General features: G+C 65.6%; 42 protein-coding genes (2 of these 42 cut by a window edge). 21 read left to right on the top strand and 21 right to left on the bottom strand.

Going from position 1 to position 57,671, the window contains the following annotated elements:
- The 3 genes in view from GS424_RS02970 to GS424_RS02960 are tightly spaced (at most 4 nt apart) and all read right to left on the bottom strand, a layout consistent with a single transcriptional unit that may run on beyond the window.
- Nucleotides 1-874, bottom strand: the 5' portion of a protein-coding gene (locus GS424_RS02970) for a dimethyl sulfoxide reductase anchor subunit family protein (protein WP_193666541.1). It extends 32 nt beyond the left edge of the window; 874 of the gene's 906 nt are visible here — the first part of the coding sequence; it begins with the start codon at nt 872-874; the stop codon falls past the left edge of the window.
- A complete protein-coding gene (locus tag GS424_RS02965) occupies nt 874-1,539 on the bottom strand; it encodes a 4Fe-4S dicluster domain-containing protein (RefSeq protein ID WP_009608205.1) in 666 nt (221 codons plus the stop codon). Before GS424_RS02965 ends, GS424_RS02970 begins: the two co-directional genes overlap by 1 nt.
- 4 nt (nt 1,540-1,543) lie before the next feature.
- Entirely contained in the window at nt 1,544-4,642 is a 3,099-nt protein-coding gene (locus GS424_RS02960) for a molybdopterin-containing oxidoreductase family protein (protein ID WP_160943667.1), read from the bottom strand.
- A gap of 285 nt (nt 4,643-4,927) precedes the next feature.
- Here GS424_RS02960 and GS424_RS02955 point away from each other — a divergent pair, with 285 nt between their 5' ends.
- Nucleotides 4,928-6,382, top strand: a complete 1,455-nt coding sequence (locus tag GS424_RS02955; RefSeq protein ID WP_244977716.1) for a LuxR C-terminal-related transcriptional regulator — start codon at nt 4,928-4,930, stop codon at nt 6,380-6,382.
- A gap of 84 nt (nt 6,383-6,466) precedes the next feature.
- Here the strand turns inward: GS424_RS02955 and GS424_RS02950 are convergent, their stop codons facing one another.
- From GS424_RS02950 to GS424_RS02935, 4 genes are all read right to left on the bottom strand, one after another.
- Nucleotides 6,467-6,856 (bottom strand): CdiA C-terminal domain-containing protein, encoded by a 390-nt coding sequence (locus tag GS424_RS02950; RefSeq protein ID WP_160943669.1) that lies wholly within the window; start codon nt 6,854-6,856, stop codon nt 6,467-6,469.
- Between the two features lie 244 nt (nt 6,857-7,100).
- A complete protein-coding gene (locus GS424_RS02945; RefSeq protein WP_160943670.1) occupies nt 7,101-8,006 on the bottom strand; it encodes a dimethyl sulfoxide reductase anchor subunit family protein in 906 nt (301 codons plus the stop codon).
- Complete coding sequence (locus GS424_RS02940) at nt 8,006-8,674, bottom strand: 4Fe-4S dicluster domain-containing protein (RefSeq protein WP_160943671.1); 669 nt, start codon at nt 8,672-8,674, stop codon at nt 8,006-8,008. The genes GS424_RS02945 and GS424_RS02940 overlap by 1 nt, the downstream gene beginning before the upstream one ends.
- Before the next feature lie 2 nt (nt 8,675-8,676).
- Nucleotides 8,677-11,526 (bottom strand): molybdopterin-containing oxidoreductase family protein, encoded by a 2,850-nt coding sequence (locus GS424_RS02935; RefSeq protein WP_160943672.1) that lies wholly within the window; start codon nt 11,524-11,526, stop codon nt 8,677-8,679.
- A 268-nt stretch (nt 11,527-11,794) separates the two neighbouring features.
- On the opposite strand from GS424_RS02935, the gene GS424_RS02930 reads away from it, so the two are divergent.
- Nucleotides 11,795-13,315 carry a helix-turn-helix transcriptional regulator gene (locus GS424_RS02930; protein ID WP_160943673.1) on the top strand — a complete coding sequence of 507 codons (1,521 nt, stop codon included), beginning with the start codon at nt 11,795-11,797 and terminating at the stop codon, nt 13,313-13,315.
- Between the two features lie 171 nt (nt 13,316-13,486).
- A complete protein-coding gene (locus tag GS424_RS17820; RefSeq protein WP_218958878.1) occupies nt 13,487-13,675 on the top strand; it encodes a helix-turn-helix domain-containing protein in 189 nt (62 codons plus the stop codon).
- Nucleotides 13,676-14,156: 481 nt separating this feature from the next.
- On the opposite strand, the gene GS424_RS02920 is transcribed toward GS424_RS17820, so the two are convergent.
- From GS424_RS02920 to GS424_RS02910, 3 genes are read right to left on the bottom strand one after another with little or no spacing between them, the layout of a single operon-like run.
- Nucleotides 14,157-15,056: a DmsC/YnfH family molybdoenzyme membrane anchor subunit gene (locus tag GS424_RS02920; protein ID WP_160943674.1), complete on the bottom strand. Its 900-nt coding sequence runs from the start codon at nt 15,054-15,056 to the stop codon at nt 14,157-14,159.
- 3 nt (nt 15,057-15,059) lie between these two features.
- Entirely contained in the window at nt 15,060-15,719 is a 660-nt protein-coding gene (locus tag GS424_RS02915; RefSeq protein ID WP_160943675.1) for a 4Fe-4S dicluster domain-containing protein, read from the bottom strand.
- A 3-nt stretch (nt 15,720-15,722) separates the two neighbouring features.
- Nucleotides 15,723-19,031: a molybdopterin dinucleotide binding domain-containing protein gene (locus tag GS424_RS02910; RefSeq protein WP_160943676.1), complete on the bottom strand. Its 3,309-nt coding sequence runs from the start codon at nt 19,029-19,031 to the stop codon at nt 15,723-15,725.
- A gap of 272 nt (nt 19,032-19,303) precedes the next feature.
- On the opposite strand from GS424_RS02910, the gene GS424_RS02905 reads away from it, so the two are divergent.
- The gene (locus tag GS424_RS02905) at nt 19,304-20,836 is read left to right on the top strand and encodes a response regulator transcription factor (protein ID WP_160943677.1); all 1,533 of its coding nucleotides are present in this window, start codon (nt 19,304-19,306) and stop codon (nt 20,834-20,836) included.
- Between the two features lie 475 nt (nt 20,837-21,311).
- Here the strand turns inward: GS424_RS02905 and GS424_RS02900 are convergent, their stop codons facing one another.
- The 3 genes from GS424_RS02900 to GS424_RS02890 are packed head-to-tail and all read right to left on the bottom strand — an operon-like array spanning nt 21,312 to nt 25,752.
- Entirely contained in the window at nt 21,312-22,217 is a 906-nt protein-coding gene (locus tag GS424_RS02900) for a dimethyl sulfoxide reductase anchor subunit family protein (RefSeq protein ID WP_193666540.1), read from the bottom strand.
- Nucleotides 22,218-22,856 (bottom strand): 4Fe-4S dicluster domain-containing protein, encoded by a 639-nt coding sequence (locus GS424_RS02895; protein ID WP_160943561.1) that lies wholly within the window; start codon nt 22,854-22,856, stop codon nt 22,218-22,220.
- A 1-nt stretch (nt 22,857) separates the two neighbouring features.
- Nucleotides 22,858-25,752: a molybdopterin-containing oxidoreductase family protein gene (locus tag GS424_RS02890; protein ID WP_160943562.1), complete on the bottom strand. Its 2,895-nt coding sequence runs from the start codon at nt 25,750-25,752 to the stop codon at nt 22,858-22,860.
- 138 nt (nt 25,753-25,890) lie between these two features.
- Between GS424_RS02890 and GS424_RS02885 the strand changes: the two genes are divergently transcribed.
- Complete coding sequence (locus GS424_RS02885; RefSeq protein ID WP_160943563.1) at nt 25,891-26,817, top strand: LysR family transcriptional regulator; 927 nt, start codon at nt 25,891-25,893, stop codon at nt 26,815-26,817.
- Here the strand turns inward: GS424_RS02885 and GS424_RS02880 are convergent.
- Entirely contained in the window at nt 26,814-27,998 is a 1,185-nt protein-coding gene (locus GS424_RS02880) for a 4Fe-4S binding protein (protein ID WP_160943564.1), read from the bottom strand. The two genes, GS424_RS02885 and GS424_RS02880, sit on opposite strands and share 4 nt — an antisense overlap.
- Before the next feature lie 99 nt (nt 27,999-28,097).
- On the bottom strand, nt 28,098-28,334 hold the full coding sequence (locus GS424_RS02875; RefSeq protein WP_160943565.1) for a helix-turn-helix domain-containing protein: 237 nt from the start codon (nt 28,332-28,334) through the stop codon (nt 28,098-28,100).
- 232 nt (nt 28,335-28,566) lie between these two features.
- Here GS424_RS02875 and GS424_RS02870 point away from each other — a divergent pair, with 232 nt between their 5' ends.
- From GS424_RS02870 to GS424_RS02850, 5 genes are all read left to right on the top strand, one after another.
- Complete coding sequence (locus GS424_RS02870; RefSeq protein WP_160943566.1) at nt 28,567-29,427, top strand: hypothetical protein; 861 nt, start codon at nt 28,567-28,569, stop codon at nt 29,425-29,427.
- A 2-nt stretch (nt 29,428-29,429) separates the two neighbouring features.
- Nucleotides 29,430-30,140, top strand: a complete 711-nt coding sequence (locus GS424_RS02865; RefSeq protein ID WP_160943567.1) for a TorD/DmsD family molecular chaperone — start codon at nt 29,430-29,432, stop codon at nt 30,138-30,140.
- 25 nt (nt 30,141-30,165) lie between these two features.
- Nucleotides 30,166-30,807 (top strand): 4Fe-4S dicluster domain-containing protein, encoded by a 642-nt coding sequence (locus tag GS424_RS02860; RefSeq protein ID WP_160943568.1) that lies wholly within the window; start codon nt 30,166-30,168, stop codon nt 30,805-30,807.
- Between the two features lie 8 nt (nt 30,808-30,815).
- A complete protein-coding gene (locus GS424_RS02855) occupies nt 30,816-31,853 on the top strand; it encodes a 4Fe-4S binding protein (RefSeq protein WP_244977647.1) in 1,038 nt (345 codons plus the stop codon).
- A 216-nt stretch (nt 31,854-32,069) separates the two neighbouring features.
- The gene (locus GS424_RS02850; protein ID WP_160943569.1) at nt 32,070-33,896 is read left to right on the top strand and encodes a UvrD-helicase domain-containing protein; all 1,827 of its coding nucleotides are present in this window, start codon (nt 32,070-32,072) and stop codon (nt 33,894-33,896) included.
- 11 nt (nt 33,897-33,907) lie between these two features.
- On the opposite strand, the gene GS424_RS02845 is transcribed toward GS424_RS02850, so the two are convergent.
- The 3 genes from GS424_RS02845 to GS424_RS02835 all read right to left on the bottom strand — a co-directional run bounded on the left by GS424_RS02845 (nt 33,908) and on the right by GS424_RS02835 (nt 38,435).
- Nucleotides 33,908-35,296: a helix-turn-helix domain-containing protein gene (locus GS424_RS02845; protein WP_244977646.1), complete on the bottom strand. Its 1,389-nt coding sequence runs from the start codon at nt 35,294-35,296 to the stop codon at nt 33,908-33,910.
- Between the two features lie 159 nt (nt 35,297-35,455).
- Nucleotides 35,456-37,276 (bottom strand): flavocytochrome c, encoded by a 1,821-nt coding sequence (locus GS424_RS02840; RefSeq protein ID WP_160943570.1) that lies wholly within the window; start codon nt 37,274-37,276, stop codon nt 35,456-35,458.
- 259 nt (nt 37,277-37,535) lie between these two features.
- Nucleotides 37,536-38,435, bottom strand: a complete 900-nt coding sequence (locus GS424_RS02835) for an acyl-CoA thioester hydrolase/BAAT C-terminal domain-containing protein (RefSeq protein WP_160943571.1) — start codon at nt 38,433-38,435, stop codon at nt 37,536-37,538.
- 341 nt (nt 38,436-38,776) lie between these two features.
- Here GS424_RS02835 and GS424_RS02830 point away from each other — a divergent pair, with 341 nt between their 5' ends.
- The 7 genes from GS424_RS02830 (at nt 38,777) to GS424_RS02800 (ending at nt 46,225) form a co-directional block, all read left to right on the top strand.
- Nucleotides 38,777-39,385, top strand: coding sequence for a hypothetical protein (locus tag GS424_RS02830; RefSeq protein WP_160943572.1), 609 nt, complete (start codon nt 38,777-38,779; stop codon nt 39,383-39,385).
- A gap of 133 nt (nt 39,386-39,518) precedes the next feature.
- A complete protein-coding gene (locus GS424_RS02825) occupies nt 39,519-42,305 on the top strand; it encodes a molybdopterin-containing oxidoreductase family protein (RefSeq protein WP_160943573.1) in 2,787 nt (928 codons plus the stop codon).
- Nucleotides 42,295-42,927, top strand: coding sequence for a 4Fe-4S dicluster domain-containing protein (locus GS424_RS02820; protein WP_035584107.1), 633 nt, complete (start codon nt 42,295-42,297; stop codon nt 42,925-42,927). Before GS424_RS02825 ends, GS424_RS02820 begins: the two co-directional genes overlap by 11 nt.
- A complete protein-coding gene (locus GS424_RS02815; RefSeq protein WP_160943574.1) occupies nt 42,927-43,748 on the top strand; it encodes a dimethyl sulfoxide reductase anchor subunit family protein in 822 nt (273 codons plus the stop codon). The genes GS424_RS02820 and GS424_RS02815 overlap by 1 nt, the downstream gene beginning before the upstream one ends.
- Before the next feature lie 199 nt (nt 43,749-43,947).
- Nucleotides 43,948-44,643, top strand: a complete 696-nt coding sequence (locus GS424_RS02810) for a TorD/DmsD family molecular chaperone (RefSeq protein WP_160943575.1) — start codon at nt 43,948-43,950, stop codon at nt 44,641-44,643.
- Nucleotides 44,644-44,657: 14 nt separating this feature from the next.
- Nucleotides 44,658-45,281 (top strand): 4Fe-4S dicluster domain-containing protein, encoded by a 624-nt coding sequence (locus tag GS424_RS02805; protein WP_035584113.1) that lies wholly within the window; start codon nt 44,658-44,660, stop codon nt 45,279-45,281.
- Nucleotides 45,278-46,225, top strand: coding sequence for a 4Fe-4S binding protein (locus GS424_RS02800; RefSeq protein ID WP_160943576.1), 948 nt, complete (start codon nt 45,278-45,280; stop codon nt 46,223-46,225). Before GS424_RS02805 ends, GS424_RS02800 begins: the two co-directional genes overlap by 4 nt.
- A gap of 307 nt (nt 46,226-46,532) precedes the next feature.
- Here the strand turns inward: GS424_RS02800 and GS424_RS02795 are convergent, their stop codons facing one another.
- Complete coding sequence (locus GS424_RS02795; RefSeq protein WP_160943577.1) at nt 46,533-48,035, bottom strand: response regulator transcription factor; 1,503 nt, start codon at nt 48,033-48,035, stop codon at nt 46,533-46,535.
- A gap of 163 nt (nt 48,036-48,198) precedes the next feature.
- Nucleotides 48,199-49,833: an FAD-dependent oxidoreductase gene (locus tag GS424_RS02790; protein ID WP_160943578.1), complete on the bottom strand. Its 1,635-nt coding sequence runs from the start codon at nt 49,831-49,833 to the stop codon at nt 48,199-48,201.
- 188 nt (nt 49,834-50,021) lie between these two features.
- On the opposite strand from GS424_RS02790, the gene GS424_RS02785 reads away from it, so the two are divergent.
- Nucleotides 50,022-51,518: a response regulator transcription factor gene (locus GS424_RS02785; protein WP_160943579.1), complete on the top strand. Its 1,497-nt coding sequence runs from the start codon at nt 50,022-50,024 to the stop codon at nt 51,516-51,518.
- A gap of 6 nt (nt 51,519-51,524) precedes the next feature.
- Here the strand turns inward: GS424_RS02785 and GS424_RS02780 are convergent, their stop codons facing one another.
- Entirely contained in the window at nt 51,525-52,823 is a 1,299-nt protein-coding gene (locus GS424_RS02780; RefSeq protein ID WP_160943580.1) for an L-cysteine desulfidase family protein, read from the bottom strand.
- Between the two features lie 252 nt (nt 52,824-53,075).
- Between GS424_RS02780 and GS424_RS02775 the strand changes: the two genes are divergently transcribed.
- The 3 genes from GS424_RS02775 to GS424_RS02765 all read left to right on the top strand — a co-directional run.
- Nucleotides 53,076-54,728: an FAD-dependent oxidoreductase gene (locus GS424_RS02775; protein ID WP_160943581.1), complete on the top strand. Its 1,653-nt coding sequence runs from the start codon at nt 53,076-53,078 to the stop codon at nt 54,726-54,728.
- Nucleotides 54,729-54,888: 160 nt separating this feature from the next.
- Nucleotides 54,889-56,337, top strand: coding sequence for a helix-turn-helix transcriptional regulator (locus GS424_RS02770; RefSeq protein ID WP_160943582.1), 1,449 nt, complete (start codon nt 54,889-54,891; stop codon nt 56,335-56,337).
- Between the two features lie 169 nt (nt 56,338-56,506).
- On the top strand, nt 56,507-57,671 hold the 5' portion of the coding sequence (locus GS424_RS02765) for an FAD-dependent oxidoreductase (protein ID WP_160943583.1). The gene runs 551 nt beyond the window's last position; only the first 1,165 of its 1,716 coding nucleotides appear in the window; the start codon lies at nt 56,507-56,509; the stop codon falls past the right edge of the window.

Below are 57,671 nucleotides of genomic sequence, written 5' to 3'. Positions count from 1 at the left end.
TGTAGAAGACGACGCGCATGCAGACGGCTCCGACGAGGGCGGCGGCTATCGCGACCGGGGCCCAGAGCCTCCAGTTCCCCGTGCGCCTGCCCATGAAGGCGGCCGCGAGCGGGACGATCGCGCCGACGGCGAGCGCGCCGAGCCACAGGAGCGGGGCCTGGGAGCCCACCGTCGCGGCTGCGTCGGCCATGGCCTTCGTCGGGTGCGTCGGGTCGAAGTAGAGGCCGACGTCGGCGAAGGAGCCGGCGGAGAGCTGGAGGAAGGCGGCGAAGGCGAGGGTTGCGAGGGCGTTGAGGGCGGCGCCGGCGAGGGCGGCGAGACCAGCGGGGGCCCCGGCGCCGGCTGCGCGCTCGGCGGGCTGGCCTGCGGGTCCCCCTGCAGCCAAGGCGGAGAGGAGGGCGAACGTCGCCGGCCCCAACACGCAGGCGTTGCCGAGGACGTAGAGGATCCAGAGGGCCGAGTCCCACGCAGGACGGGCGGCCATGGTGTACGAGTGCGCCATGACGGCGACCAGCACGACCGACAGCGCGACGGAGACCCACGCCAGCCACTTCGGCACGCTCGCGCCGTCGTCGGACTTGCGCATGAGCACGAGGTAGGCCACGGCCGCCACGGCAAGCACGACGATCGCGATCAGCTCCTGCGTGATCCCGGAGGTCAGATGCCCGAACCCGTTGAAGATGCGCTCCCAGTGCTCCAGGTGGAAGAACACCGCGATCCCGCCGGCCGCCAGCAGCACGGCCGAGCAGACCCAAGCCGGCACCTGCGCCTTCTTCCCCACCCCGAACACGGCCATCAGCGCCTGCGTCCCGAACAGCCCCGCGCTCCACGCCACCAGCGTGGTGAACAAAATCAAAGGCCACTGGAGTTCCATTATTCATCACCCTTCCAGTCGCGGTTGCGCAGGATGAACGCGAAGTTCGGATCGTTGCCGACGTTCGGCAGATGATGCAGATCGGTGCTCGCATCGAAGTCCTGCGCCAACTCGCCCAGCGTCACGCGGTTGCCTGCATACAGGCCGTCGTAGGTGCGATCGGTGTCGTAGCCGACGGCGGGGGCTTCGAACGACTCGATCCCCTGGTCCAGATCGCCGAAGAACCGGGCGCGCCCGCCGCACTGGATGACGCATTGCGGCAACCCGCCCTGCCCCACGATCTGCGCGCACAGCGTGCACTTCTCCACGACGCCCTCTTCCTCGTTCAGGTACCGCACGTTGTAGGGGCACGACATCGCGCAGAATTGGCAGCCGATGCACTTCGCCTTGTCGATCTGCACCGTGCCGTCCTCCAGCTTGTGCGAGGCGCCCGTCGGGCACACCTTCACGCACTCGGGGTCGGCGCAGTGCTGACACTGCACGGGCAGGTAGTACATCTCCACGTCGTGCGACGACGTGGCCCCCTCTTTCAGCGAGGGGCCGATGCGCAGCACCTTGTTCCAATAGTTGCCCACCGGCACGTTGTTGACCGCCTTGCAGGCAACCATGCAGGCCAGGCAGCCGACGCACCGGTTCAAATCGGTGACGATCGCGTACTGGGTCATGGCTTTACGCCTCCTCTCGGATGGTGTAGTTCGGCAGCCATTCCTTCAGGCGCGGGTCGGAGGCATCGTAGATGATCTCGGTGCCGTCCTCGGGCGCGCAGGGGATGACCTTGCCGTCGGGGCAGTTCTCGGGCGTGGCCTTGTAGATCTTCACGGGCACGCCGCGCATGTGGGACGACCCGATGAACGGATCCTGGCCGTAGGGGTTCCAGATGCACTCGATGTTCGACAGCTCGAACCCGTGCGTCGGCGCGGGCAGCTCGGGGAACCACCAGGCGTGCTCCGCGTTCGCCCACCCCTTCGCGATGCCGTAGTACAAATCGACGCACTGGCGCACCTTGCCCCACTCCGTCTCGATCCAGGCCCAATCGCCCTGCTCGAGCCCCAGCTCGGCAGCGTCTTCGGGGTTCACCTCCAAACGCGGTGCCGGCCACAGCTCGCGACACCACGGCAGCTGCCGGTGCTCGGAATGGAAGTACACGGGTATGCGGCGGCCGGTGGTGAGGATGATGGGATACTCGTTCATGTCCACGTCGCCCTTGGGACCCGATTTCGGCTCGTCGTAGTGCGGCATCATCTCGTGCACCAGGTCGAACTTGCCGGGGTTGAACTCGTTCGCCTTGTCCACGCAGTACGTCTCGAACACGAGCGGCCAAAATTCCACGAGGCCCGTCGGCGTGGGGCAGCCGAAGTTGTTCACCGGATTGCCGGCGTCGTCGAACGCCGCGCTGAACGTGGAACCGGTGCACGCGTCCTTGCCGATGCGCATCCAGCCGGTCTCGAAGCGACGGTACGTGCCCCAGCGGTCGGGCTCGATCTCCTTGGCGTTGATCCAGCCGTTCTCCTGGAAGTCCTCCACGAAGTCGTCCCAATGCTGCCATTTCACCTTGGGATTGGTCTTCGAGTTGTTCTGGAACCAGTCCTCCAAGCGCTCGTCCACGTGGTAGCCGCCGGGCGCGTCGCCCGCGATGTTGGTCCAGGTTCCGTTCGGGCCGCCCACGGCGTCGAACAGCAGGCGGTTGATGTCGTAGTCGAACTTCGTGTCGCTGGGCGGCTCGACCGCGCGGATGGTGGCGCCGATACCGCCGGACGCGCCCTGCGACACGCGGATGTTGTTGATCTCCAGCCAATGCTGGCACGGCAGCAGGATGTCGGCCATCTCGGTGCCGGGATGGTGGAACATGTTGATGTCCACCCAGAAGTCGAGCGACTGCAACGCCTCCCAGGCCAGGTTCGCGTTCGACATGTTCATGAACGAGCCGGACTCGTTGATGCCGCCGCGCACGGGGTACGGCTCGCCGGTGAGGCAGGCGTCCCAGATGCGCGTCGCGTCGGCCCACTCGTTGTAGTACGCCGTGATGGGGAACTCGTCGGCGCCCACCATGTTCGACAGCGTGTCGTAGCGGTCGGGCACGTTGAGGGGATCGGGCGTGACGCCTTCCACGGGGATCTCGCCCAAGGCGATCAGCTGGGCCTTCACTTCCTGCGGCATGTTCGAGCCGGGCGCGGCCGTGGCCTGCTCGTCGATGGGCGAGCGCGTCAGGCCGCGGTTGCCGGCGGGCGTGTCGAAGTTGCCGGTCATGTAGATGAGGTGCAGCACCGCGCGCACCGTCTGCGTGCAGTTGCCGATCTGGTCGGGCGCGAGGTTCAGGTGGATACCGCCGTTGCCGTAATCCTGCCCCTCGGGACGCGTGGCCCACACGAGGCACGCCTCTTCGATGAGCGCAGGATCGAGGCCCGTGATCTCGGAGCACCACGCGGGCGTGCAGTCCGCCACCGATTCCTCGAGGTACGCCCACACCGGCTTCGCCGTGTGCTTCGAACCGTCGAGCAGCTCCACCTCATGCGAATCGTGCAGGTCGAGGTCGATGCCGGCTTCCTCCAGCTCGTGATAGGACAACGGCGGCAAATAGCCCTCCTGCGACGTGCCCTTGTACACGACCTCCATCTGGTCGCGCGTGGGGGCCACGTGGTTGCAGCCCTCCCATTGCGTGGTGTCGACGTCCCACATCACCAAGCCGCCGGCGCCGTCGTTGGCCAGTTTGTTCCACGCGTAGAACTTGCGCGGGCTGCCGCCCTCCACCACGTCGCTTTCCTTCAGCAGGCGCGTCTTGAGCTTCGTGCCCACGACGTCGGCGGGGATGCCGGCGTTGTTGAGCGGCGTGGACAGGTCGATGTAGCGGCCGCCCGTGGGCTCCCGGTCCTCCACCACGAGGAACGACGAGTTCGTCCAGCGCTTCACGAACTCCCAGTCCACCAGGTCGTTCTTGATGACGAGGTGCTGCCAGCACAGCGCCAGCGCGCCGTCGGAGCCGGGACGCAGGTTCAGCCAGTAGTCGGCCTCCTTGCCCGAGCCGGACAGGCGCGGGTCGATGCAGATGTGCACGTCGGCCTCGGTCATCTTGTCCACGAGGTTGCGGCAGCTGTCATCGTAGTTCGAGTTCTCGGGCGCGGTCCCCCACTGCACGTACACGCGCGGCCCGTCGCGCAGCGCCATCCACGGCGCGCCGTCGACCGAGCTGATCCACCCCATCAAACGGCGCGGCCCCTTGCAGATTTCCGACGCCACGTGCGCGTTCGGCGTGTCGAACAGCCACTTGTAGAACGCGTAGGGCCCGTACACCCACTGGCGCGACGTGCCCGCCATGTTGAAGATGCACTGTCCGCCGTAGCGGTCCATCAGCTCGTTGAACTTGGTGCCGACGATCTCCATCGCCTCGTCCCACGTGATGCGCTGCCAGCCGGGATCCTCGCCCTTGGGATTCGTGCGCTTCATGGGATGGTAGATGCGGTCGGGGTGGTACGCCGCCTGGATGGACGACTGCGACTTGCCGCAGCAGTTGCCGCTCGACTGGAATGACGACTGGTCGCCCTCCACCTTGATGGCGCGGCCGTTTTGCACGGTCACCCACACGCCGCACTCCATCTTCCCGCAGCCGCGGCAGCACGTGCGCACGCGTTTCACGTCGTCGCCGCGCGCGGCCGCTCCGGCATCTTCGGCCAGCGCCGCGTTCGGGGCGACCGCTGCCGCGCAAGCCAACGCCGCACCCGTCACGGCCGTGAGCTTCGTGAACGCACGGCGCGTCAGATTGAGCTTTCCCATTCCTCCTCCTTCTCCGTCTCGTCCTTGCGACGGCTCGTCGAGAACGCCCGCCGCTTTGTTCGAGCATGCGCGGCAGGGGACGCCCGCGCATCATGCGTTTCTGCAAAAAATCGGGCGAATCGGAGGCTTTCCCATCATGCATTTCCCATGATTTTGGAGAAACACCTGATGAGCAAAGCATGACGTCACGCATCAACCTATCGGGCCACGTGAGCCGGACGGATCGCGCACGCTATAATGAGGCTCAGGGGATCGAGATCTTGAGGGGGAATTCTCGTGACGCACATGCCGAAACCGCTGACCACCGCCCGGGATCGCCTGCGCGAGACGGCGCCGCGCAGCCTGTTGAACCTGCGCATGCTCGGCTTCGCCCTGGCGCGCGCGTGGGTGTACCTCATGTTCCTAGGCGCCGCCACCAGCTCCATCACGTGGAACGGCGAGCCGCTGCCCGGCGCGGCTTACTTGGGATCGACGCTCGTGCTGTGCGCGACCCTGTTCGCAAGCGCGATCTTCCACCGGCGCTTCACGGCGCTCATCGGCCATCGCGCGTTCCGCTTCCTCGGCCCGGCCCTCACCACCGTCGGCACGCTGGCCCTCGCCTGCGCCACCCTGCCGAGCGCACCGGCGCTGGCGCTGTGCGCGTTCGGCTCGGTATCGACTGGCGCCGGCTCGGGGCTCATCGACCTGGGGTACGGCGAGCTGTACCGCAACGTCGATCCCCGCCGCACGTCGTTCGAAGCGCCGCTCGCCTTCCTGATCGCCGCGGCCCTCTTCCCCGCCGTTCTGACCTTGCCACCCGTCGGAGCGTGCGTGGTCTGCGCGCTGCTGCCCGCCGCGTCAGGTTGGATTCTGTTCGTGAAGCTGAGGACGTGGTCGTCGAAAGCCGAGCCGGTCGTGCAGCCGTTCGAGATCCACCTGGGGAAGTTCTCGTGGAAGATCGGCGTGTGCGCCTGCCTCATCGGCATGGCCGACGGCGTGGTGCGCGCGGTGTTCATCACCGCGAACGAGGCCAGCGTCGAGAACTTCTACCGCTTCCCGCTCCTTTGGTCGAGCCTGCTCACCATCGCCATCGTCTACGGCTGCGTGCTGCTCTCCAGCAAAACGGGCCTGCGTCCCGTGTACCGCTCGGTGATGCTGGTCATGGCCGTGTTCTTCATGCTGCTGCCCGTGTTCACCGGCTTTTCCGAGATCGAGAGCACCATCGCGCTGGCCGGCTACGGCACGTTCAACGTGCTCATCTGGATACTGCTCGCCGACATCTCGTTCACGTACCGGCTGTCGGGCGTCATGGTGTTCGGCATCGGCTGGGGCATGGTGACGCTCGGCGTGCTGCTCGGTTCCTCGCTGGGGCAACTTGTGTGCACGTTCGCGCCGTTCTCGCCGCAGAGCCTCAGCCTGATCGCGCTGCTGGCCACGCTGGCCATCCTCATCTCGTACATGTTCGTGTTCAACGAGAACGACCTCATCGCGCTGGCGAAGGGCGATGAGGACAAGGGCGGCGCCGAGCCGAGGCGCCAGCGTTTCCAAGACCGCTGCAAGGACGTGGCCGGGGAATACGGTCTGTCGCCGAAGGAAACCGAGATCATGATCCTGTTCGCGAAGGGCCGCTCGAGCACCCGCATCCAGGAAGACCTCTACCTGTCGCGCGGCACGGTGACCACCCACCTGCGCCACATCTACCAAAAGATGGACGTCCACAGCAAGCAGGAGTTCCTGGACGTGATCGAGGGGCGGGAGTAGCATAACGCCCTCAAATGAAAAACGCCCGAGGGAGGTAACTACGTACCGTTCGGGCGCTTAGCACTTTGTACTATATGCGCAGCCCTACTTTATGTCAACGACGGCTCCATGACGGTTCACGAAAAGCACGTGCGATATCCCGTTGATCTCCGACGACCATTTGCGAAGTTCTCGCTCTATTGCCGCATCAGGCAAACCCTTCATGCGTCGAGAATCGAAAATGATGTTGCCCGATTGCCATCGAGCCCGTTTTAGATTGCGCTCGACGGCCTTGATGCTTGATGCCGTAGGGGACTTCATTTCCCACAGCCGTCCGGCGATCAATACGTCGGCAGTGGTCGCATACGCTTCGTCACTCTTCTTGACGAATTCAACGTCGTACCCTGCACGTGCGAGCGCCTGCGCCGTTTTGCTCTCGTGCGGCCAGACGTTCACATCACCAGGAATGATTATGTTGCCGATTCTTTTACCCATAGGCGCATTATACCGCGCAATACTCGCAAGCAATAAGCGCTTGCGCTTGGCATCGTCGAGCCCAAGCCCTTCTCGAGAGCGATCCGTCGTTTGCAAGGGGGTTTGGGGAGACGAATCGCGCTCGGGGAGGGCCGGGGAGGGTCGCGCACACGGGCGAGGAGGGGCGGGGGCTACCCCTCCTTGTGCGTCTGCGGAGGGGCGCGCCTGGTCGGCGGCGCCTCCGCAGGCGCTATCGGGGGATGCGCTAGTAGAACATGAACACGCTGAGCCCCAGGTTGTAGAAGGCGACGCGCATGCAGACGGCTCCGACGAGGGCGGCGGCTATCGCGACCGGGGCCCAGAGCCTCCAGTTGCCCGTGCGCCTGCCCATGAAGGCGGCGGCCAGGGGGACGATCGCGCCGACGGCCACGGCGCCGAGCCACAGGAGCGGGGCCTGGGAGGCGACCGTCGCGGCGGCGTCGGCCATAGCTTTCGTCGGGTGCGTCGGGTCGAAGTAGAGGCCGACGTCGGCGAAGGAGCCGGCGGAGAGCTGGAGGAAGATCGCGAAAGCGAGGGTTGCGAGGGCGTTGAGGGCGGCGCCTATCAGGGCCGTCCTACCCGCGGGGGCCCCGGCTTCGGCTGCGCGCTCGGCGGGTTGGTCCCCGGGTCCCCCTGCAGCCAAGGCGGAGAGGAGGGCGAACGTCGCGGGTCCTAGCACGCAGGCGTTGCCGAGGACGTAGAGGATCCAGAGGACCGAGTCCCACGCAGGGCGGGCGGCCATGGTGTACGAGTGCGCCATGACGGCCACGAGCACGACCGACAGCGCGACGGCGACCCACGCCAGCCACTTCGGCACGCTGGCGCCGTCGTCGGACTTGCGCATGAGCACGAGGTAGGCCACGGCGACCACCGCCAAGACCACGATCGCGATCAATTCCTGGGTGATCCCGGAGGTCAGGTGCCCGAACCCGTTGAAGATCCGCTCCCAGTGCTCGAGATGGAAGAACACCGCGATCCCGCCCGCGGCCAGCAGCACGGCCGAGCAAACCCAAGCCGGCACCTGCGCCTTCTTCCCGACGCCGAACACCGCCATCAAAGCCTGCGTCCCGAACAGCCCCGCCGACCAGGCGACCAGCGTGGTGAAGATGATCAAAGGCCACTGGAGTTCCATTATTCACCGCCTCCTTGCCAGGTCATATCGCGCAGAATGTACTTGAATGAAGGCGCATTGCCGACATCGGGAAGCGCGTACACGTCGGATTCGTCGAAGGGGTCGACATCGTCCAACAGCAACACGCGGGCTTCCTCCGCCAGCGCGTCATAGCTCGGGTCCGCCCCATACCGCACAGCAGGCCCCTCCATAGCACCATAACCAGCGCTGATATCACCGAAGAACCGAGCGCGCCCCCCGCACTGGGCCACGCACTGCGGCAGCTCTCCTTGGGCGATCTTCTGCTCGCACAAGGTGCACTTCTCCACGACGCGCTCCTCCTCGTTCAGGTAGCGCACGCCATAGGGGCACGACATCGCGCAGAACTGGCAGCCGATGCACTTGGACTTGTCGATCTGCACGGTCCCGTCCTCTGCTTTATGCGAGGCCCCCGTCGGGCACACCTTCACGCACTCGGGGTTCTCGCAATGCTGGCACTGCACCGTAAGAAAATACATTTCGATGTCGGGATACTGACCAGAGCCTCCGTTCTTCGGATTTGGCCCTATGCGTAATGTCTTGTTCCAAAAACTGCCGATGGGGACCTGGTTCGCGGTCTTGCACGCCACCGAGCACGCAAGGCACCCGACGCAACGGTCAAGGTCGGTTATAATCGCCAAGTGAGTCATGACTACTTCCTCCCTTCGTAGGTCGGCAACCATTCCTTTAAGCGCGGATCGTCTGAGGTGTGGATGATCTCGGTTCCGTCTTTGCCGCACGGAACCGGATTACCGAACGGGCTGTTCTCGGGCGTCGCTTTGTAGATAGTGCATAGATAGGCGCGCAGATTCGTGGAACCGCTATGAGGGTCTTGGACGCGGCGGTCGGTTATACAGTTGATGCAGGATAGCTCAAAACCATGTCCGGCCTGGTTGATTTCCGGATACCACCATTGGTGCTCGCAATTCACCACGCCTTCGGCAACCCCGTAATACAAATCGGCAGTTTGGCGGACTTTGCCTTCGGGCGTCTCGATCCACACCCAGTCTCCTTGCTCGATTCCCAACCTTTGCGCATCAACCGGATTGATCTCCACACGAGGAACCGGCCACAACTCGCGGCACCAAGGAAGTTGGCGGTGCTCGTTATGGAAATAGACGGGGATTCGCCGGCCCGTCGTGATGACGAACGGGTACTCCTTGCATCGCTCGGGATCCGAGACGGGAGAATGCTGAGGCTCCGTAAACGTCGGGAAATTCCACGTGCCCTCCGGATGGTGAGACTCCATGATGGTCGACCACAACTCGTGCTTTCTCGTCGGGGTTTTCCAACCGGGTTTGCCATCCTTCAAAAGGCCCATCTCGTAGCGCCGATACGTTCCCCAAACTTCCGGATACTCGGCTTTAGCATCAAGCCATCCGTTTTTTTGGAAATTGTCTCGATACTCCTCCCATGTCAAACCTGAGTCTTTGACGGAATCGTCCAATATCCAATCTTTGTCCGGCCAGGTGTTCGCCTCGTCGTCGGGCAGGAAGGGCACGCCCATGCCTTTGCAGATTCCGACGAGCACGTCAGGATCCCAGCGGCATTCGGCAGGCGGTTCGATGCATTGGCACGTCGCTCCGTATGCGCCGGAAGCACCTTGCGACATGCGCGGCGCGCTCAATTCGAGCCAATGGCAAACGGGGAGGAGTATATCCGCCGCGTCTGACGTGGGAGCATGCCACAGATCGGCATCCACAAGGAAGTCGAGCGAATTCAGCACATCCCAAGAATACAGGGCGTTTCCCTGGTTCATGAAATCGCCCGACTGGCAAATACCCGCAACGACGGGATACGGCTCCCCCGTCTCGATCGCTTCCCATATGCTGCTCGAATCCGCGAACCCTCCGAACCATTTGCTCATCGGGAACTTGTCGTACCCAAGCGTTTTCTCATAATCGGGGAACGGCGCGCCAGGGACATCCGCAGCGAACAGGGTATCGCCGCCAGTCGGCGATATCGCGATAGGCGTTTGCGTCACACCGCGATGCCCGCCGGGCGTATCCATGTTGCCCGTCAACATAGTGAGCGCATCGATAGACCGAACATTTTGGATCGCATTGCCCGCATGCTCGATGGCAAGCATGTAGTGGATCCCGCCGTTGCCGTAGCCCGTCGACGGATCCACTCGCGTCGCATAGGCAATTGCCGCCCGTTCGATTTCCTTGGCGGGCACGCCGGTGATTTCTTCGGCTTTTTCGGGTGCATACTGCGCGCAAGCCTCGGCATACCGGTCGAGAACCGGGCGAACGACTGATTTCCGCCCATCTTTGAGCGTCACCTCGAATTCGCCGAACAGCGCGGGATCTATCAGCGGGTTGAACGGGGTCGGATCCGGAACCCAACCGGGCGCAACGCCTGGAACGAGGTTCTTCTGAGGGGCCGGCCGTCCGGCTTCGGGCCGCTTCCACGTTTCGCCTTCCCAAAGGCCAGACTCCACGTCGAAGTATGTAAGCGAATCGGATAGGGTATCCCACACCATCATATGCTTGGGATTCCCCCCTTCTACCAAGTCCGATTCCTTGAGCAATTTCGTTTTGAGCTCCCACGGAGATCCGGTCATGTCGTAGCGCTCCGTCCAACCCGAGGGCTCAATGTCCTCGCACACCAAAAACGGGCAGTCCGTCCACCGCTTGACGTACAAGTCGTCCCACAGTTTGTTTTCGATGATCACATGCGCCCAAGACATGGCTATTGCGGCATCCGTGCCAGGGCGCAAATTCATCCAAACGTCCGCCATGCGCCCAAGGTTCGTCTGGCGCGGATCCACCAAGATATGCGTTGCTGCCTTTTTGGCCACATCGACCGTCGTGCGGCAGCTGTCATCGTAGTTGGACAATTCCGACGCACCGCCCCACTGCACGTACACCGAAGGGCGATCAACGGTTGCCAAATAGCTGAATGCTCGGGCACAGGTCATCTGCGTGGCGAAATGGCGCGGCCCCTTGCACACCTGGTACGCATGCATGGTATTGGGCGTTCCCAACGCGCGCGGCCATCCGATGATGCCTGCCATGCACCAAATCCTGCTTGTCCCCGTCATGCAGAACAATGAAGGCCCGCCATAGCGCTCCTTCACTTCGTTGAATTTCTGACCGATCGTCTGGAACGCCTCGTCCCAGCTGATGCGAACCCAACCAGGATCGTCCTGCCCCTTCTCGTTCGTGCGCTTCATCGGGTAATGAAGGCGGTCGGGATGATAGGCAGCTTGAATGGACGATTGCGACTTCGAACAACAATTGCCGCTGCTGTGAAACGCGCTCGGGTCTCCTTCCACTTTGACCGCCCTGCCATCCTTCACCGTCACCCAAACACCGCACTCCATCTTCCCGCACGCCCGGCAGCATGAGCGGACGCGCTTGACCTCCGAAGCAGACGAGCCGGCGTCGCCGGTCTCGGCCAACGCCTGCCTAGTTGATGCGCTGATACCTCCAGCGGCAATGCTAGCGACCATCCCCATCTGCAAAAACGATCGTCTCGTTACTGCTGATAACCTCATTGCCTCTCCTCCTTTACTCGTCGCACTTGCTTCGCCTTTCCAGAATCCGGAATGGCACGTTCGAGTGTTCATCTTCCGAACTTTCTTCGCATCCCCTGGCGAAGGGGCAATAGCAGGGAAACCGCTCGCCCCTCGCGTGTGATATGGAGAGAAACATCCCCTTCGGAAGGTGACTTTGGACACGCAAGGGTGAAAATGGCCCCCGCAGGAGCGGGGAGACGCGCCCGTCGCTATAATGGAGCCGTACGCCGGGGGGATATGGGGACGCATGGGACTCGAAGCGCGCGATCAATTGGATAGCAACCTCAAGGGACGCAGTCCCGATTCTCACCGAGCAAAACCTTCCGACGAGCTTGCGAAAGGCTTTATCCCGGCGCTCGGACTCGCTTTTCTGCTCGCTTGGATCTACGCGCTTTTTTCCACCCCGACAGCCCCCGCCGATTTACCCGACAACATGCTTCTCGCTCAGAAGATGCCTTATATCGCATGCTCGATTGCGCTTACCGGGTCGTACCTTCTCGCGGCGCGATTTCATACGCAACTCGAACCCCTCCTCGCACATGCAAGGCTGAGGATGATCGACACGGCCGCGCTGTGCACGATCACCCTCGTCATCGCATGGCTTCCCGTAGAATCTCTTGGTTCGTACGCGATTCCCCTCCAAGCGCTTTGCAGCGGAATCGCAGGCATCCTTTCTGCAGCCATGTTTCTGATGTACGGAGAATGGTTCAGCAGGCTGGGTGGAAAAACCACATGCATTTCAGCAATCGTCAGCTTCGGACTGTCGAGCATGCTCGCGGTTTATTGCTCGTTAATACCTGGAGTTGCGTCCATGATGACCAGGACGATATTGCCTTTGCTGGCAGGTGTTTGCCTATCTCGGTCCGGGTCGATAAAGATATATCCGTATGCCCGACAACAAACTACGAACGCTCTAGGCAATCCTTGGGTTTTGGGAAGCCTTTATATCCTCATAATGATATGGGGATTCGTAAATCGATTCCTATCGAACGTTTACACTGCCTCGACAAGCGCGGGCATGAGCATTCCCGACATGACCGCTTTCAGGGATATCGGCATCGCGATACTCGTATCGTTCGCCGTTTTGCTCGCAGGGATCATAGTGCTGTTCCCACGCCTCACGAAGATGCCCTTTTTGCTGCGATGCGGGCTTGCTCTGGTATTGGCGGCGTGTCTGCTATGCCCCATGGCGCTCGCTTTCGAAAGTCCTGTCGGGGCAATCGGCCTCATGACAGGCCCGACCTCGCTCTTCGTCATGGCGGTCTGGATTATCGGCTCGTTGCTTGGAGCGCTCTTCAAAGGACGCGGGTCGTTCTTCTTTCCGTTGCTGCTTGCCGCATGGACGTTCGGCGGAGTCGTCGCAGAGATCGCATTCACTACGGCATCGGTGAACAAGCTAGCAGGCGCTTTCGACGCGTTCGCCATCGCTTCGATTGTCTTGCTTTTCCTTGTGTTCATGAGCTGTCTCTCCATATTCAACATCAGCAACCTGTTTCATATACTGCCGAACGGAAGCGACGAGGCATCAAACGGAAACGCTGCCCCCCGATCGCAGGAGCTCGCGCGCGCTTACGATCTTTCAAATCGCGAGCTGGAGATACTGGCCCTGCTAGCGAAGGGACTGGATGCCAGCTATATCGAGAAAACGCTGTTCATCTCGTACAACACGGTTGCTACGCACCGTAAACATATCTATCGGAAACTGGGCGTCCATTCGCAGCAAGAGCTTATCGAATTCATGATGGAAGAGGAGCGGAAACGGGCGTAGCAATCCCACCTGTCTGGCCGTTGCCGAGCAGAAGGCTCCTCTTGCGAATCACTTTTTCGGTGAAACAGGTCGCTGCGCCGCAGAGTCCTGGACACGATCGAAGGGCCGGAGTTGCTTACATAACAGAACCGGACAGCCGCTCCACCAAGCGCCCAAAAGGCGCTTTCCGCTATGGGTGAGAACATTCGCCTTGCCCGCCTACGCCGCAAGCTCAGCATGACGCTCGTCGCTGAACGCGCGGGAATCAGCGTGCCCACGCTGCGCGCCATAGAACAAGGCTCGCCCTCCGTCGCCATCGGGTCGTATGCGACGGTGCTTCTGGCAATCGGCATGGAACGAGTTCTCCCACGCCGCGGCTAACGACGAGCTGGGACGCTATCTGCAAGACCAGGACCTCGAGCCGAAGAAGCGCGCGCCGCGCAGACGGGTTACCGCAGAAACGACTTCCGAGTCACAAAATTCACCGCTGTGAAGTGCTTTGCCTTGCCCTCTGCGTCTCCGCCGTTTTCGACCTGGGATAACACGCGCGAGTGATGCGAGCGTGGCAGCTGCGTGCGATTCGGAACCCCGAAAACGCTTCACAGCGGTGAATTTTGTGACTCGAAAGGACTTTTCGTGGCCCTTCCAGAAGGGCTATGCCCCGATCTGCTCGGAATGCGCACTTGGCTTGTTTGCCATCGGACGTAACGCCAATGCGCCCAAAGCCCTCCGCGGAAGCGATTCGCCCGTTTGCAAGGGGGTTGGGGAGACGAATCGCGCCCGGGGAGGGCTTTGAGACAAGGGGCAGCGTGTGCCAGGGCGTGTGTCAGGGAGATGGAGGTTTTGACACACGCCCTGGATCCTAGTAGAACATGAACACGCTGAGCCCCAGGTTGTAGAAGGCGACGCGCATGCAGGCGGCTCCGACGAGTGCGGCGGCTATCGCGACCGGGGCCCAGAGCCTCCAGTTCCCCGTGCGCCTGCCCATGAAGGCGGCGGCCAGGGGGACGAGCGCGCCGACGGCCACGGCGCCGAGCCACAGGAGCGGGGCCTGGGAGGCGACCGTCGCGGCGGCGTCGGCCATGGCCTTGGTGGGGTGCGTCGGGTCGAAGTAGAGGCCGACGTCGGCGAAGGAGCCGGCGGAGAGCTGGAGGAAGGCGGCGAAGGCGAGGGTTGCGAGGGCGTTCGCGGCTGCGCCGGCGAGGGCCGTCCTACCCGCGGGGGCCCCGGCGTCGGCTGCGCGCTCGGCGGGCTGGTCCCGGGGCGGCACTGCAGCCAGGAGGAGGAGGAACGTCGCCGGCCCCAGCACGCAGGCGTTGCCGAGGACGTAGAGGATCCAGAGGGCCGAGTCCCACGCCGGCCTCGCGGCCATCGTGTACGAGTGCGCCATGACGGCCACGAGCACCACCGACAGCGCGACGGACAGCCACGCCAGCCACTTCGGCACGCTGGCGCCGTCGTCGGACTTGCGCATGAGCACGAGGTAGGCCACGGCCGCCACGGCCAAGACCACGATCGCGATCAATTCCTGGGTGATCCCGGAGGTCAGATGCCCGAACCCGTTGAAGATCCGCTCCCAGTGCTCCAGGTGGAAGAACACCGCGATCCCGCCGGCCGCGAGAAGCACCGCTGAGCAAACCCAAGCCGGCACCTGCGCCTTCTTCCCGACGCCGAACACCGCCATCAAAGCCTGCGTCCCGAACAGCCCCGCCGACCAGGCAACCAGGGTAGTAAAGATAATCAAAGGCCATTGCAGTTCCATGGTCTACCCCCTCCACTTTCGGTCGGAGCGCAGCAGGTACATGAGCTCCGGGCCATTTCCAACATCGGGCAGACGATGGATTTCGTCTTCCGTATACGGTTCGACGTACTCCTTCAGCGTCACGCGCGTCTGTTGCATCTCGGCGTAGTCGCACGACAGCGCTTGCGGATGCGCCGGCGCTTCGAAGCTGTCCACACCCTTGTCCAGGTCGCCGAAGAAGCGCGCACGCGAGCCGCACTGGGCCACGCACTGCGGCAGCTCGCCCTGGGCCACCTTCTGCTCGCACAGCGTGCACTTCTCCACCACGCGCTCCTCCTCGTTCAGGTAGCGAACGTTATAGGGGCAGCTCATGGCACAGAATTGGCAGCCGATGCACTTCGACTTGTCGATCTGCACGGTGCCGTCCTCGGCCTTGTGCGAGGCGCCCGTCGGGCACACCTTCACGCACTCGGGGTCGGCGCAGTGCTGGCACTGGATGGGCAGGAAGTACATCTCCACATCGGGCCAGTCGCCGCTGCCGCCCTCTTTCGGGTTCGGCCCCACGCGCAGCGTCTTGATCCAGAACGACCCTACGCCCACGCCGTTCGCTGCCTTGCAGGCAACCGTGCAGGCAAGGCAGCCGACGCACCGGTTCAGATCGGTGATGATTGCGTACTGCGTCATCGTTTACGCCCCCTCTCCGGTCCACGCTTCTTCGCCTTCGACGCGGGACCGCAGCCCCGTTCCCATCCATTCTTTCAACCGCGGGTCGCCCGCATCGCAGATGCACGGGTTGCCCTGCGGGTCGCACGGAACCGGGTTGCCGAACGGCGAGTTCTCCTCGGTCGCCTTGTACACCAGCACGGGAACCGAGCGCATCGTGGCCGCGCCGCACACCACGTCCTGGCCGTACGGGTCCATCACGCAGTTGATGTTCACCAGCTCGTAGCCGTGGCTGGCCGTGTCCATCTCGGGGAACCACCACGCGTGGTTCGCGTTCACCACGCCCTTGCTGATGCCGTAGTACAGATCCAGCACCTCGCGCACCTTGCCCCACGGGCTCTCGATCCACACCCAATCGCCCTGCTCGAGCCCCAGACGCGCGGCGTCGTTCGGGTTCATCTCCAGGCGCGGCGCGGGCCACAGCTCGCGGCACCACGGCAGCTGACGATGCTCGGAGTGGAAGTACACCGGCTGGCGCGCACCCGTGGTCATGAGGAACGTCGCGTCGGCGTGCTCTTGCAAGCTGGCGGGATAGTCGGCGTTGCGGATCTTCGACTCGTCGATATCGGCGGCCTTCGCGGCGTCGAAGTACTCGGGCGTGGTCACCGGCGAGTTCGTGGGCTCGCGGTACACGGGGAACTTGTCCTCGTCGCCCAGGTACGCCTCGCACACGAGCGACCAGATCTCGATGAGGCCCGACGGCGTCATGAAGCCCGGATGATCGTCCACGAGCGGGTACAGGTTGAAGCCGCCCTGCTGGCGACGCCAGCCCATCTCGTGGCGGCGGTACGTGCCCCACCGCTCGGGATGCCACGTGCGGCAATCCATCCAGCCATTCTTCTGGAAGTGCTCTTTCGCCTGCTCCCAGGTGGGTCCGTCGGGGAACTCGGCCGTCTTCCACGCGTCCACGTTGTCCTTGAGCACGCGGCTGCGGTTCGGCCAACGGTAGTCGGTCTTCTCGCCGAAGTTGAGGATCTCGGACGGCTCGGCCGACTCGTCCTTCGTGTTCCACGGCACGCCCATGGCCTTGTACATGCCCACGTTCCAGTCGGGGTCGTAGATGCACTCGCCCGGCGCCTCGACGGCGGCGCACCCGCAGCCGAAGAACCCGCCGGCGCCCTGGCTGACGCGCGTCGTGTCCACTTCCAGCCAGTGATAGCACGGGAAGATGACGTCGGCGTTGCCGTTGTTCGGGCAGAACCACAGGTTGATGTCGGTGAAGAAGTCGAGCTTCGTCATGGCTTCCCACGCCACGTCGATGTTGCCCATGTTCATGAAGTCGCCCGACTGGCACACGCCCGCATGCAGCTGGTACGGCACGTCGTTGTCGAGGCAGCCGTCCCAGATGGAGTTCGCATCCGCCCAGCGCGCCCAGTAGCGGTTGAGCGGGAAGCGCTCGGCGTCAACCTCGTTGGCCTGGCGCTCGAACACGGTCTTGGGGTTCGGCCACGCCTGCGACGTGCGGAACGCGCCGCCCATGCGCTGGGCGATGACGAGGGCTTCCTCATGGCTGGGCACCTTGTTGCCGTAGCGCTCGGCCAAAGGCGAGTCGTTGTCGATGAGGTACTGCACGAAATCCTGCATCTTCGCGGCGAGCCCCTCGAGGTCGACGTCGCGGCCGTCCCACGTCTTGGCCTCGTCGCCGTACGGCGCGCCGGCCTGCATGTTGGAGCGTCCGGGGTTGCCGTCGAACTGCGCCTTCGACGAGCCGCGGTTGCCGGCCGGCTCGTCGGAGTTGCCGGTGATGCACGACAGGATCTGCAGCGCGCGCACGTTCTGGATGGAGTTGCCGTTCTGGTCGGTGGCCAGCTGGAAGTGGATGCCGCCGTTGCCGTGCAGCGGGTTGATGCGGGTGGCCCAGGCGCGCACGGCTTCCTCGTTCTTCGCGGCCGGAACGCCGGTGACCTCCTCGGTCTTCTCCAGCGTGTACTCGCCTGTCATCTGGCGGAACGCGTCCCATACGGTGCGCGCCTGATGCACGGAGCCGTCCTTGAGCGTCACCTCCACCTCGCCGGGAAGCAGCGCCGGACGCTTCGGCAAGCCCTTGGGGTTGCAGGCGTCCGAGCCGTCGGGGAAGCGGTCGGGCTCGGTGGCCGGATCGGCGAACGTCGACTGGTCGGGCAGCCACGCGTCGGCCACGAGCGGCTTGTACGGATGCTCGATCCACGTGCCGGTGGTGGGGATGCGATGCTCCTCGCCCTCCCACATGCCCAGCTCGGCGTCCCAGTACGTCAGGCGCTCGTTCGCCTCGTCCCACACGATGAAACGCTGGTACTTGCCGTCCTCCTTGAGGTCGGCCTCGGTCAGCAGCTTCGTCTTCATGTTGATGCCGCCGTTGCCCTCGACCAGCCAGCCTTCGGTGAGCTCGGCCTTGTCGTCCACGTAGAGGAACGACGCGTTCGACCAGCGGCGCACCATGGTGTCGTCGTAGGCCTCGTTCTCGATGACCCAGTTGAGCCACGACAGCGCCAGCGCGCCGTCGGTGCCGGGGCGCAGCGGCAGCCAGATGTCGGCTTCCTTGCCCAGCGGCGTGACGCGCGGGTCCACCACGATGTGCTTCGACGCGCGGTGCGCGACGTCGGTGATGGTGCGGTTCGTGGAGTCGTAGTTGGAGTACTCGCATGCCGTGCCCCATTGCACGTACACGCTGGGCTCGGCCTCCACCTCCATCCACGGCGACCCCATCTCGTCGGTCATGATGCCGCCGAAGTGGCGCGGGCCCTTGCACACCTGGTAGGCCAAGTGCGCGTTCGGCGTGCCGAACAGCTGCTTCATGCCCTGGTAGGGCCCGAGCGACCACACGCGCGACGTGCCGCACATCACGAAGATGGACTCTCCGCCGTACTTCTCCTTCACTTCCTTGAGCTTCTCGCCGCATATCTCGAACGCCTCGTCCAGCGTGATGCGCACCCAACCGGGATCGTCCTCGCCCTTGGGGTTCGTGCGCTTCACCGGGAAGCGAAGGCGGTCGGGATGGTACAGCGCCTGCATCGACGACTGCGACTTCGAGCAGCAGTGCCCGCGGCTTTGCGGCGCGGACTCGTCGCCCTCCACCTTGACGACCTTGCCGTCGCGCACGGTTACCCAAACGCCGCACTCCACCTTGCCGCAGGCGCGGCAGCACGAGCGAACGCGTTTGACTTCCCCCGCATCGGCATCGACGCCCTCGGCGAGCGCCTGCATCGGCTCGGCGACCGCCGTGAGCGATGCAGCGGCACCGGTGACCGCCATCGCCTTCATGAAGCTGCGGCGCGTGAGCGTGAGCTGAGCCATTGATCCCCACCTTCCTTTCTCGTCTCTCGCTTCATACCTGAAACGATGGAGCCATCCTAGGCGGCGAAGGCGGGTACACCCTCCCAGCAGCGCTATGATTTTGCGTCGAGGCGGGGCGGCAGGGCATCATACCGTGGCTATGATTTTTCGCAAAACCCCAGGAAACAGCCATCAACAAAGGGGAAAGGTGGCAGGCGCGGAGCAGCAACCCGACGACGGTGCAGTATGATGGACGGCGAGGGTTCGCAGACGAGGGGGAAAGCGGGTACCTGATGGAAATCAAGCTTCCGCGGCTCAAACTGGAGGTGCGCGAGGACGAGGGGTTCTCGTTGGGGAAGCTGTCGCCGACGCTCATCGTCGGCTTCGGCGCCCACTGGGCGTGGGTCTACCTCACGATGTTCAACGGCCAGCAGCTGTTCTTCTGGAACGCGGCCGATCCGGCGGTGCCGGCCGGGCTCTTCCACCCCGTGTCGCTCGTGTTCTTCGTCATGACGCTGCTGAGCTACGGCGTGCTGTCGCGCGCGTACCGCCGCCTGTTCGCCACGCAGCGGCGCCGCGCGCGCATCCGATTCGTCGGCGCGACGCTCGGCTTCGCCGGCACGCTGCTCATGTGCTTGGCGGACGTCGGGACGCCGCTGGGAATCGCCGCGCTCGCAGCGGGAGGTGCGACCACCGGCATCGGCTCGGCCATCCTCCTGATGAGCTACGGCGTGTCGTTCGGGCAATGCGACATCGCCACCATCGTCACCAGCACGGCGCTCTCGCTGGTGGCGGGCATCGCACTGTACACGGCCGTGTCGAACCTCGACCTGTTCCATCCGCTGGGAGCCCTGGCCGCGGCCCTCATCCCGTTCCTCGAATGCTGGTGCCTCTACCGGTGCAGCACCGTGCTCGTCGACAAGCTCGAGTTCGCCGCCATCACGCTCAAGGTGAGGAAAACCCCGTTCGCGCTGCGCCTGTGCGCGCCCAGCCTGCTGTTCGGGTTCGCGCTGGGCGCCGTACGCACGCAGGCCATCGCCGACATGCATCTGGTCGGAGGCTTGGGAACGCAGATCGTCTGCATCGGGGCGGCCGCGCTCACGGCGTGCGCGCTCATGATCGCCGTCATGCTGACGCAGCGCCAGCACATCAACTTCATGTTCCGTCCCCTGTTGCCCCTCATCGCGATCGCGCTGGTCGCGGTCTACTTCATCGCCGACGCGACGCCCTTCACCACGTTCGCGCTGCTGCTGTGCTACCTCCTGTTCGAGGGCACCATGTGGGTGAGCTACGCCGACATCACCCAGCGCTTCCGCCTGACGTCGTTCGTGGTGTTCGGATTCGGGCGCGGGGCGCTCGCGCTGGGCGCGCTCATCGGGATGACGGCCTCCCTCGCCATCCCCGCGCTCGACTCCGCAACCAATCCGGCGAACACGCTGATCGTCGTGTTCGCGTGCATCATCTTCGGCTTCGGCGCCCTGCCGCGCGGCAGCGAGCTGCGCGCCCTCATCGTGGGCGAATCGGACAACCCGGCAGGCGAGATGCTCCGCGGGCGCGAGCACGCCGAGTCGCCCGAGAAGGCGCGCGCCGGCCGGTTCAAGCGCAAGTGCGAGCTGGTGGCGAACCGCTACCTCCTGTCGAAGAAGGAGACGGAAGTCCTGTTCCTGCTGGCGAAAGGCCGCAACGCCGCCTACATCCAGGAGCAGCTCTACATCTCCGAGGGCACCGCCCGCACCCACATGCGCCACATCTACAAAAAGCTCGACATCCACACCCAGCAAGAGCTGATGGACCTGGTGGAAGGTGCGGAGGAAGAAGCCGCGTAAGCGAAGCGGCCGCGAGGCGGCCGCTCGAGGTCCAACGGCATTCGGCCGCCGCCGTCGCGGGCGGGAATCGCGGCGGTTTCTGCGACTTTTTCGACTTCGTGGCAAGCGGGGAGAAACCCGACCAGGGGTTTCTCCCGCACGTAGCCGCCGGCTTCCGCCGGCGCGCTTTCTCGCGCTTGCGAAACGCCTGATGGGGGAACCGGCTTCGGGAGCCCGCTTGCCACGAAGTCGAAAAACTCGCAGAAGAGGCGCCGGAGCCCACTCGGGAGCCCGGCCCCGGCCCTCCTCGAGGGCGATCCGTCGTTTGCAAGGGGGTATGGGGAGACGAATCGCGCTCGAGGAGGGCCGGGGAGGGTCGCGCGCACGGGGAGGGCCCCGACCCGTGCGTCTGCGGGTGTAGCGCCCCGCCCCCTGTGCGCCTGCGGAGGGGCTCGCTTCGTTGGAGGGATCTCCGCAGGCGCTATCGGGGGATGCGCTAGTAGAACATGAACACGCTGAGCCCCAGGTTGTAGAAGACGACGCGCATGCAGACGGCTCCGACGAGGGCGGCGGCTATCGCGACCGGGGCCCAGAGCCTCCAGTTCCCCGTGCGCCTGCCCATGAAGGCGGCCGCGAGCGGGACGATCGCGCCGACGGCGAGCGCGCCGAGCCACAGGAGCGGGGCCTGGGAGCCCACCGTCGCGGCTGCGTCGGCCATGGCCTTCGTCGGGTGCGTCGGGTCGAAGTAGAGGCCGACGTCGGCGAAGGAGCCGGCGGAGAGCTGGAGGAAGGCGGCGAAGGCGAGGGTTGCGAGGGCGTTGAGGGCGGCGCCGGCGAGGGCGGCGAGACCAGCGGGGGCCCCGGCGCCGGCTGCGCGCTCGGCGGGCTGGCCTGCGGGTCCCCCTGCAGCCAAGGCGGAGAGGAGGGCGAACGTCGCGGGGCCCAACACGCAGGCGTTGCCGAGGACGTAGAGGATCCAGAGGGCCGAGTCCCAGGCGGGGCGGGCGGCCATCGTGTAGCTGTGCGCCATGACGGCCACGAGCACCACCGACAGCGCGACGGACAGCCACGCCAGCCACTTCGGCACGCTCGCGCCGTCGTCGGACTTGCGCATGAGCGCGAGGTAGGCCACGGCCGCCACCGCCAAGACCACGATCGCGATGAGCTCCTGCGTGATCCCGGAGGTCAGGTGCCCGAACCCGTTGAAGATCCGCTCCCAGTGCTCGAGATGGAAGAACACCGCGATCCCGCCCGCGGCCAAGAGCACCGCCGACGCAACCCACGCCGGCACCTGCGCCCGCTTCCCGACGCCGAACACGGCCATCAGAGCCTGCGTCCCGAACAGCCCCGCGCTCCACGCCACCAGCGTGGTAAAGATAATCAAAGGCCACTGGAGTTCCATTTACATCTCCTCCTTTCCCTGCCACGTGCGGTTGCGCAGGATGTACACGTACGAGGGCTTGTTGCCCACGTCGGGCAGATGGTGCACGTCCGCGTCGGACCAGGGCTTGCTCGTCTCGGTGATCGGGAGGAACCGCCCGTCCTTGTCGGGAGGCCCGACGAACGTCTCGATTCCCTTCTCCATATCGCCGAAGAACCGGGCGCGCCCGCCGCACTGCCGCACGCATTCGGGCAGCTCTCCCTGGGCGATCTTCTGCTCGCACAAGGTGCACTTCTCCACCACGCGTTCAACCTCGTTCAAGTAGCGTACCCCGTACGGGCACGACATGGCGCAGAACTGGCAGCCGATGCACTTCGACTTGTCGATCTGCACGGTGCCGTCCTCCAGCTTGTGCGAGGCGCCGGTCGGGCACACCTTCACGCACTCGGGATCTTTGCAGTGCTGGCAGGTCACCGGCAGGTAGTACATCTCAACATCGGGGAACTGCCCCGAGCCGCCCGGCGTCGGGTTCGGCCCGATGCGCAGCACCTTGCTCCAGAACGCGCCCGGCGCGATGCCGTTGACCATCTTGCACGACACCGAGCAGTTCAGGCACGATACGCAGCGGTTCAAGTCCGTGACGATAGCGTACTGGGTCATATCACACCTCCTCGGGTTTCACGGGCATCCAGTCTTTCAGGCGCGGGTCGTCGGGCTCCACGATGATGGGCGTGCCGTCTTCCGGCGCACAGGGAACCACGATCCCGTTCGGGCAGTTCTCGGGCGTCGCCTTGTAGATCTTCACCAGGTAGCCGCGCAACGTCGTCGCGCCGCTGATGGGGTCTTGCGCCTGGTCGTCCACCAGCGCATTGATGTTCGACAGCTCCCATCCGTGCGTCGGCGCCGGAAGCTCGGGGAACCACCAGCCGTGATCCGCCTCCACCACGCCGGGCGCGATGCCGTAGAACAGATCGGCCACCTGGCGTATCTTGCCGCGACGCGACTCGATCCAGCACCAGTCGCCCTGCTCGATGCCCAGCTCGCCCGCGGTGACGGGGTTGATCTGGAACGTCGGGACCACCGCCTGCTCGCGGCAATACGGCTGCTGACGGCCCTCGCTGTGGAAGAACACGGGGATGCGCCGCCCCGACGTCAAAACGATGGGGTACTCTTCGTACACGTCGGGCGTGGAGTACGGGCTTTCCTGCGGCTCGCGCACCACCGGAAGCTGCTCGCCGGGATGGTACGACTCGAGGATCGTCGACCACAGCTCGAACTTCGTCGTGGGCGTCTCCCAACCTGGTAGGCCATCGGCGCGCATGAATCCCAGCAGGTGGCGACGGTAGTAGCCGATGGGGCTCACCTTGCGCAGGTCCCACTGGCCATGCTCCTGGTACTGCTGCTTGAAATCGTCCCAGTCCTTGAATTCCAGCTTGTCGCCGTCGGGGCCGGGAATCTGCATGCCGTGAGTGGAATGGAAGATGGCCAACTCGTTCACCTGCTGCTCGTCCGGCCAGGGCGTTTCGAGCCACTCCTTCGGCCACCACGGCGGCGCAGCCTCGGCGCTCGTCGGCCACCAGGGGATGCCCATCTTCTTCGTGATCTGGATGATCTGCGGGGTGTCCCAGCGCGCCTCGGCCAGCGGCGGCACCGCGGCCACCTGCGCGCCGAAACCGCTTTCGGCGCCCTGCGAGATACGCAGGTTGTCCACCTCGAGGAAGTGCGCGGCCGGCACGAGTATGTCGGCAAGCTCCACCGTCGGCGAGAACCACAGCTCGGCCGCCCAGTAGAAGTCGAGCGTCTTGAACGCCTCCCAGTTGCGCGTCGCGTTTCCCGAATGATGGTGCGTGCCCGTGGAGGAGATCATCGAACGGATGGGGTACGGGTTGCCCGTGAGGATCATGTCCGTCGCGGTGGTCTGATCGTGGTGGAACGCCGCGCCGCCGATGGTCTGGAAGTACGGCAGCAGCGGGAACTTCTCGCCGCCGGCGACGCGTGCGCGCAGCTCAGGGGCTTGCTGGGGCGCGCCGAACGGCGTGGCGTAGTTGATGAACACGTTGTACAGGTAGTGCACCGACTCGCCGCCGCGGTTGCCGCCGGGCGTGTCGAGGTTGCCCATGAGCGCCGAGAGGATCAGCGGGATGCGCGTCGACTGGACGGCGTTGCCCGCATGCTCCAACGGCAGCTGGTACTGGATGCCGCCCTGCATGAGCTTGCAGCCGTATTCCTCGGCGGCCTCGCGCAGCACGTCTTCGCTGATCCAGCAGTGCTCGGCGGTTTTCTCGGGCGTCCATTCGGCCAGCTTGTCGCGGAACATCTGGAACGTGGGGGTGGCGCGCACCGTGCGGCCGTCCTTCAGCTCCACCTCGTACGAGCCGTCGAGGGCCGGGTCGATGTCCACCTGGAACCCGTTGTCCTCCACGAGGTAGCCTTCGCCGTGCTTCGTCATCTCCGTGGGCTTGACGTATTCGCTTTCTCCCTTCCACAGCGCGGTTTCGGCATCGAAGTAGGTCAGGCGCCCGTTCTTCGCATCCCACACCATGAAACGCTTCGTGCTGCCGCCCTCGCGCACGTCCGACTCCTTGAGCAGGCGCGTCTCGATGTTCAGCGGATAGCTCTGGTTTTCCAGCGTCGCCGTCCACGTGTAGCCGCTCGGCGCCAGCTCCTCCACGTACAGGAAGGGGCCGTTCGTCCACTTCTTCGCAAACAGCTCGTCGAACGACTGCATCTCGTTCACGATGATGTTGAGCATGCCCATGCCGAACGCGTCATCGGTGCCGGGGCGCAGGTGCACCCTGATGTCGGCCTCCTTGCCGAGGTTCTGCAAGCGCGGCCCCACGCAGATGGATTTACGGGCGTTCACCTGGGCGTCCACGGTCACGCGGTTCGCGTTGTCGTAGTTCGACACCTCCTGGTTGGTTCCCCACTGGAAGAATACCTCGACGCCGTCGTTGAGCGAGATCCAGTGCGCCGGGAAGCAGGTCATCGCGCCCGACTCGCAGCGCGGCCCCTTGCAGATCTGGCCCGCCGTGCAGCCGCCGTTGGGGCTGCCCACGTAATAGCCGAACATCATGGAGCCGTAGCTGGTGATGCGGCTCGTGCCGTGCAGCGACTTGATGGCGGGGCCGCCGTACTTGTCCATGCACTCCTGGAAGCCCTTCGCGCCCGCCTCGATGGCCTCGTCCCAGCTGATGCGGACCCAACCGGGGTCTTCGCCCTTCGGGTTCGTGCGTTTCATCGGGTAGCGGACGCGGCCGGGATGGTACAGCGCCTGCGTGGCCGACTTTCCCTTGGCGCACAGGTTGCCGCGGCTCGTGATGGCGCTTTCGTCGCCTGTGATGTCGATGACGCGGCCATCCTGCACCCACACCCACGTGGCGCATTCCATCTTGCCGCATGCGCGGCAGTGGCTCCGAATCTTCTGAACCTCTCCCCCCGGCTGCGCCTCGCTTTGAGCGAGCGCCGAAAACGGCGTCGCCGAGGTCAACCCCAACGCGGCGCCCGTGACCGCGGCGCTTTTCACGAACGTCCGGCGCGTGCAATTCAACGGTTTCATTCACCCTCCTCTAGTTCACTCGATGCGTTGTTCGCTATACTTGCCCGAAGAGCGCTCTTCGCCATCTATCGTAAAAAGCGCTGATGGCATGCTCAAGCGATACGTTTGCGTTCAAGCATTCCAGGGGGGAATAGGGATATGCACATTTCGCATCTGAGGGAGTTCGTCGAGCTCGTGCGCTGCCTGAGCTTCAGCGAAGCCGCGCGGAACCTCAACACGGCGCAGTCCACGCTCAGCAAACACGTCTTGGCGTTGGAGAAGGAATGCGGCGCGGAGGTGCTGACGCGTTCGAGCGCGCAGGTGCGCCTGACGCAGGAGGGCCAGGCGCTGTTCGAGGGGGCCATCGACATCATCGAGACGCACGACCGCACGCTCGAGCGCATCGCGGCGCTCAAGCGCAACCCACCGATCGTCGTGGGCGGGCTGTACCGCAACGCGCACATCCTGCGTTTCGTCACGAGCATCGTCAACCGTCAGCGGAAAAGCGACGCGCCGCTGACCTTGAGCTACCGCAATCTCCACCATCGACCGTACGTCGAGATGCTGCAGAAGGGCGAGTTGGACGTCGCATTCACCATGCAGGAGCACGACGCGAACTTGCCGGCCGGCATCGGCCGCATCCACCTGTTCGACGACCCGCTCATCGCCATCATGGCGAAGGACCACCCGCTCGCCGGCAACGAGACGCTCGTCCTCGAGGACATCGACCACCAGAGCATGCTCTCGCCGGACGGCGGCTATGCCATCGCCGGCGCCGAGCTGGCGCGCAAGATATTCGCGAGCAAGGGCGTGCGGCCCCTGTACCGCCCGGTGTTCATCCAATCCGCCCAGGACTTCCCCACGCTCGACATCGCGGACAACATCCTGGTGGTGGAGGAGTCCATCCAGAAGCAGCAGCCGCAGTCGGAAGGAAACTGCGCGCTTCCCTTCGCGGACGCTGAGGCGTGCTTCCCCTTCTACGCGCTGTTCCGGGCCGACGAGCGCACCGGCGCCATCGGCTTCTTCCTCGACGCCCTCGAGGAAGAAGCCCGGCGCTTCGCCGCCGACACCGCGCACGAGGGTTAGCGCTCGTACACCTGGTCGCAGCCGAGGAGATCCTTCATGGAGTGCCAGATCTGGTGGGGGTTGCCCGGAGGGTTCTTGAGCGGCTTCATCGGATAGCGCTCCTGCGCGCCCGACAGCAGGTCGACGGCGAACACCTCGTCGGACAGCTCGAGCGCCCCCTGCGCGCAGATATCGGCGCAGCACCGGCACTTCACGCAATCGACCGGGCGGTGCGTCACGCCGATCGAGCCGTCCTCGCCCGCGTACTTCGCGATGGCCCCGGTGGGGCAGAACGTGGCGCACATCTGGCACGACGAGCACTTCTCGGGGTCGATGATCACGTGACCCCACAGGCGCGTGTCGATGAGCACGTCCTGCGGCTGCCCCAGCTCGCCGAGCGCCGCAAGCAGGCGACCGCGGCGGTCGGGGATGAAATGAGGCAGCGTGCCGTCCTTGCCCACCTTCACGAACTTCGGCTCCGGCGGCTCCTCCACGCCCAGCGCGTCCTTGACGGCGTAGTCGGCGGTGACCGCCGCGGCGCTCTTCGCCTCGTCCTTCACGCTGGAGAAGAAGCTCCGGCGGCTTGCGTCGTAGCCCTCGTCGCCCGACCGGCGCACGGCCGAGGGAAGCTTTTCCACCAGGTCGATGCGCATATCGTTGTTCCAGGTTTCCAGCAGCGCGAGCGCCGTGTCGCGCACGAGCCGGGCCGTCTCGAACCCCGAAGCGTGTTCGCACTCCGCGCACCGCGCCTGCACGAGAACCACGCGCCGCGCGCCGAGCGCCGCCAGCGTGACCAGCAAGCTCTCCTCCACGCGTCCCAAACAGGTGACGCCCACCACCTTCGCGGGGTCGTACAGCCCGTCCGCCGCGGCAAGCAGCTGCTCGCACGCGACGACCACCTCGCCGTCGGCCGCCTCGCAGGCCGCGCGGCACGATTGCAGCAGCTCGGCATCGTTCGGACGATGCGCCTCGAGCGCGCAGGTGGGGCACACGGTGGCGCAGGTGCCGCACCCGATGCACCGCTCGGGCTCGATGGTCAGCTCGTTGTCGTCGTAGGAGATGCAGCCGCTCGTGCACACCTCGGCGCACTTCATGCACGTCGCGTTGCGATTGCGCACAACAGCGCAACGGCCCTGATGAACCGTGATGTCGGCGCTCTGAAGTTGTTCGAGCAGACCGAGGAAATTAGTCACGTGAGCCATGACTTCACCCTTTCTCGTCTACCCCCTTGCACCGCCCAGTATAGCCACTTTCGCCCGTCTGCGCGAGAGGAAAAGAAAGCGCTCGGAAAACCGAGGCCGCTACCGCTCGCCTTCCGCACGAGGCTCGTCGGTCAATTCCCCCACCCGAACGCCCAGGCCATCGGCGATTCTGCACAGCAGCGAATACCGAACATCCACCCTGCCTTTTTCGATTTTTATCACATGGGAGTAACCGGTGCCGACGATGAGGGCGAGACGGCGCACCGAAAGACGCTCAGCTTGGCGAAGCTCGGCAATGCGTTTTCCCAGTTCGAGTTGTCGGTCGGATGCGTTCATGATGCCCCCTAGCGTAAGGGACGCGAGACGATCCGCGACGCGAGTCCGGGGAAGAGCGCGAGAAAATCGCGCTTGACACCTTCGACGGGCGTGCCTATCATGTGGCCTTGGGGAGTCCGCCGGCACGCAGGTTGCGTGCGAAGCGGGCATTGTTTGCAAAAGTGGGAACCTCAGGGGTGAGGTTCGCGGTGCTGTGCGCCGTAGATGCAAACAATGTCACGAGGGGCGGAACATGACTCACGATTCCACGAACCAACACCTTTCTCTTGAACCAGACTACGACGGGTTCGATCCACTTGAAGATTTCGACGATGACGAAACCGAAGGGCGCGCCGACGAGTTCGTCGCCACGGTGAGCGCCGCCGAGGATGCGCTCGCACGCGAGACCGCGGACGCCGATGCGGACGCGACCCCGTCCGGCGCGTCCGTCGCCTGCGAGCGCCCCGCCGAGGAACGCATCGACGACCTGCTGAAAGCCATGGCGCCGCGCCGCACGGTGCTGCTGGGCATCCTGGCCGCGTGCGCCCAGCCGCAGCCCGCCTCCGCCGTGAAGGCGCAGGTGGACGAGCTGCAAGCGAACAACTTCTCGGTGTACAGCGCGGCCAACCTGTGCTCCCTGCTGGAGAAGGCGGGCGCGCTCGAGCGCGTCACGGCCGACGGCGACCCCGCCGACGACGCCGAGATCGAGCCGGAAACCGTCGTCGTGGACGGCGTCGAGTACCTGGAAGCGCGCGAGCCCGTCGAAACCTACTGGCTTGCCACCGCGCCCGGCATCGCGGCGCTCGAAGCCGACAAACCGCTCGACCGCCTGCGCGCCCTCCTGGAGGAGGATGCCGCCTACGCACCCATCTACCAGCGCATTCTCAACCTGTGCGCAGCGGATGGCGGTGCCGCCACGCCCGCCATCAACGACGCGGTCGACCACGACCCGCTCGTGCAGAAGCCCCGCTTCTACGCGCCCCACTTCATCGACCGGCTGGAGAAATGCGATGCGCTCGTCTGGAAGAAGGCGTGGTGCATCACCGACATCGGCCGCACCGGCCTCGACCTGCTCGCCGACGCCCCCGCAACCGCCGCATCCAAGGAGGACTAACCATGACCGACGCAACCGCATCCGCACCCCAGCCCCTCGCCGACGAAGCCACGATGCAGGAGTTCATCACCCTCAACGAGCAGCGTGCCGCCACGTACGGCCTGCTGTCGCGCCTGTACCGCGTGGAGGTGGACCAGCCCCTCCTCGACGAGCTGCGCGGCATGCGCTTCCCCGCCAAGACGGGCAACAAGAACGTGGATGAGGGCTACCGCCTGCTGGCCACGTACCTGAGCAACACCTGGGACAACAGCATCACCGACCTCGCCATCGACTACGTGCGCGTGTTCATCGGGCACGGCGTGGACGCGTTCTCGGCCGCCTACCCGTTCGAATCGGTGTACACCTCCGAGAAGCGCCTGCTCATGCAGGAGGCTCGCGACGAGGTGCTGGCCATCTACCGCAGCGCCGGCCTCGACAAGCAGGACACGTGGAAGGAGGGCGAGGACCACGTGGCGCTCGAGCTGGAATTCGAGCAGATCATGGCCACGCGCACGGTGAACGCGCTGCGCGACGGCGACGAGGCCGAGGCGATCGCCCTGCTGACCACGCAGAAGAACTTCCTCGAAGACCACCTGGCGGCATGGGCCCCCATGATGACGTCCGACATGAAGCGCTTCGCGCAGACCGACCTCTACCGCGGCCTCGCGTACCTGACGGACGGCTTCCTCCAAACCGACGAGGCGTTCCTCGCCGACGTGCTGGCCGCGGACTAGCCGCGCGGGATCGAAAGAAGGAGCGATGGAGAACAAGCAGGAGAGAACCTACACCGGCATGACGCGCCGCACGCTGTGCTTGGGCGCGGGCGGCGCGGCGGTCATGCTGGGCTTGGGCGGATTGAAGTACGCGGGATCGCAGTCCCTCGTGCGCCCGCCGGGAGGCCAGGACGAGGAGCGGCTTATCTCGGCGTGCATCCGCTGCGAGAAATGCTACGAGATCTGCCCGCGCGACGTCATCGCGCCCGCCCACCTCGAGGACGGCGTGCTGAACATGCGCACCCCCACGTTCGACTTCTCCGCGAACTGGTGCGACTGGTGCGCCGACGAGCACGACGGCACCCCGCTGTGCGTGAGCGCCTGCCCCACCGAAGCGCTCAAGCTGCCCGCCGACGCCACGGCCGAGAACACCATCATCGGCAAGGCGGTCATCCGCGAGGATTGGTGCCTGGCCTACAAGCTCACCGGATGCCGGTTCTGCTACGACGCGTGCCCCTACGAGGCCATGGAGCTGGACAAGGACAACCGTCCCATCGTGCTGGAGGACAAGTGCAACGGATGCGGCGCGTGCGAGAGCGTGTGCGTCTCGCTGCAAAACGGCTCCATCGCCGAGGGGGCCACGGCGCGCGCCATCGTCGTCCACCCGCTCGACGAAGTTGAAGGATAGGTGCCCCCATGAAGAAGAATTCCAAAACGCTGCGCACCGCCTGCGCGCTGGCCATCATCGCCGTCGTCACCGTCGGCTTCGTGACGAACGTCGGGATCGGCACCATGTCGGCGCCGGGCATCTGGGACATCTCCATTCTGTGCCCGCTGGGCGCCCTGGGCACCATGCTCGCCTCCAAGATGATGGTGCCGCGCGCCGTGATCTCGCTGATCGCGATGGTGCTGCTCATCGTTCTGTTCGCCCGCGCGTTCTGCGGATGGATGTGCCCCGTGCCGCTCGTGCAGAAGCTGCGCGGCGTGTTCGCGAAGAAGCAGCCCGTCAAGCGCGACGATGCCGTCGGCGTCGACGCCGACGCCGAGCCCGAGCCCGCTGCCGCGCCGCTCACGAAGGCCGAGGCCGACGCGCTGAGCGTCTCGTGCTCGAAGGGAGCGAAGGACGCGGGCGGATGCGCCTCCTGCGCGGCCAAGCGCGGGGCCGCGCCCGACGCGCGCCACTTCGTGCTGGGCGGCGCGTTGGCGTCCACCTTCATCTTCGGCTTCCCGGTGTTCTGCCTCGTCTGCCCCATCGGGCTCACGTTCGCCACCATCCTGCTGGTCATCAACCTGTTCGCGCACGGCGACGTCACCTGGTCGCTCATCGTGGTGCCCGCGCTGCTCATCGCCGAGGTGCTGCTGTTCAAGAAGTGGTGCCACAAGCTGTGCCCGCTCTCGGCGTTCATGAGCCTCATCGCGAAGGCGAACAAGACGTTCGTGCCCACGATCGACGACGCGAAGTGCCTGGAGACGGCCAAGGGAGCCGCGTGCGGCGCCTGCGGCCGCGCCTGCGAAGAGGGCATCGACCCGCGCCACCCGCAGCTGTCGCGCGCCGCATGGAGCGAGTGCACGAAATGCCGCGCCTGCGTGGACGCATGCCCCGCGAACGCGATCACCATGCCGCTGCTGCCCAAGCGCTCGTCGGACGCACCCGTCGCCACGACCGTCGATGCGGCCGGCACGGCCGACGCGAGCGACGCTCGCGACGCCGGCGATGCGCGCACCGCACCGTAAACCCCCTCCCGCGCGGCCCGGCCAGCTGCAGCAGCCGGGCCGCGCTTCCGGAATCGGGCGCGCCCCGCTTCCGGGCAAAAGGCGGCTTGGCAAGGGCTCTGGGGGACAAGCCGCCTTTTGCCCGGAAGCGGCACCCCTCCCCCTCCCTCCCGATGAAAGAGGGGTGCCGCTTCCGCACCGAACCTGACGAACCGCGACCTGGAGGAATGAAAACCCATGACAGGTGAAACGACCTTCGAAACGACGGAATCCCTGCTCATCACCGGCGGCGTCGGCAGCGGCAAGACGCAGCGCCTCGTCGAGCGCGCCGCCGCGCTGCTGACGGAGGACGCCGCGGCGCACAGCGTGCTGGTGCTGTGCGCGACGCCCCAGGCGGCGCGCCTGTTCTCGGAGCGGCTGGCCGCCCGGGCAGGCGCCGAGCGCGCCGCGGGCGCGACCGTGACCACCGCGCGGGCCCTGGCGCTCGACGTGCTGGCCGACGATGGCGCGCGCCGCTGGTCGGGACGGGAGCCGCGGCTGCTGACCGCCTTCGAGGAGACGTTCCTCATGGAGGACATGAAGGTGAGCGGGCTCAGGCCGAAGCGGCTGCGCGAGATGCTCAAGTTCTTCTACCGGTCGTGGACCGAGCTGGCCGACGACGATCCCGCCTGGCTGCTGCCGGGAGAGGAGACCGACGTCCATGCGCTGCTGAAGGCGAACCTGTCCTTCATGCGCGCCATCGTGGAGCCCGAGGCGGCGAACCTCGCCGTGCGCTACCTGCGCGGCTGCGGCGAAGCGCGCGCCGCCCGCTCCTGGGCGCACGTGCTGGTCGACGACTTCGCGTGCGCGAGCCGCGCCTCCCAAACGCTGGCGAGCCTCGTCGCCGCACGCTCGATCGCCGTGGCGGGCGACGCGGAAACCTGCATCGAGGTATACGATTCCTACCCCTATGCCGACGGGATCGACGAGTTCCTCGCGACGCATCCCCACGCCGTTCACGAGCGGCTGGCCGCCGATGCGGCCGCCGCGCGCACCCCGCTGATCCTGCGCAGCGACACCCCCGAGGCCGAGTTCGAGCTGGTCGCGCGCACCGTCGCCGAGGCCGTCGCCGCCGGCTCGTCCGCGCGGCGGATCGTCGTGGCCGTGCCGAACGGCGTGTGGTCGCGCAACGTGGTCGCCGCGCTCGCGGCGCAGGGCGTGCGCGCCGAAGCGCTTCCCGACGCGCAGCCCCTGCGCGGCGACATCCGCGACAACGCCCGCTGCGTGCCCGCGCGCATCGCGACGGCGCTCAACCTGGCGGCGAACCCGGACGACGCCGCGGCGTGGCGCTGCTGGTGCGGCTTCGGCGACTACCTCGTGAACAGCGCGGCTTTCGCCAACCTGCGCTCGCTCGCCGAGGAACAGGGCGTCGGCCTCGTGCGGGCGCTCGCTGCCGTCGACGGCAGCGACGACCAGGTGGTGGGCGCGCAGCGCGTGGCCGAAGCGCACCGCGCCGGGCGCGCGCTCATCGAGCAGGCGCGCGGGCTGACGGGCGAGGCGCTGCTCGACGAGCTGGCGCGCATCGTCACTGGAGGGACGGAGCAGCACGCACCCGCCGTCCTGCGCGAGCAGTGCCTGGCCGACGACGGCTCGGGCAGCGGCGGCGCGGCCGACGATGCCGCCGCGATGGCGCGACGCCTGGCCGAGCGCCTGCTCGCACCCACCCTGGAGGCTGCCGACGCGGTGGCCGTCGTCCCCTACGATCTCGCATGCGGCTTCTCGCCCGACCTGCTGATCGTCGCCGGCTTCGTCAACGGCTTCATCCCCTCCCGCGACTACTTCGACGCCACGGTGACCCCGCCCGAGCGCCAGGAGAAGATGCGCGCCGTCGACGAGCGGCGCGTGCGCGCGCTGACGGGAAAGGCCGGCCGCACGCTGGCGCTGTCGTATTTCGCGTCCACCGACCTCGAAAGCGCGGGCAAGCTGAAGCTCAAGATCAGCCGCATCCGCCTGAAGGACGGCATCCGCACCTGCGCCATCGAGCCCAGCGTGTTCCTGGAGCAGCTTGCGCCGGCGGAAGCATAGGGATCGAGACGCTATTCGACGTCCAGGGCCTCCAGCAGCTCGAGCAGCTCTTCCCGGTTGGCGGTTTTCGTCTTCGCGTAGATGTGGTTGAGGTGGGTCTTCACCGTGTTCTTCGAGATGAACAGCTGCTTCTCGATGTAGGCGCCCGTGTGGCCGGTGGCCCAGATGGCGAGCACCTCCTGCTCGCGCGGCGACAGCCTGAAGCGCGCTGCCGCCAGGGCCACGCGGGCTTCGAGGTCGCTCGCCTCCCCCGCCGCGCTGCCGCCCGCCGCGGCCTTCGCCGCCACGGGCGCGCCGATGATCACGAGCAGCGCCACCACGAGCGACACGAGGACGGCGATGGTCACCGCCTCCTGCGTGGGCAGCGCGTCGGCGGCCAGCTGCCCCAGGCAGCTGCCGCCCCACTGGGCGAACCGCATGAGCGCCAGGCACAGCAGCGCCGACAGGCCGTCCTTGATGATGGAGTCGATCAGCAGGAACCACACGAGGTACTTCACCAGCTCGGCCCCCACGAGCGCGATGCAGAACGTGGTGGTGCCGCCGAGCGGATCCACCGACGCCGGCACGATAGCGGCGATTCCCATGAGCGGAAACGCCAGGTAGAACGCCAGAAGCGCGTTTTTTCGATAGAAGCAGAACGCCAGCGCGATGGCGATGAGGCAGCCGAGCGCGGGAATGCCCGCCACGGCCACGTGCCCGGCGCCCGACGCGGCCAGGCCGCCCATGACCCCGCCCATACGCGTGGCCCCGTAGCTGAAATACGCGAGCGCGATGGCAACGATGAGCTTCCACGGGATGCTGGCCAGCAGCTCGTGCAGGCTCGCCCTCGACGGCTCGGGCGCCGTCGGCACCTGCGCCGTCCCGCGCAGCAGCAGCGCGTACGCGCCGAACGGCAGCAGCGCCGACGCCACGAGCGCCACGACGGGCGGCAGCAGCGAGATGATCGCGAACAGCACGAACCCCAGCAGGTACGCCAGCCCCGCGCACAGCGCCGTGCGCGCCACGCCCCGCACGCTCAGCCGCTCTTCCCAGCCGAGGCGCAGCGTGCTGCCCAGCCCGCTCAACGCGAACCCGAGCCACATCCACTCCATGGGCGCTTCCCGGTAGCCCACGAACGCGGCCACCACCACGGCCAAGCTGGAAACGAGGGCGAACGCCCCCAGCAGCAGCCTGCGCGTGCGCAGCGGCGCCGCCTTGCGCACCGACAGCACCAGCAGCAGCGCCGTCAGCGCGGTGAAGGCCCCCTGCACCGCCAGCAGGTCGCCCATGGGAGCTGCGCCGGACACGCTGCCGAACAGCAGCGACCCGTTCCAGAACACGAAGCTCCAGGCGATATAGCACGCCAGCCCCACGCTGTCGAGCGCGGCGGCGCGATCGACCGCGCGGATTATCGACGCCAAGCCCGAACGAGGGTCCGGGACGAGGGGTTCTTCCGTTGTGGATGCATCGATTCGCATGAGCTGCATCATAGAGGAATGCGCCCCTCCTGCCAAGCGACGCGCATGCGGGCCCCGTCCGAGACGAACGGGGCCCGCGCTGCAGGGAGGGAGGAGGATCGGTTAGGCGAGCGCCGCCGCGTTCGCGCCGGCCACGCGGCCGAACACGAACACGTCGGTGATGGAGCAGGAGCCCAGGCGGTTCGTGCCCATCTTGTGGCCCGCCTGCTCGCCGGCCGCGAACAGGCCGGGGATGGGCGCGCCGTCGTTGTCGAGCACCTGCGCGTCGGTGTTGATGTGCAGGCCGCCCATGGTGTAGTGCACCGAGGGCTTGTAGGCCAGGATGTAGTAGGGGCCGCCCTCGATGGGGTTGAGCGCCGCACGGTAGTTGAAGTCGGGGTCGGCGCCGTCCTTGCAGTAGCCGTTCCACTTCTCGACCGTCTTCTCAAGCTCGGCCGCATCGATGCCGAAGGGCTCGCAGGCCTCGGCGATGGTGTCGGCCTTCACCAGCTGGTTGCGGCCGATGAGGCCGTCCATCTCGGCCGCGTTCACCGTGGCGATGTCGGTGTGGTCGAGGCCGTCCTGGTTGAAGATCATGTAGCCGATGCCGTCGGTCTGCTCCTTGATGGCGTTCGAGATGACGTCGCGGCGCTCCATCTCCTCGACGAAGCGGTCGCCTTCCTTGTTGATGCAGATGGCGCGGTTCTCCAGACGCATGTTGCCCACGTACAGCAGCGCGCCCGTCTGCGTGTCGCAGGTGGGGTAGGTTTGGATGTACTGCATGTCGATGAGGTTCGCGCCGATCTTCTCGGCCATGACGTGGCAGTCGCCCGTGGCGCCCACCGAGTCGGTGGAGAGGATCTTCTCGTCCATCTCGGGGTTGTACTGCATGCGCATCTCCACGTTGGAGCCGAATCCGCCGGCCGCGAGGATGACGGCCTTCGCCTTGAAGTCGTAGCTCTCGCCCGTCGCCGTGTTCGTGGCCTTGAGCCCCACGACCGCGCCCGACGCGTCCTGCACGAGCTCCTCGGCCTTCGTGTTGCGGCACACCTTGAGGGTTTTCAGGGCCTCGGCGCGCTTGTCCAGCTTGCAGATGATACCGCTGCCTTCGTTGCCCTCGGGGATGAGCGAGCGCGAAACCGAGTGCCCGCCGAAGAAGCGCTCGTAGGGCTGCCAGGCCACGCCGCCCTCGAAGATGAGCCACTCCATGGCGTTGTACGCGCCGTTGCAGATGACGTTCACGAGGTCGGGGTCGCCCACGTGGTCGCCGCCGACGATCATGTCCTCGGCCATGCGCTCCACGCTGTCGTCGATGCCCTCCTTGCGCTGGAACCAGTTGCCCGGCACGGCCATGGCGCCGCCCGACAGGATGGTGTCACCGCCCGTGATGCCCAGCTTCTCCAGCAGCACCACCTTCTTGCCGGCCTCGGCAACCGTCAGCGCGGCCGCGTAGCCCGCGCCGCCGGCGCCCACCACCACGACGTCCACGTCGGTCTCGAGGCCCTCGGGGGCTTGCGGCACGGCCTTGTCGCGCTTCTTCCACTCGCTCGCCTTCATGCCCGATGCGTCGATAGCGTCGGAGACGGCCGACAGGAACGCCATGCTCGACACGGTGGCGCCCGACACGGTGTCCACGTTGAGCGTCTGGTGCTCCACGATGAGGTCGCTCAGGATGTCGATGCCGGCGGTGCCCACGCCGTACGACTCGCGCGACTTCAGCAGGTTGATGCGGGCGATGGCGTCGCCCTCGGTGATGACCTCCACGGTGAGCTCGCCGCCCTTGCCGTTGGACGTGCCGGTCCACGCTTGCGCGCCTTCGCCCGTGACGCCCGACGCCGCCGAAGCCGCCTCGCCCTTCGGCGCGCAGCCCGCAAGCGCCAGCGTGCCGCCCAGCGCGGCGATGGCGCCGCCGGTGATGAAGTTCCTGCGTGAAAGATTGGACATGGTTCCCTCCTTGGTTGCGGTGATGCAGTGCTCGGCCGAAGTTCCCTCTTCGGCGAGCCGATGCTACGACGAAGGGGCGCCCGCCCGCATCACCGCAGAGGTTTGAACCGCCCCCAAACCCCCGCTTCCACCCCTCAAACCTCAGGGGTGATGCCGTTGACCTGGGGTGATGAAGACATGCATCCAACGGTCAACCGTCAGTCGCAGCGCCTGAGCCTTCCCTCGCCGGCTCGGCCGCACGCCGTCGCGGTTGACGCTCTCACCATGCGCGCAGGAAGTCCATCGTCTGCCGGAACGCATCGGCGCGGCTGGCTGCGCACTCGCGCGGATGAGTGCGCTCCACTTTGAACGCGCGAAGCAAGGGCGAGGCGAGCGGCACGATGAGGTGGCTTGCGTGCTCGTATTCCAACCGCTTCACCGCATGGGGGTGCGTGCGTGCGCGCAGCCGCTCCTCCACCGCACGGCACGCGGTGGCGCTCGGCCACATGCGATCGTCGGCCGCGCACACCAACAGCACCGGGCCGCCGATGTTCTCCACCGCTATCTCGGCACCGGCCGGGGCCTTTTGCAGCGCACGCTCGTACAGCCAGCACATATCCAGTTGCCGCTCGGTGACGAGGCGGCGCACGATGCCCGCCTTGCTCACTTTGAAACCGGGCACGAACGGCTCGACCGGCCTTCCCCTCCACGTCCAGCTCGAAACGTTCGCCGTCCCCTTCTTCGCCAAAGACCCGTTGCCCGTGATGCCGCACATCACATAGTTGAGCGGGGAAAGCGCCACGACGCAGGTGATGTCGGGGATGAGCGATGCCGCGAGCAAGGCGAGCTCGCCGCCCTTCGAAAGGCCGTACAGGGCCACGCGCTCGAAGCCGGAACGCTTCAAGAACGCGGCCGCGCGCTCGACGGATTCGAGCGGAACCTCCACCAGCTCGGCCGGCAGGCCCGGCACGTTCCAATAGCACAGGCCGAGCGTCGCGATGCCCGCTTGCGCGAACATGCGCCCCAGGTCAAGGGGAATGGCTTCGTCGCCTTCGCTGCCGCCCACCACGATGAGCGCCTTGCCGGGGAAGCGATCGCACTCGGGACGATGCAGAAAGCCGTGAAAGCCGTCGCGCTCCACCGTGAACCGCTCGGGTTCGCCAGCCTCGTTGGATCCCATACCGGCTCCTCCCGCTTCCTTGCTTCCCGCTTCCGCGCCGTTTTGTGCAACCTCGACGATTGTAACATCGCCGAGGAGGCATCTTCGCCCGAACCGCAAGCCCCGGCCGGCTGAGGCGTGCGGTTCGGGCGAAGATGCATGGGGGCCGCAAGTCGGAAGACGGTCGCTTTTATAATCCCCAATCAAGCATAATCCTCATCAGCGCGACCACTTGGACTAGTCCTTTTTTGATGCTTGAAAACCATCCTCGTCTCCCGCGATTACCTCCTTTTCTGAGCATGCGCGACCCCCGCGCCGCGGCCTATGCTCGGGTCGTTGCAAGCAAAGCCAAGGGGGACACCATGACAACCGACGTGATCGAGCACAACCCGATGCTCAAGAAGCCGCTGCTCGCCATCCTGGCGATCAGCGCACAGCTTCCCGACGAGAGCCGCGACGCCGTCGAGGCGCGCGCGCTCGAAACCTGGGACGACGCCTATCAGCAGAGCCCCGCCGTGTGCGTGGACGTCCTCGTCCGCACCGGCGCGCTGACCGAGCGGCTGCTCGTGGACGGCGAGCCTTACGACGGCACGCTCGACGACTTGCAGGCCGACGAAGCCGTCCCCGAAGATGCGCACGCGGAAACGCGCATCGCCCTCACCGACGCCGGCCGCGCGCTCCTCGACGCCTACGCGCCCGAGGCCACGCTGCGCGCGCTCATCCAAAGCAAGCCCGCGTACCACGACGTGTTCGCCGCCGTCCTCGACGCATGCAGCGCCGACGAAGGCGCGTCGCGCGCCCAGCTCGAGGACATCATCAACACGTTCCCGCAGCTCCAGCCCGATCCCGCCACCCAGCGCACCCGCGTGTACCCGCAGTACTTCATCGACGCGCTCGAAACCGCGGGCGGCATCGCGTGGAACGGGTCCTGGCACACCACCGACACGGGCAAGGCGCAGCGCGCCGCATAGCCCCTCCCCCTTCCGCGCCTCCACCCCCTCCGGAGGCGCGGAAACCTCATCGGGACCAGCCAAAGGGGACGCCCGCAGGCTCCGAATAGCACCACGATCAGCAACGAACACGGACGAGAAGGGAAGGAACGTTTTGGCTACTACAGACATCAGCCGGCGCAGCTTCGTGAAGCTTGGCGCCTTCGCTGCAGCCGCTGCCGCGATGAGCGGCTCGGTCGGGTCGAACCTCGTGCAGGTCGAGCCCGCCATCGCGGCCGAGTCGGGCGAAACGCAGAAGGTCAGGACCATCTGCCGCGCCTGCCTCAACAACTGCGGCATGATCGCGCACGTGCGCGACGGCAAGGTGGTGAAGCTCGAAGGCGATCCGGACGACCCCATGAACAAGGGCGCGGCCTGCGCAAAGGGCCTTGCCGGCATCCAGGCGCTGTACAACCCCAACCGCATCAAGTACCCCATGAAGCGCCGGGGCGAGCGCGGCTCGAACGACTGGGAGCGCATCTCCTGGGAGCAGGCCATCAACGAGATCGCCGACGTGATGTGGGAGTACTACCAGAAGGAAGGCCCGAAGAGCCTCGTGTGCTCCACGGGCGGCGGCGGCAACCCGCAGTTCTTCAGCCCGGCGCGCTTCCTCAGCGTATGGGGCGGCGGCAACTTCTTCGAGCCCGGCTGCGCCCAGTGCTACCTGCCGCGCAACCACATGGAGTTCTGCCTGAACGGCACGGCCGACACGTCGCTGGCCGACGGCCCGGTGACCGAGGTGTACCTGCCCGGCATCCTGCCCGACGACAAGTGCACGCCCACGAAGACCTACGTCATGTGGGGCGTCGGGCCCAGCTACCACGGCATCGGCTCCACGGGCCGCGTGGTCACCGACCTGCGCAACAACGGTATGAAGACCGTCGTCATCGACCCGCGCCTCACGCCCGACGCCGCGCGCGCCGACGTGTGGCTGGCCATCCGTCCCGGCACCGACGTGGCACTGATGCTGGCCTGGATGAACTACATCATCGAGCACGAGCTGTGGGACCAGGACTTCTGCCGCGAATGGACCAACCTGCCCTTCCTCGTGCACGAAGACACCGGCCTCACCTACCGCGCGAGCGAGCTCGACCTCGGCGGCGAAGACGAGTACGTGGTGTGGGACAAGAAAGCCAACGCGGCCGTCGCCATGCCCTACCCCTTCGATCCCTCCCTCGACCCCGAGATGTTCGGCACCTACACGCTGCCGAACGGCGAGCAGGCGCGCACCGCGTTCCAGGTCATGAAGGACCACGTGGCCGAATGGACGCTCGAGAAGGCAGCCGAGATCTGCTGGCTCGACGCCGGCGAGATCGAGGAGGCCATCAAGATCTACGTCGAGGGCTGCCCGAACGCCGGCATCTCGCTGGGCGTGGCGACCGACCAGGCTCGCAACTCCGCGCAGGCCGCGCAGGGCGACGCCATCCTCGACATCCTCATGGGCTGCATCCGCCAGCCGGGCTCCATCGTGCAGGATCGCCCCTGCTACGTCGAGCCGTGCAACTACGTCGTGCAGCCCTTCGGCCTGCACCATCCCGACCACCCGCTGCGCATGCCCGAGGAAGAGGCCAACGCGCGCCTCGGCTACACCGAGCACAAGGGCCTGGGTCACTGGCTGGCCAGCCACATCCCCACGGTGCTCAAGGCCATCGAGACGGGCGAGCCGTACCGTCCGCGCATCTGGATCGAGCGCAGCGGCAACAAGCTGGCCATGATCGGCAACGCCACGCGTTTCTACGAGGCCATGATGACCACCGAGCTGAACGTGCACATGTACATGCACTGGACCACCACCAGCGTGTGCCTGGCCGACTACGTGCTGCCCACCGCCGAGTGGCTCGAGACGGCGTACGCGCAGGACCGTCTGAACACCTACGCCATCCGCCGCCCCTGCACGCAGCTCTACGAATGCGTGGACGAGTGCATGCACTGGTCGTGGCTGGCCGCGGCGCTGGCCGAGCGCGGCCATCAGCGCGCCATCGACTCCTTCAACCCCGACATCGCCGGCAAGTTCTACGGCACGTACTGGCGCACCTACGAGGAGTACAAGGACTACGTGGGCTACTTCGTGGGCAGCTTCTACTACGATCACGACGACTGGGATTGGGAGACGTTCGACGCGCAGGCGCCCAGCGAGTACCAGACCATCGAGGAGTACGCCGAGAAGTCGTACAACAGCCACCTGTTCCCCGACGAGGAGAACCCGGAGCTGCCGGCCGGCTTCCACACCACGTCGAAGCGCTGCGAGCCCTACTTCGACGGCAACATCCTACTGGGCAACACGGGCGCCATCGACGGCACGGGCAGCATGGAGCCGGCCACCGACGTGTACCCCCAGTCCGACAACTACCATCCGCTGCCGTACTACCTGGAGCCGTTCGAGTCTCCGCTCACCGACACCGAGTACCCCTACGTGCTCACCCAGGGCCGCATCCCGTTCTTCCATCACGGCACGCTGCGCAACACGCCCTACACGCGCGAGATGTACCCCTATCCGGAAACGTGGATCAACCCGGAAACCGCGCGCGAGATCGGCATCGAGAACGGCGACTGGCTGTGGCTGGAATCGCGCCGCGGCAAGACGCAGGGCCGCGCCCGCATCACGAAGAGCGTGGCGCCGAAGGTCATCTACCAGGAGCGCTTCTGGAATCCGGAGCTGCTGGACTCGGACGATCCGAACCGCGCGTGGCAGGTCATGAACATCAACCTGCTGACCCAGAACAACGACGAATGCCCGTTCAACGACGTGTACGGAACCTACACCCTGCGCGGCATCACCATCAAGATAACCAAGGCCGACGGCGCGCCCGAGGGCGTGTGGACCGAGCCCGAGGACTTCACCCCGTGGCTGCCCGAACCGTCTGAGAACACCGGAGGAGGTAATGCCGTCTATGGCGCGTAATTGCTTGGTAATCAACCTCGATCGCTGCATCGGCTGCTATGCCTGTGAAGTGGCGTGCAAGATGGAGAACGACGTCGCCCTGGGCGAGCGTTGGAACAAGGTGGTGCAGGTGGAGCCGTTCGGCGAGTTCCCCCACGTGTCCACGTACTGGCTGCCGGTGATGTGCCAGCAGTGCGAGGAATCGCCCTGCACCCACGTGTGCCCCACCGGCGCGTCGTACCGCGACGAGAAGACCGGCATGGTGCTGGTGAACAAGGAGAAGTGCATCGGCTGCAAATACTGCATGATGGCCTGCCCCTACGGCGTGCGCAGCTGGAACAAGGCGCAGCGCGTCGTGGAGAAGTGCACGCTGTGCAACCACCTCACCGCCGCGGGCGAGAAGCCGGCGTGCGTGAAGAACTGCTGCGGCAAGGCGCGCTTCTACGGCGATTTGGACGACCCGAACTCCGACGTATCGAAGGAGCTGGCCGCAGCCGCGCCCGACGCCATCCACTACCTGCCCGATGCCGGCAACGGGCCGCTGTCCGCCTACATCCTGTCGCCGAAGTTCGGCGAGTGGCGCGCCGACGACCTGACCCAGACCACCAACTTGTACGTGACGACCGAGGGGAGCGTGGACTAATGGAAATCCAATGGGCATTGGTCCTGTTCACCGTCATCAGCGGGGCCGGCGCGTGGCTGTTCGCCTTCTCGATGCTGGGGTACCTGCTGAAGAAGGACGCCGCCCCCAGCAAGATGGAGACGATCGTGGCCTTCGTGCTGGTGGCCGTCGGCGGCTGCATGTCGGTGCTGCACCTCAGCCACGTCGACCGCATCCTCGAAGCGCTGAACCACCCCACCTCGGGCATCTTCGTCGAAGCGGCCATGATCGGCGTGCTGTGCGTGATCCTGGCGGTGTACTTCGTGCTGCTGGTACGCGGCTCGTCCGAGAAGGCGCGCACCGCGGTGGGCGTTTTGGGGCTGCTCGTGGGCATGGTGTTCACGTACGCCTGCGGCTCGTCCTACATGATGGAGGCCCGTCCCGCGTGGCAGACCGTGGCGTTGCCGCTGGCCTACTTCGGCACGGCCGCCTCGGCGGGTGCCGGGCTCAACCTGCTGCTGAAGGCGGTGCAGAAGCGCGACGAGGCGGCGGTGTCCTTCGCGGGCTTGCTGACCGTGGTCGGCGGCGCGTTGGGGCTGGTTCTGGCCGCCGCGTTCTGCATCTCGGCGGGGGCGTACGTCGCCGCGGCCGATAACGGCGCGATGGCGGGGACGGTGGCGCTGTTCGTGGCGCTGGCCGCGGTCGTCGCCTGCGGCGCGGTGGCGCTCAAGCAGCCGAAGAACGCGCTGGTGCTGGGCGCGATCGCGCTCGTGGCCGGCGTGGCGGCCGCCACCCTGCTCCGCGTGGTGATGTGGCTGATCGGAACCCCGTTCATGGACTTCTTCTTGATGGCTTTGGATTAGAAAAGACGTGCGGGCCGTCGCAAGCGCGATGGCCCGCACACCCCCTGCGCTGACGCGCGACCCGCCCTGCTTTCCCTGCGCCGGCGTATCACCTGCGAGAGCCCCAAATCGGCGCGGACGGCGAAAAGCCACCTCCCTCAGGTTGTCCCCGCGCCACAGGGCGAAACCACCACCGTATCCCTCGTCAAAGGAGACCCTCATGCTCACCCATACCCAACTCCTCGGCTTCTTCTCCGAGAGTGCTTCCACCTACCGGTTTCTCTCGCAGGTATTCTTCAAGGAGCTGAACGACCAGGCCATCGCCGAGCTGGCCGCTGCCGAGTACCCCGACGACACGGGCAACGCCTGCCTCGACGAGGGCTACCGCCTCGTGCGCCGCTACTTCGCGTTCTCCGCGACCGACCGCCGCACGCAGCTGGCCTGCGAGTACGCACGCATTTTCCTAGCTGCCGGCGTGTTCACCAAAGAGCGCCAGACCGCCGTGCCCTACGAGTCGGTGTTCACCGGCAACGAGCGCATCATGATGGGCGACGCCCGCGACGACGTGGTGGCACGCTTCCTCGAAGACGGGTTCCAGGTGAACCCCGACCTGCACGAGCCCGAGGACCACCTGGCCTTCGAGCTGGAATACCTCGTGAACATGAACGAACGGGCGGGCGAATGGGCCCAAGCGAAGGACAAGGCTCGGCTGCGTCGCAACGTGGTCCGCCAGCTGGAATTCATCGAAGGGCACCTGCTGAACTGGATTCCCGCGCTGCGCGACGTCGCCCAGGAATACGCGAAGCTGACGTTCTATCCCGGCATGCTGCTCGTGGCCCAGGGCGCGCTCGAGCAAGGACGCGACCTGCTGCGCGACATCCTGGAACAGCTCGACGGCACCAGCGCCGCGGCGTAAACGGAGGTTCCACCATGCCAGCCAACAACCCGACGCGCAGGACGTTCGTCATCGGAGGCGCGGCGCTCGTCGCGAGTGTCGTGGTCGGTGCGGGCGTGCGGCCCTTCGTCGCCGAAGCCGACGTGCTGCGCCCTCCCGGCGCGCTTCCCGAAGACCAGTTCATGGCGCGCTGCATCAAGTGCGAGCGTTGCATCAGCGTGTGCCCCACCGATGTGTTGGAGCCGCTGGGCATCGAGCGCGGGCTGCTGCAAGCCCGCACGCCGGTGCTCAGCTTCGCCAACGACAGCTGCACGTTCTGCGACAAGTGCCGCGAGGTGTGCCCCACCGCCGCCATCGGCGAGGTGGACCCGTACGCGCCCGACCAGGGGCGCATCGGCGCGGCCATCCTGCACGAGGACCGCTGCCTGGCGTTTCTGGAGACGGACAGCTGCGGCATCTGCGTGGACGCGTGCCCCTACGACGCGCTCTCCTTCGACGCAGGGCGCCGTCCCGTCGTGGACGCGGCGAAGTGCAACGGCTGCGGCGAGTGCGTCAAGATCTGCCCCGCCAACGTGTTCACGTCCTTCAGCGGCGGAAAGGCGCGCGGCATCGAGGTGGTTACCGAGAAAACGTTCCGGGAAAGGGAGGATGCGCGATGAAACAGGGCGATCGCATTACGAAAGCGCGCGTCGTGACGCTGAGCCTGGTGTTCGCAGCGGTCATCGCGTCGCTCGCCTTTGACACGGGGATCGGCACCCCCTCGTCGTTCGGCATCGGGCAGTTCTTCCTGCTGTGCCCCCTCGGCGGCATCGAGGCGCTGCTGGCATCCAAAGCGCTCGTGCCCGTCACCCTGATCTCGCTGGCGGTGGTGGTGGCGTTCGCGCTGCTGTTCGGCCGCGCCTGGTGCGCCTGGGGTTGCCCCGCCCCGAGGATCCGCGGGTTCTTCCGCCGCGAGCCGAAAGCGGAGATTGCCGCAGCCGAAACCGGTGCCGCCACTGGCGCGCCTCGCGCATGTTCGGCCGCGCACGAGGCGAAGGGGCTGGTCGCAAGCTTGCGCCACCTCGTCCGCGACCGTCGCACCTGGGTGCTCGGCGTCGTGCTCGTCGCGACGCTCGTCGCGGGCATCCCGCTGTTCTGCCTCGTGTGCCCCATCGGGCTGACGTTCGGCACGGTGGGATCGCTGTGGCACCTCATCGTGGACAAGCAGGTGACCATGTCGGTGATCGTGTTCCCCGCTGCGCTCGCCATCGAGCTGGTTCTATACCGTACATGGTGCATGAACCTGTGTCCCGTCGCCGGGCTGCTCAACGTGTTCGGCCAGTTCGCACGCCTGTTCCGCCCGCGCATCGACGCCTCGACCTGCATGCGCGCTTCCGAGGGCAAGCCGTGCACGGTGTGCGCGTCGGTGTGCGCCGAGCGCATCAACCTGCATGCCGAAGACGCGGACGTGCAGCTGGGCGAATGCACCCGCTGCGGCGAGTGCGTCAAGCACTGCCCCACCGCCTCCATCCGCATCGTCGCGAAGCCGAGCGATGCCGTGGTGCGCGACGAGCCGCAAGCCAGCCAACCGGACGGAACCCCCGACGCCGCTTCCCTGCCTTGATCTTCCTTTCTGCTTATAACCGTGCGTTCGCCTCTCGTCGGGCGTTATGCGACCCCGCTTCCGGTCGAGACATCGGTCGGAAGCGGGGTCGCCGTCGCGTTTTCATCTCCCTGTGTGCGGAAAAATCGGACTTTTGGCAATCTCTCCCCGCGTTTTGCCGTCGCAGGACGCCGCCGTCACGATTTCGAGCGGTGAAACCCCAGGTCGGATTTTTCCACAACGGAAAACCGGAGCCCCGACAGAGGACCAGATTGCCAAAAGTCCGATTTTTCCGCATATAGGGAAGCCTGACGCGCCCCGCGCTCGCCTAGTCCCCCAGGAAGTCGAGCAGCTCTTGGCGGGTGTGCACGTCGAGCTTCGTGTAGATGGCGCGCAGGTGGGAGCGCACGGTGTTCTTGGAGATGGTGAGGTTGTCGGCGATCCAGTTCGCGCTGCGCCCCTGGGCGAACAGATCGAGGATCTCCAGCTCGCGAGCCGACAGCCCGTAGCGCGCATCGGTGGCGCGCCCGATGCCGACCGCCGGCGCCGTCGCACCCGATGGTGCCGCGGCGGCAGACGCGCCTGCGGGCGTCCCCGCGCCCTGCGTCGCGGCATGCCCGACGCGATCGCCGTCCACCGACCACGCCATGACGCGCTTGAGGTCGATCTCGGGGAACACGTACACCAGCACGACGATCACCATGAACGTCAGCCCGATTCCCACGCCCATGCGCACCATCACGTCGCCGTAGTACGGAGCCAGGGCTGCGCCGCCCGCCCAGCCCACCGTGGACGCGAGAAAGTACACGCCCTGCCCGATGGCGAAGATGCGCACCGGCGAGAAATCGTAGCGAAACGCCAGGTAGGCCATGAAGCACGAGAACACCAGCCACAGGCTTTCCTTGCCCACGCTCAGGTACGCGATATCGAAGCCGAAGCACGTGGCCAGCATCATCGCCACGCCCAGCACCATGAGCCCCGAGTACACCTGCCGCGCCCCGCGCACGGCGTCGCCGCGGTTCACCACGTACGCGATCAGCACGCCGATCGCGCCCACGCACAGCACGATGACAGCGCCTTCGCGCGCGAACACCTCGGTGGGAACGAGCGCGCTCGACACGCCCTTGCCGATGCCCGCCGTCAGCGCCACCAACGCCGAGGCACACACCAGCTTGCGGTACACGCGCCGCTCGGGCGAGCGCCGGTCGAGATTCTCGCCCGCGCCCGACATCGCCGACGGAAACGGGTCGGCCGCACCCATCACCAGCAGCAGCGCCGAGATCAACGGCAGCGCCGCCAAATAGAACAGCCGCAGCTCGGACGGGATACCCACGCCCACGAAGTACAGCAGCGACGCGAACACCAGCGAGATGGCGCCCGCCGTCAGCGAGTCGCCCAGCGACACGCTGCCGTAGATACGCCCCACTTTCAGGCACAGAAACGAGGTGCCGATTCCCGTGAACACGGCCGCCAGGAAGAAGAACACGCCCGCGCCCATGACCATCGAGAATCCCAGCAAGATGGTGGACAGCCCCGCGAACGCGCCGAAGCCGACGACCACGGCCCGCTTGTCCACGAGCGCCGTGACGCGCTTCCATGCGAAAGCCGCCAAGAACATCGCCGCCGCGATGCCCAGGGTGGAGAACAGGTACATCTGCAGCACGTTGGACGTCTGGTCGCCCGCCGGGAACATGCGCACGATCTCCGTGGAGTTGTAGCAGAGCCAAATCCACGCCCACCACGCGCCCAGCCCCAAAAACCGCAGGTACGGCCACTGCTCCGTCAGAGGAGACGCCTGCTCCTCGTATTCCGCTTTCCGCACGTCAGCCATGCGATCCCCCCTCGGTTCCGTCGCGAACCATGGTATCACAAGCCGAACGACGCCATACGCGAACCGAAGCGAGCAGGTCATGGTAAACCCTCGCCGCGCGACAGCGCGGCGAGGGCAGGGAGGGAAACCGGAACACGTACGAGGAACGCCAACGGAAACGCGCCTACTTCGTGCCCGCTATCTCCTTCGCCACGTAGACGCCGGAGCCCAGCGCCAAACCCACCGACGCACCCGGATTGGTGTAATAGGGCACGCAATAGGCGCTACCCTGATCGACGCCGGCGACGTACAGACCGGGGATGGGGTTGTTCTCCGCATCCATCGCACGCAGGTGGCTGTCCACTTTCACGCCTCCGTTCGTGCCCCATGCGCTCGGCACGTATTCGAAAGCGTAAAACGGCGCGGTCTTCACGGGCTTCAGGAACGCTGCGTCCTTGCCGAAGTCGCTGTCGACGCCCGCTTCGCAGAAGCCGTTGTACCGCTCCACCGTAGCCTCAAGCGCATCGAGCGAGAACTTCTCGGCCAGCTCGGCCACCGTGTCGGCTTTGCATCCCCAACCTTCATCGATGGCCTGCTGCAGATGGGCCTCGGCGTTTTCGGGCGTCGTCTTGTAGTAATCGGCCTCGGCACCGGACACCCAGCTCGCAGGCTCGCCGAGGTAGGCGAAGATGCCGTCGCCCAGCACCCCTTCGTAATAGTCCGAATCCATGACAACGTACGCCTTGCCGGCGCGCACGAGCGCCTCGCCGCCGATGGCGAGCGGAAACTCGGCGATACGGCCCTCGTCGATGAAACGCTCGCCTGCCGTATCGGTGTACAAGCCTCCGAACAGCCAGTATCCGTAGTGCTCGTTCACGTTGTGCCAGTCCTCCGTGAACGGACTGCCCTGCGTCGCCGCAGCCACGGCCCCGCACTCGTTGCCCAAGATGGCGAAGTTGCGGTCAAGCGCGCCGCCTGCGTCGAGCACCATGTTGATGCCCGCCCCGTCGGACAGCGAATTGCCTAACGAGAACACCGGCGTATTGAACACCTGCATCTGCATGTCCTTGCCGCCGAGGAAGCCGCCCGTGCACACGACGACGTTCGGCGCCAGCACATCGACTCCCTTGTCGGTTTGCAGTCCGCGCACCGCGCCGTCCTCCATGATGATCTTCTCGCCGCCTGCACTGTACAGGAACTCGCCGCCAGCCGCTTCGATGGCCTGCACGAGCGGAGCCACGCGCTCCTCCCCCTCGCTTTCCAGATAGTGACGGGCGCGGAAGCCGTTACCGTACACGTCCGGCCACAGCGACATCGGTATTCCCAAGTCGATCATGGAGTTGAGGGCGTCGCTCGTGCCCGCCACGCAGTTGCGCAGCAGAGCGCCGTTCACGCTCGTACGCGAGAAGTCGTACATGTAACCGAACAGCGTATCGAGCGTGACGGTCTCGCCTTCCTGCTCCTGCAGCTTCGTCTCGCATGCCGCCGGGCCGCCGCACATGCTGAAGTTCGACATGGAAGCCGAAGGGGCTTTCTCCACGACGATCACCTTCTTGCCGGCCTCGCCCAACTTGAGGGCCGCCATGAGACCTGCAGCCCCGGCTCCCACGACGACGACGTCGCATTCCTTGGTCGAAGAACCCTCCTTACGCGGAATGCCTCCCGAAGCCTGCTCTTGCGAAGCGCCCTCGGCTGCATCGGCCGTCGGCGCGCTCGCATTACCCTGCTGAGGCGCGCATCCGGCGAGCCCCGCCCCCGCGGCAAGCGCGCCGAGCGCGCTTAAGCCCAGAAACGAACGGCGATCCATCGATGTACCCATATCGTTCTCCTCCCTGATGATGCCTTTCCACAACGGAACGCATGCTAGAGGCAAGAGCGCGCATGCGCATCGCCGCAAAGGGAGGTGCTCGGCGCTTTCCAGGGGAAACGGGGGTAAAATCACTGCAACGAGGTGATGGCGCGCAACGGATCGTCCCGTATCGTCATCCGGTAGTCGAGAGGAGCATCATGGCCGGAAGCACCGCGCAACCGCGCGGGATCGACCGCATAGCCGCGAGCCTGGAGCCCGCGTTTCCTTTGCGCATGCTGGGATTCGGGCTGATCTACGCATGGAGCACATGCCTATGGGACATTCCTTTGTTCTTGCCGTTCGACGGCGCGGCGCTGCAAACCGACGCCTCATGGATGCTTTCGGCGGCCATCACGCCCCTCGCGTGCATCGTAGGGAGCCTCATCGGGCGATCGCGCGAACTGGCGACGTTCCGATCGCTGTACGTGGTCGGCCCCCTGCTGACCGCGATCGGCACCTTGTGCGCCATTGCGCATCCCCTCCTGTCCGGCTCCGTTCAGGCTGCAGCCTATGTGGTCGCGGGCGTGGGAACGGGCGTCGGCCCCGTCATCCTCATCCTGCTGTGGACCTGCCTGTTCGCACGCACCGAAACGGGCGTCGTCGAGACCGTGGTGCCCGCCTCGTTCGTCGCCACGCTGTTCTGCGCGATCGTGGTGCCGAGCTTTCAGGGAGGCGTCGCCGTCGGCATCGTCACCTTGCTGCCGCTCGCATCCGGAGCACTGCTGCTGCTCTCCAAACGCGCACTCGACCTGGGAGCGATACCTCGGGAGAACGTCGGGGAACGCAGGGCACCGGGCACGGTGAAAGCCGGAAACATCGCGCGCATGTTCCTCGTGATTTTCGCCGTATACGGCCTTGGATGCCTCCTGCCATCCGTTTCGCTCGCCGACGTCTCGGCCCGCGCCGACACCGGCGCCACCATCCTCGGCATGCTGTTCGCGCTGGCCCTTGCCGCCGGCATCGTGCTGTTTTCTCGGCACATAAACTTCGAAGCGCTGTTCCGCTGGATATCGGCGCCGTTCGTGTTCGCCGTCATCGTCACGGCGCTCGGCACCCCGGCGGCGGCCATCGCGGCGCGCGCCCTCATGAACGCGGTGTTCACCGGCATCGAGATCATCATGGTGCTCTACTTCATCCGGCTTGCGCAGAAGACCGGGCGCACGTCCACGTTCTTCATGGGCATCGGGGAATGCGCCGCATACGCAGGCGTGTTCGCAGGCTACGTCGCGCAACCCGCCGCACGCAGCCTCATCGAAAGCGGCGCGTGCAGCCCCGCCGTATTCTGCTTGCTGCTTGTCGGCGCGTTCACCATCGTCACGCTGCTGGTGCCGCGGCGCGATGTCGTGTGGGCAGAACCGTCGGACCCTCCCGAGCGCACGGGAGACGCGACCCCCGCGGTTCTCGGACGCGGCAGCGAAGCCGATGCCGACGACGTCATCGCCGCGCGGCGCATTGCCGTCGCACGGCGCTACGGGCTCTCGAACCGCGAGACCGAGATATTCCTCATGCTGGCACAGGGGCGAAGCCGTCCGTACATCCGCGACACGCTCATTCTGTCGAAGAACACCGTAGCCACGCACATACGCCACATCTACGAGAAGATGGGCATCCACTCCCAGCAGGAGCTCATCGACCTGGCGCAGGAGGGCGAGTAGCGGCCTTTACGCTCCCAGCATGATGCGGATGATCTCGTCGTTGGTGGCGCGCATGCCGTCGCGGCCGAGACGGGCGATGCTGTCGATGGTGTTCTCCACGCCCTTCTTCACGATGCCGTCGCCGCCGTAGAACTGCTGGCCGTCGCGGTACATGACGTAGCCGAGGATGCCGGCGTTCACCGAGAAGGCGATCTTGCCGGCGCATGAGGGCTTCGCGCCGTCGCACACCATGCCCGCCACGATGGACAGCGCGTTCACCACGGCATGACACGCCTCGTCGTAGCCGCCGCCGTCGAGGTACGCGATGCCGGCGCCCGCCGCCGCGCCCGCGCACACCGCACCGCAGAACGCCGACAGCCGCCCGATGCCCGTCTTCTGGTGGATGGCCACGAGGTTCGACAGCACGAGCGCGCGGTGAAGTTGCTCGTCGGTGGAGCCCAGGTGGCGCGCGTACACGATGAGCGGCACCGACACGGTGATGCCCTGGTTGCCGCTGCCGGAGTTGATGACCACGGGCAGCTCGCAGCCGCTCATGCGCGCGTCGGATGCCGCCGCGGCGCATGCGCACGCGCGCGACTTCACGTCGTCGCCGTAGGCGCCCAGCATGACGCTGCCGATGTTCGCGCCCCAATCGCCGGCCAGCCCCTCGCGCGCGATGGCGTCGTTGCAGGCGATCTGCCGGTCGAGCAGATCGCGCACGTCGTCCAACTCCGCGGTCATGGCGAAGTCCCAGATGCCCTCCATCGACAGCACGCCGCGGTCGGTCATCCCCTCGGCCGCGCCGCCCTCGGACGCAGGCGCGCCGTCGCGCAGCACGGCGCCGTCGCGCTCCTCGCGCACGATGTTCGTATGGAAGTCGGCGATGCGCACGAGCGCGCTGCGTGCGGGAGCGTCTTGAGCGTCGGCGAACACGCGCACGACGATGTCGAAGTCGAGCCCCGTGTCGGCGCGCTCCACCGTGATGGGCGTGCGCTCCAGGTACGCGGCGACCTCTTCGATGTCGGTCGGCGACACGTCGGCGATCACCTCGAGGCTGCGCTCGGCGCGCCCCGCCACGATGCCCGCCGCCGCGGCGGCTTCGATCCCCTTGAGCCCGCCCGTATGGGGCACCACCACGCTCTTCGCGTTCTTGATGATGCTGCCGCTAGCCGCCACCTCCACGCGGACGGGCCGCGTTCCCAGCAGCTCGCGCGCCCGCGCGGCCGCCAACGCGATGGCGATCGGCTCGGTGCACCCCATCGCGGCGACGAGCTCCTCTTCGAGGATGGCCACGTACTGCCCGTACCGCTCGTCCGTCCGCTCCATGAAGCACTCCTTTTTCGCCGGCCAACTCGCCTCGACAGATTTCGCGTCGTCTTGTCCGCAATAATAGCACCGCATTGCTCGCGAAGTTGCGTCCGTCCCGCAACTCGGACGATGACGGCCGCCGCCGTACTCGCTTCTACGCAGATCGACAACGCGCAGAATCCCCACGTCGCAAGCGCTCACCCGCAAAAGGGTAGCCGAGATTTCGCTTTTCCCCTTCTCGCGGGGATGCGCGACGGCAAAGCAGGGAACATGATCGCTTCGAGCTTCGCGCAAGGGACGCGAAGCTCGAAGCCCGGCACCGCGCTGGACGCCAGCGCGAACACAAAGGAGGGAACAATGGGAACGTTATCGCGCAGGAACTTTTTGAGGGGATCCGTCGTCGCAGGAGCGGCCATGGCAGGCTTCGGCCTTGCAGGATGCGCGCCGCAAAGCCAAGCGAACGACAGCGCTCAGGCCGTATCGGCTAGCGGCGTCATCCCCGACACCTGGGATGCCGAAGCAGACGTCGTCATCCTCGGTGCAGGCGGCACGGGCCTCTCGGCAGCTTGCGCTGCGGCACAGGCAGGAGCGTCGGTGCTCGTGTACGATGCCGATGCCAAAGCAGGAGGAACCACCGCGCTATCCGGCGGAGTTATTCAAGCTGCGGGCACCAAAGCTCAAAAGGAGTTTACCGACTTCAAAGACGATACGCCCGAAAAGCACGCACAATGCTACATCGAGCAAGCCGAGGGCCGTGCGGACGAAGAGCTGACGAAAACAATGTGCTCCCGGGCGCCAGAGTTGATCGACTGGCTTGAGAGCATCGGTCTTACCTGGAAGCGCGTGTACGGCAACTGCCATGTACCCTACGTGACGGAAGGCCTCCATGCCGACCGCATCCACGTCTACGAAGGAGGCGGCGCAGGCGGTCAAGGAGGAGTGCTCACCGATACCGAGTTCGCCGAAGCGGAGCGCCTCGGGGCCCAATTCAACTTCAAGTGCAAAGCCCAGCATCTCATCTACGACCCTGACAAGGGAGTCGTGGGCGTGCAGATCGAAGACGGCGGCAAGTCCATCAACGTCAAAGCCGCCCGGGGCGTCGTTATGGCGCTCGGCGGCATGGATCGCAACGAGCAATTGGCCTTCGCATTCAACGCCCAGCAATACTGGGATCTTACCACGCAGGCGTCGTATATATCCGAACTGGCGCAGGGCGACGGCATACGCATGGGCCTTGAGGTGAACGCCGCCCTGGCCACCTGCGGCGGCACCATCGATTATGATATGGCCACCGGCCAGGCTACCGACAACACGGCTCCGCAGATACCCTGCCTTATCGTGAACGGTTCCGGACGACGCTTCGTTTGCGAAGACGCCACGTACGCTTACCAATACCGGGCCATCTTCCAAAATGAAATGCAGTTCGGAAATCCTACGTGGATGATCATGGATCAGAATATGGTCGAGCAGGGCGTCGGGCCTTGGGCGGCCGATCCCGCGTCTGCCGTGGCCGACGGCACGCTGCTCGAGGCGGACACGCTTGAGGAGCTGGCCGAAAAGATCGACGTACCCAGCGCCATGCTCGTCTCGACATTCGACGTTTGGAACAAAACCATCGCAGAAACCGGCGAGGACGTCGAGCTTCACCGCGTCACGCAGCTGATCCCTCTCGACAAGCCTCCCTATTATGCCCACCAGAACATTTCCGCAAACTTAGGGAGCCTGGGCGGCCTCAAGATCAACACGAACTGCGAGGTCATCGACGGGAACGGAGACATCATTCCCCATCTGTACGCGGGCGGCATGAATTCAGGCGGTTGGTACGGCACGTATTACCCCGGATCGGGAACCTCCTTGACGGGAGGACTGGTACTCGGGCACATCGCCGGCGAGAACGCAGCAGCTGCACAAGCCTGGGCTTAGCCACCCAAAGAACAGTACCCCTCCCCCAGCATGCGAAGCTCGGACAGCACGACCGAGCTTCGCATGCGAACGGCATACCTCCATGCAAAAGATGACCGATTCGCTTATGCACGCGTGTTCACGGTATGCTGACTGCATGACGATGCGAAGGGGAGCACGCATGGAATCTCAAACTGATCGACCTTGGGTCGAAATCGCTCAGAACGAGCTGTTCGAGGGATGGCAGCGCTGGACGAGCTTTGCCTGCATATGGGTTTGGTCTTGCCTTGCAGGAATCCTTTCGTTCCAGAATAGCGGGATACGCAGCTTGCCTTCGGTGTTCGGCTACGCAAATGGCATAACGTTGGCAGCTTGCGTCATCGGACTCGCCTTCGTGTTAGCGTTTTCGAGCCGTATCAAAACCGCCATCGACTCTCGTGCCTACTTGGGCATAGCCGAAGCGCTCGCCGTACTAGGATCGCTTTTCATATCCGCGGGAGTCCTCGCAGGCAGTTCTCTCTGCCACGTGGCAGGAGCCGGGTTGGGAGGCATTGCCATCGGTCTTTTGAAAATCGCCTGGGGACAGATGTACTCGCGGATGACGCTTAAAGCGGGGCTTGCGTCTATGGGCTACTCGCTCATTTCCTCAAGCGTGATCGTACTGCTCGTGCAGAATGCCGACACGCTCGTTCTCTCGATTTTGCTCATCGCTTCGGCGCTGCCGCTTGCCCCCTTGGCTTTTCGAGGAACCAAACGTCTTGCCGATCTGCCCGAGAAGCCCCGGCATTCTTCGCGGTCGGTAAAGTTCACCGCATCGCTGCTCGCGCTGCCGATGCTGGTCGGATTCTCGTACGGGGTTTCCAAAGCAGCCATCATAGGACTCATCGGAAACGAAGCGAGCATCGGCAGCGCAGGCACCTATTCGAGCCTCGTAGCGGGTGTCGCAACCTTCGTTTTTTCTTATGCACTTGGAAAGAAAGTCTCCTCCGCACAGATATATTCGACTTCGCTCGTCTTCGTCGTAGCAGGATTGCTCCTCATCATGTCGAATGCGACCTCGCCGTGGCTTTCCTTTTTCGTCAACAGCATCGGATTCTCGTTATTCTACTTTTTCATGGTGGTGTACTGGGGCGATCTTGCTTGGCGTACGGGCATGTCGATCGTACGCGTGTACACGATCGGCTACCTCACCATGCAGGCATCCCAACTGGCCGGCATCGTCATCGCCGGCATGCTCGGAGAGAATCCGCTTCAGAACAACGGCATGCTGGTCATCCTTTCCCTTGTGCTCGCCTTCTTCGCCGTGGTTCTGCTTCTCTTCGGCAGCTCGCGCTCGTCGCTTCGCCAATGGCTCATCGCCGATGGCACGGCACTGGAGGTAGACGACGGTGTGCCCGTGGCTTGCGCCGAGCTGTCGAGGCAGGGCAACCTATCCCCACGCGAACAGGAAGTTCTCACCATTCTCGCACGCGGACGCAATGCCTCGTACGTTGCGAAAACGCTTTGCATCTCACCCGACACCGCAAAGACCCACATCAAGAGCATTTATCGAAAGTTGGACGTGCATACCCAGCAAGACCTTATGGACGAGATAGATTTGCACGTCTCTTCAGGCGACAACAACGCGTGAGCCCGTAGGCACTCTGCCCCCTAACCGCATTTCCCCTTCTCCCCCGTTTTCGGGTATCTTCGGCGTTTCGCCAGGACATGGCCGGATATACCCGGTTCCGCGCGATGACGCGGCTGCGGCCGGCGCGTAGCATGCATCCCGTTGAAACCGTACGAACGAGGAGGGAACCATGGGAGAACACACCATCAGCCGCCGCAACTTCTTGGCGGGGCTCACCGCAACCGGGGCGCTCGCCGCAGCGGGGGCGCTCGCCGGATGCGCGCCGCAGGCGCAGGCGGAGGGCGGCGCGAGCGGCAAGGCCGACGCCGCCGCGCAGGGCAGCTGGCGCGACAAACCGGCGATGCCCGCCGACATCGCCGAGACGCTGGAGGCCGACCTCGTGGTGGTCGGCGCCGGCAACGGCGGGCTCGTGGCCGCCACCACGGCCGCGCAGAACGGCGCGAAGGTCATCGTGCTGGAGAAGGGCGGCAACATCGCCTCGGCACGCGAGGCCATCGGCGCGCTCAACTCCGCACTCGAGCCCGACCACCGCGAAGACGTCCCCGCGCTGCTGAACCACGCGAACCAGATCCAGGCGGGCGACGCCAACATGCTGCTATACAAGACCTGGGCCGAGCGGTCCGGCGAGATGATCGAATGGATGAAGGAGACGCTCGAGCCCAAGGGCATGCTGTTCCCGTTCGAGTGGCACAAGCCCGACGACCCGCACGCCTACTACCCGGCCATGTGCTACAACCCCTGCATGGGCGAGTACAACCCCGACGGCCCGAACTACGGCGCGTACGCGCACCTCGAAGTAATGAACGAGGTGCTGGGCGAGCTGGGCGGCGAAGTCATGTTCATGACGCCCGCGAAGATGCTCGTGCAGGACGAGTCGGGGAAGGTGACCGGCGCCATCGCCGAGTCGAAGGACAAGGGAACCATCCAGATCAACGCGAAGAACGGCGTCATCGTATGCACGGGCGGCTACGGCGCGAACGACGAGATGCTGCAAGACCTGTGCCCGGGCAACTCCAACTGGTGCGTGCTGCGCGACAGCGTCACCGAGGAGGGCGACGGCATCCGCATGGCGCTGTGGGCCGGCGCCGAGCTCGAGGCCGGCGGCGCCTGCATGATCTGGAACCGCGGCATCATGTTCGACGACACCGAGTTCGACGGCTCGTACCAGGGCGGCGACATCTTCCTGCCCGGCAGCCAGCCGTTCCTCCACGTGAACGCCAACGGCGAGCGTTTCATGAACGAGGACCAGTGCTATCCCATGAGCTACGCCGGCGGCGCGAACCAGCCCGGCCACTTCTCGTGGATCGTGTGGGACGGCAGCTATTGGGAGGACA

This window comes from Eggerthella guodeyinii (genome assembly GCF_009834925.2).
Lineage (GTDB): Bacteria > Actinomycetota > Coriobacteriia > Coriobacteriales > Eggerthellaceae > Eggerthella > Eggerthella guodeyinii.
The sequence above is the reverse complement of the archived record's forward strand: the minus strand, read 5'-3'. Positions and strand labels throughout refer to the sequence as shown.

Coding starts and splice junctions, on each gene's coding strand:
- GS424_RS02945 (WP_160943670.1), bottom strand. CDS start 8,006: ATGGAACTCCAGTGGCCTTTGATCATCTTCACCACGCTGGTCGCCTGG.
- GS424_RS02835 (WP_160943571.1), bottom strand. CDS start 38,435: ATGGGATCCAACGAGGCTGGCGAACCCGAGCGGTTCACGGTGGAGCGC.
- GS424_RS02810 (WP_160943575.1), top strand. CDS start 43,948: ATGCTCACCCATACCCAACTCCTCGGCTTCTTCTCCGAGAGTGCTTCC.
- GS424_RS02880 (WP_160943564.1), bottom strand. CDS start 27,998: ATGGCTCACGTGACTAATTTCCTCGGTCTGCTCGAACAACTTCAGAGC.
- GS424_RS02770 (WP_160943582.1), top strand. CDS start 54,889: ATGGAATCTCAAACTGATCGACCTTGGGTCGAAATCGCTCAGAACGAG.
- GS424_RS02955 (WP_244977716.1), top strand. CDS start 4,928: ATGCCGAAACCGCTGACCACCGCCCGGGATCGCCTGCGCGAGACGGCG.
- GS424_RS02830 (WP_160943572.1), top strand. CDS start 38,777: ATGACAACCGACGTGATCGAGCACAACCCGATGCTCAAGAAGCCGCTG.
- GS424_RS02940 (WP_160943671.1), bottom strand. CDS start 8,674: ATGACTCACTTGGCGATTATAACCGACCTTGACCGTTGCGTCGGGTGC.
- GS424_RS02795 (WP_160943577.1), bottom strand. CDS start 48,035: ATGGCTGACGTGCGGAAAGCGGAATACGAGGAGCAGGCGTCTCCTCTG.
- GS424_RS02800 (WP_160943576.1), top strand. CDS start 45,278: ATGAAACAGGGCGATCGCATTACGAAAGCGCGCGTCGTGACGCTGAGC.
- GS424_RS02840 (WP_160943570.1), bottom strand. CDS start 37,276: ATGTCCAATCTTTCACGCAGGAACTTCATCACCGGCGGCGCCATCGCC.
- GS424_RS02900 (WP_193666540.1), bottom strand. CDS start 22,217: ATGGAACTCCAGTGGCCTTTGATTATCTTTACCACGCTGGTGGCGTGG.
- GS424_RS02820 (WP_035584107.1), top strand. CDS start 42,295: ATGGCGCGTAATTGCTTGGTAATCAACCTCGATCGCTGCATCGGCTGC.
- GS424_RS02935 (WP_160943672.1), bottom strand. CDS start 11,526: ATGAGGTTATCAGCAGTAACGAGACGATCGTTTTTGCAGATGGGGATG.
- GS424_RS02855 (WP_244977647.1), top strand. CDS start 30,816: ATGAAGAAGAATTCCAAAACGCTGCGCACCGCCTGCGCGCTGGCCATC.
- GS424_RS02870 (WP_160943566.1), top strand. CDS start 28,567: ATGACTCACGATTCCACGAACCAACACCTTTCTCTTGAACCAGACTAC.
- GS424_RS02780 (WP_160943580.1), bottom strand. CDS start 52,823: ATGGAGCGGACGGACGAGCGGTACGGGCAGTACGTGGCCATCCTCGAA.
- GS424_RS02920 (WP_160943674.1), bottom strand. CDS start 15,056: ATGGAACTGCAATGGCCTTTGATTATCTTTACTACCCTGGTTGCCTGG.
- GS424_RS02790 (WP_160943578.1), bottom strand. CDS start 49,833: ATGGGTACATCGATGGATCGCCGTTCGTTTCTGGGCTTAAGCGCGCTC.
- GS424_RS02865 (WP_160943567.1), top strand. CDS start 29,430: ATGACCGACGCAACCGCATCCGCACCCCAGCCCCTCGCCGACGAAGCC.
- GS424_RS02885 (WP_160943563.1), top strand. CDS start 25,891: ATGCACATTTCGCATCTGAGGGAGTTCGTCGAGCTCGTGCGCTGCCTG.
- GS424_RS02775 (WP_160943581.1), top strand. CDS start 53,076: ATGATCGCTTCGAGCTTCGCGCAAGGGACGCGAAGCTCGAAGCCCGGC.
- GS424_RS02785 (WP_160943579.1), top strand. CDS start 50,022: ATGGCCGGAAGCACCGCGCAACCGCGCGGGATCGACCGCATAGCCGCG.
- GS424_RS02815 (WP_160943574.1), top strand. CDS start 42,927: ATGGAAATCCAATGGGCATTGGTCCTGTTCACCGTCATCAGCGGGGCC.
- GS424_RS02930 (WP_160943673.1), top strand. CDS start 11,795: ATGGGACTCGAAGCGCGCGATCAATTGGATAGCAACCTCAAGGGACGC.
- GS424_RS02905 (WP_160943677.1), top strand. CDS start 19,304: ATGGAAATCAAGCTTCCGCGGCTCAAACTGGAGGTGCGCGAGGACGAG.
- GS424_RS17820 (WP_218958878.1), top strand. CDS start 13,487: ATGGGTGAGAACATTCGCCTTGCCCGCCTACGCCGCAAGCTCAGCATG.
- GS424_RS02890 (WP_160943562.1), bottom strand. CDS start 25,752: ATGAAACCGTTGAATTGCACGCGCCGGACGTTCGTGAAAAGCGCCGCG.
- GS424_RS02950 (WP_160943669.1), bottom strand. CDS start 6,856: ATGGGTAAAAGAATCGGCAACATAATCATTCCTGGTGATGTGAACGTC.
- GS424_RS02915 (WP_160943675.1), bottom strand. CDS start 15,719: ATGACGCAGTACGCAATCATCACCGATCTGAACCGGTGCGTCGGCTGC.
- GS424_RS02860 (WP_160943568.1), top strand. CDS start 30,166: ATGGAGAACAAGCAGGAGAGAACCTACACCGGCATGACGCGCCGCACG.
- GS424_RS02805 (WP_035584113.1), top strand. CDS start 44,658: ATGCCAGCCAACAACCCGACGCGCAGGACGTTCGTCATCGGAGGCGCG.
- GS424_RS02910 (WP_160943676.1), bottom strand. CDS start 19,031: ATGGCTCAGCTCACGCTCACGCGCCGCAGCTTCATGAAGGCGATGGCG.
- GS424_RS02875 (WP_160943565.1), bottom strand. CDS start 28,334: ATGAACGCATCCGACCGACAACTCGAACTGGGAAAACGCATTGCCGAG.
- GS424_RS02965 (WP_009608205.1), bottom strand. CDS start 1,539: ATGACCCAGTACGCGATCGTCACCGATTTGAACCGGTGCGTCGGCTGC.
- GS424_RS02960 (WP_160943667.1), bottom strand. CDS start 4,642: ATGGGAAAGCTCAATCTGACGCGCCGTGCGTTCACGAAGCTCACGGCC.
- GS424_RS02850 (WP_160943569.1), top strand. CDS start 32,070: ATGACAGGTGAAACGACCTTCGAAACGACGGAATCCCTGCTCATCACC.
- GS424_RS02895 (WP_160943561.1), bottom strand. CDS start 22,856: ATGACCCAGTACGCTATCGTCACGGACTTGAACCGCTGCGTATCGTGC.